This is a genomic window from Nonomuraea soli (genome assembly GCF_013761175.1).
Classification (GTDB): Bacteria; Actinomycetota; Actinomycetes; order Streptosporangiales; family Streptosporangiaceae; genus Nonomuraea; species Nonomuraea soli.
This window is the reverse complement of record NZ_JACDUR010000003.1, coordinates 710,420-765,416: the sequence shown is the minus strand read 5'-3', so window position 1 is coordinate 765,416 and position 54,997 is coordinate 710,420. Positions and strand designations below refer to the sequence as shown.

Below are 54,997 nucleotides of genomic sequence, written 5' to 3'. Positions count from 1 at the left end.
TGGCTGCTCAACTACACCAACCCGATGGCCATGAACGTCTGGTACCTGTCGGGCAAGGTGCGCAACGTCGTCGGGTTGTGCCACTCGGTCTACTGGACCATGCACGACCTGGCCGAGCTGGTCGGCGTGCCGTACGAGGAGGTCTCCTACCTGGCCGCGGGCGTCAACCACCAGGCGTGGGTGCTGCGCTTCGAGCGCGAGGGCGAGAACCTCTACGACCGCCTCGACCTGGCCGACCCCGAGCTGAGCCGCCGCGTGCGCGTGGACATGTGCCGCCGCCTGGGCTACTACCCGACCGAGACCAGCGAGCACTCGGCCGAGTACATCCCCTGGCTGATGCAACACGACAGCGAGATCGAGCGCCTGCGCATCCCCGTCGGGGAGTACGTGCGCATCAGCGAGGAGAACCTGCGCGAGTACAAGCGCACCCGCGACGCCGTACGGCACGGCGGCGACCTGGCCCCGCAGGGCACCGGGGAGTACGCGCCGCAGATCATCCACAGCATGGTCACCGGCACCCCGCGCGTGATCTACGGCAACGTGGTCAACGACGGCCTGATCTCCAACCTGCCCGCCGGCTGCGTGGTCGAGGTGCCGTGCGTCGTCGACGCCAACGGTGTGCAGCCCACCCGGGTGGGCGCCCTGCCGCCGCAGTGCGCCGCGCTCAACCAGGCCTACGTCAGCGTCAACGAGCTGACCGTCAGGGCCGCGCTGGAGGGCAGGCCCGAGCACGTACGGCACGCGCTCATGGTGGATCCGAACACCTCGGCCTCGCTGACGCTGCCGCAGATCTGGAGCCTGGCCGACGATCTGACCAGAGCCCACTGGGACCTGCTGCCGCGCTCGCTACGCCAGCTGAATCTCTAGCCCGCGCTCCCTGAGCGCCTTGACGGTGTCGGGATCGGCCTGCTCTCCGGTGACGAGCAGGTGGATCCCGGCCAGCTCGCAGACGGGCGCCATCTCGATCACGCCGAGCTTGGAGGAGTCGGCGACCATGATGCGCCGGGTCGCCGCCCTGAGCATGCGCTGCTTCATCTCGGCGTCGGGCAGGTTCACGTTGGTGAACCCGGCCTCGGGATGCACGCCGCCGCATCCGAGGATGACGGTGTTGGCCCTGATGCCCTCCAGCAGCTTGCCGCCGAGCGGGTCGACCAGGGAGTGCTGGGCGCGGCGCAGGCTGCCGCCGGTCACCACGACGGCGAAGCGCGGCAGCGCGGGTTCGAGCTCCAGCGCGGTGCGCAGGCCGTTGGTGAAGACGGTGACGTCGGCCAGCTCGGGCCTGGCCACCAGCTCGCGCGCGACGTAGCCGGTGGTGCTGCCGGCCCCCATGAGCACGCTCTCGCCCGACCGGATGAGCGCGGCGGCGACCTTGGCGATGCGTGCCTTCTCCACGGCCGCACTGCCCAGCGACAGCTCGTAGGAGGGCTCGCCTGCCGGGGCCGCAGCGACGGCGCCGCCGCGCACCCGGCGCACCCGCCCCTGCTCCTCGAGCGCGTCGAGGTCGGCCCTGACGGTGACCGTGGAGACGCCGAAGGCCTCGGCCAGCTCGGCCACGCGCGCGAACTCCTGCTCCATCAGCAGGCCGAGCATGCGCTCGCGCCGCACCTCGGTGGGCATCGACTCGGTCATCGCGCCTCGGCGGGCGGTGTGAAGATCATCGTGCAAGGGCCTCGGGCAGCAGGTGACGGTGGGCCGCGATCAGTTCGCCGCACAGCGCCTGGATGGCGGGCAGCGGCAGCGTGGCGGCGGTGTTCGGGTCGACCAGCGCGGCGTGCAGCACGTGTCGCGGGTCCTCGTCGAGCACCGCGCGCACGGTGAGCTCGACGACGTTGAGGAAGGTGCGGTTGAGCGCGACGAGCTGGATGGGCAGCTCGCCGACCTCGCGCGGGTGGATGCCGGCGGCGTCGACGTCGGCGGGCACCTCGACGCAGGCCTCGGGCGGCAGGTTGGCGATGAGCCCGGTGTTGGGCACGTTGACGTAGACCTCGCCGCGCTCGCCGGTCAGCATCGCCTGGAGCGCGGCGGCGACCGGCTCCTGGTGCTGCCAGCGGATCAGCAGCGAGCGGCCCGACGCCAGCGCCCGCCTGGTCTCCTCGTAGCGGTGGAGGTTCTGGCCGCTGCGCCGTAGATACTCCTCCACCTGGACGCCGAGCCTGGCGGTCTCGCCGCTGTGGCGCATGATCCAGGGCACGTACTCGGCGGCGTGCTCGCTGGACTGCGTCGGGAAGAAGCCGAAGGTGCGGTAGATCTCGACGCGCACGTGCGACAGGTCGTCGGCCAGCGCCGCCTCGAGCTCGGGGTAGAGGTCGCGGCCCTCGGCCTCGAAGCGCAGCACGAACGACTGGTGGTTCAGCCCCGCCGTGAGGAAGTCGATCTCGGAGACCGCCCTGCCCACCATGTCGGCGAGGTAGATGTGGGTGTCGCAGACCGCGTGGCACATGCCGGCGAAACGCGGGAAGCCGGTGCCGAGCCGGACGGCCATGCCGGTCATCGCCATCGGGTCGCTGCAGCTCAGCAGCCAGGCGTCGGGGCAGAGCCTGGCCATCTCGCGGGCCAGCTCCACGAAGACCGGGATGCTGCGCAGGCCGCGGAAGATGCCGCCGATGCCGATCGTGTCGCCGATCGTCTGGCGCAGGCCGTACCGATGCGGGATCTCGAAGTCCTTGAGCGTGGCCTCGAAGCCGCCGACGTCGATGTTGGCGACGACGAACTCGGCGCCGTCGAGTGCGCGTCTGAGGTCGGGGCAGGCGCTCACGCGCGACCCCGCTCCCGCCTCCGCGTCGAGCGAACCGGCCAGCGCCTCGGCGGTCGCCAGCAGGCCGGGATCGGAGTCGTGGAGGCGGATCTCCAGAGTGCCGTGGAGAGCCGGGTTGAGCAGCAGGTCGGACAACACGCGGCGGACGATCTCGACGTCACCGAGCCCGATGAAGACGATCCGCCGCACTTTTCACCTCCCGCACGTGCCGGAAGGTTACTTCACCGACGAAGGGGGCGCGTACTCAGCCACGGGTACGCGCCCCCAAGGGACACCATCACGCACACGATCAGTCGGTGGTGAGGGCGTCGAGCAGGTCGCCGACCCGCGAGTCCGGCAGCGCTCTGGCCACCTCGGCCAGGGCGACGATGCCGATGAGGTCGTGGCCGTCGATGACCGGCAGCCGGCGGACCTTGTGGCGGCCCATGGTGCGCAGGATCTCGGCGGCGTCGTCGTCGGCGCCGATGGTGACGGGCTTGCCCTCGGCGAGCTCCCCTGCCAGGCAGGACTTGGGATCCTTGCCCTTGGCGAGCACCTTCACCACGATGTCGCGGTCGGTGAGCATGCCCTTGAGCCGGTTGTCCGTGCCGCAGATCGGCAGCGATCCGACGTCGAGCCGGGCCATCTTCTCGGCGGCCTCGGTGACGCTCTCGTCGACGTTCACGCACTCGGCATGGGGGGTCATGATCTCTCGTGCGGTCGGCATGGCCTCTCCTTCGCTTGGGAGACCCCAGCTACCCAAGCGCCCGGCCGCAAACTACTGCTTGGCGCTCTTCACGGCCAACGGGCTGGCCGGCGCATCGGTCTTGGCCTTCTCCATCCGCTCGCCGAGCTCCTGCAGTTCCTTGCGCTTCATGGCCGCGCGCACCTGCGGGAACCACTCCTTCTCCTCCTCCTCGACGTGGTGACGCACGTTCTCCATGAGCACGGTCACCTTGGCGTCGAAGCGCTCGTCCTTGGGGTCGAGGCCCTTGAGCTCGTTGAGCATCCAGACCACCACGTGGTGCTCCTCGACGCTTTCGAGCACGTGGTCGGTGGTCTCGGGGACCCGCTTGCGCGCGGCCGGGTAGAAGATCTCCTCTTCGATGTAGGCGTGGGTGGTGAGCTCGAAGATGATCCTGTCGACGAGCTTGCGCTTGTCCTTGTAGGCCTTGTCTCCGGCCTTCTCGAACTTCTTGAAGAGCTTCTCGACCACCTTGTGGTCTTCTTTGAGCAACACGATGGCGTCCATGCGGGCCTCTCTACCCGGCTAACGCCCCAGCAGTCCCCAACTGCGCAGGTCACCCCAGATCGAAGCGGGGTCGACGTACGGCCTGAGCAGTCCGGTGAGGACGTCGTCGCCGCGGCCGTTGAGCTCGTCGGAGGCGATCTTCCTGGCCACCCCGGCGAGGAAGTCGGCGATCTGGACGCGGGCGTCGGAGCGGGCGGCGACCAGGCGCAGGCCCGCGAGCTTGCCGCTGTCGGCGTAGATCTCCTTCAGCCAGGCGATGCGCTCCTCGTTCAGCGCGGTCTGCCGGTCGTGCACGATGGACACGGCGTGGCCGCCCTCGCTCCAGCGTTCGACCAGGCGCACGATGGCGGGCAGGAGCGGGTCGAGCTCGGGGACGAGCCTGGTGCCGCGCATCAGCTCGTTGTACGACCTCAGGAAGGAGTTCCACCGCTCCTCGCCGAGGATGCCAGGCCCTTCGTCGTAGACGGTCCTGGCCTGGTCGCCCATCAGCTTGACGATGAAGTAGTAGGTCTTCTCCGCCAGGAAGACCGTGGCGTTGCCGTACAGCGGGCCGCCGGAGCTGAGCAGCCATTCGAGCACCGCTCGGTGCTTGCCGCGCAGCAGGTGGACGGCCTTGTACTCGGAGGCGGGCGAGCGGATGCGGTCGCGGACCTCCAGGACGCACGATTCCGCGACGTCGAGATCGAGGACGACCCCCGCGTGGGCGAACACGTCGGTCACCCCTCCGATGAGGTTCTCCCCCTCGGCGCCGGACTCGTCGCACGCGATCTCCAGCTCGGGCCGCATGGGAACACCCTATGAGATACCTGGTCTATCGCGTGGTCTGCCGGGTAGTGGCGGGTTCGTGGAAAACCACCCCCCTCACGTGAAAGACAGAGAAGGCGCGGATGTATCGCGCTCGACAGATACCGCCGATCTCGACCGGCCGCGCCGGGACAGGGACACCGCCGACCTGCAGCCCTTCGGGCGCCCTGGACGCCCGTTCGGCTCGCATCCCTTCGTGTTCGGCTTCACCGCCGCGCTGGGTGTGCTGACCGCCTGGATCCTGCTGCAGGCCCTGAACTCCGTCGCCTCGGCGCTGATCATCATCGTGGTCAGCCTCTTCCTGGCGATCGGGCTCAACCCCGGTGTGGAGATCCTGGAGCGGCGCGGCCTGTCCCGCACGTGGTCGGTCACGGTGGTGTTCATCGCCGTGATCGTCTTCTTCGTGCTCTTCGGCCTGGCGATCGTGCCCCCGCTGACCACCCAGATGGGCGACTTCTTCGCCAAGCTGCCCGACTACCTCCAGCAGTTGCAGAACAACCCCACCGTCCGCGGCCTCGACGAGCGGTTCCAGCTGATCGAGCGGCTGCAGCAGTACATCTCCAGCGGCAACATGGGCAGCCAGGTGTTCGGCGGCCTGCTGGGCGTGGCGACCACGGTCATCAACGCCGTGTTCACCGCGCTCACCGTGCTGATCCTGACGCTCTACTTCCTGGCCTCGCTGCCCTCGACCATGAAGTGGACCTACCGCATGGTGCCGCGCTCGCGCCGCGACCGGGTGCAGCTGCTCGGCGACGAGGTGATCAAGCGCATCGGCGGCTACGTGGCGGGCAACCTGATCGTCTCGCTCATCGCGGGTGTGGTGACCTACATCTTCCTGGTCATCGCCGGCGTGCCGTACGCGCTGGCGCTGGCGTTGCTGGTGGCGATCACCGACCTGATCCCGCTGGTCGGCGCCGCCATCGGCGCGACGATCGTCACCCTGGTCGGCCTGTTCACCAGCCTGCCCGTGGGCATCGCGTGCCTGATCTTCTTCATCGTCTACCAGCAGGTGGAGAACTTCTGGATCGCACCGCGCGTGATGCAGGCCAACGTGCAGGTGCCCGCGGTGGTCACCGTCGCGGCGGCGCTCATCGGCGGCGCGCTGCTGGGCCTGGTCGGCGCGCTGCTGGCGATCCCGGTGGCGGCGGCGATCCTGCTGCTCATGCAGGAGGTGGTCCTGCCGAGGCAGGAGCGGCACTAGAGCGGAACCGTGGTGGTCTCCACGCCCGGCCGGGAGAAGCCGAACCGGCGTCCGCGCCAGGTGACGATCAGTTCCTCGGCCTCGTCGAGCGGGTCGGAGACGCTCAGCCCTCGTGCGGTGAGCAGTACCGCGCAGGGCGCCGAGGCCGACAGTTCGCCGACCGTGCCGGGCCGCCAGAAGTTGACCGCGGTGAGCCCGTGCGAGGGCACGTGCACGCCCTGTTGTGAGGCGGTGTTGGCCAGGACGGTGAACCAGCCGGTGAGCCGGGTGCGAGCTTGTGAGGCTCCGGGGAGCAGCGCGTAGACGTATCCCGCGTTGTCGGGATCAATCCCGTGGTCGAGCCAGAGGGTCACGTATCCCCCCGACTCCTGACTTCTCAGGGAGGAGGCGAGATACCCGCCGTGCCCGGGTATGTGTGCCCAGCCCTCTCCCACGACCAGCCCCGGCGCGCGCCGGTTGTCCACGATCGTCTCGACCGTGACCCCGTCGCGGCAGGTGATCCCCGCCCCCAGGCAGATCACCGCGTCGTCGAGAAAGACCCACGACTTGAACGCTTCCAGCGAGCTCCTCAGCCCGCTCAGGTGCTGCCCGACGGTCGCGTGGACGCCGTCGCTCGCCCCGCCCACCCAGCGCCACTCCGCCCGCGTGTCGCCCCACGCTCCCCCGGCCCCGTCGGGCAGGCGCGCGGTCGAGACGGTCGTCCCCGGCAACCGGTAGGGGTCCATTCCCGTCCGGTCGGAGTACTGCGTGCCGTGCCCGTCGGCCCACCAGTAGAGCATCCCGGAACCGGAATGCCACCCCTTGAGGTTCTCGCCGTTGCCGTACTCGTAGTGCCCGATCGTGCGCGAGGCCATGCTGAGCGCCGCGCACCAGCCGGGCCGCCGGTGGACGGCACGCGCGCTCATCGGGAACAGCCGATGACCCACCGGCTCGGCGAGCGCCTCGACGGAATCGTCGTCCAGCAACGGGCGGAAGCGCGCGTCGGGCTCCACCGCGCTGCGGGTGAGCCAGCCCTTGACCATGCCGCGCCACCGCTCCCGCTGCTCCGGCGCGGCCGTACGGCCCAGCAGCAGGATGGCGCCGGCCAGCTCCTGGCCCTTGCGGTGGTCGTCGAAGGGGTTGCGGTCCACCGCCCTCCCGCGGACCAGGTCCATGACGAACCCGTCGTGCACGAACGGGGCGAACGTGCGCTCGACCGCCTCGTAGACCATCGGGTCGTCGACCTGCCAGATCGAGCCCTGGAGCACCGCGAAGAGGGTCGCCAGGCCGGACAGCAGCACGATGCCGTAGCTGCCCGCGTACGGGATCGTCGTGTGCTGGATGAACGAGCCGTCGCGGTGGAAGCCGTCGCCCTCGTCGACGTGGCGGAAGACCGGGGCGAGCGCCGAGGCGGCCAGTTCCGCCTTGCGGTGGTCGTCGGTCAGCAGCGAGCGCAGCAGCATGACCGTGCACAGGTCCACCCTGTTGGCCGCGGTGCTGTTGCCGCTGTAGACGAGCAGTCTCCTGCCGGGCACGAACCGGTCGACCGCCGCGGCCAGGGCCTCGTCCCTGAGCCCGATCAGCGCGGCGGCGTCGAGCAGGGCCTTGGGCATCCCGATCTGCCAGTGCCACCAGTTGCCGGCCTGGTCGGCGTCGCGGTGGTAGACGTGCCTGCGGTAGTGATCGATGCCGGCCGCCACCGCCTCCGCCAGGCTCGGCTCGCCCGACAGGACGTGGGCCCTGGCCATGGTCACCAGGCGGGCCGGGGTGCGAACGTGGGAGGGGAAGGGCTCGTCGGGCCAGAGCCGGTCGCGCGCCGGGCTCATGGTGTCGCGGTATCGGGCCGCCGCCCCGATCCCGTACGGCACGGCGGTGACCTCGCGCCAGCGCCGCCGCAACGCCGCGAAGTGCTCCGTCACCCGGGGCCCCGCCTGGCGGATCTCGGGCAGCACCGCGTCACCGGCGGCAAGCCCGGCCAGCGTCGCCGCGCCGAGCGCGAGAGCGGTCCGCCGGGAGATCACGCCAGGATTATCACCCGGCGCGCACGATGCCCGCCTCCGCCTCCTCGACCTGCATGGGCGGCTTGCCGGTGACCAGCAGCCATGCGGGCAGGATGGCCAGGCACAACACCGGCAGGAGCTCGGTGTCGGCGAGCATGGCGGCCGCCGTGAACAGGCTGATCCAGCCCTGCTGCGTGATCGCCAGCACGACGCCGAGCACGCCGGAGCCGATCGCCAGGGCGAGCGGGATGTTCGGGAAGAGCGAGTTGGCGAGCATGCCGAGCGCCGCGCCGATGAAGACCGAGGGGAAGATCCGGCCGCCGATGAAGCCCGCGGTGGCCGAGACGAGCAGGGCGAGCACCTTGATCAGCACGATCAGCAGCAGTCCCGCGGCGGTGTAGAGGGCGAGCTCGGCGGTCAGCTCCTTCATCTCCGCGAGGCCCTTGAACAGGGTGATCTGCCCGCCGATGGCGCCCAGGACGCCCAGGAGGAGACCGCCCACGGTCAGTCGTGCCAGCGGATGGCCGATGCGGCGGAACACGCTGTGGAAGTGCGGGAAGGCGTAGACGGCCGCCAGGCCGAGCAGCGCGCCCACGGCCGCGATGCACGAGGCCGTGATCAGATCGCCCCACTGCAGGCTGTAGTCCGGCACGTCGAGCGCGAAGACCGGACGAGCGATCACCACGGTCACCGCGGAGCCCGCTCCGGCGGAGACCAGGGGGGCGAAGATCCGGTCCCACAGCGGCACGTCCTTCGGTCCCACGGCCGCCTCCGACAGCAGCAGCGCGGCGGCGACCGGGGTGCCGAACAGCGCGCCGATGGTGCCGGCCACGGCCAGGCCCGCCCACATCGGCGTCTGGACGGTGGACAGGAACCGCGCGCCCAGCGCCACGGCGAGCGCGACGTTCGCCACGATGATCGGGTTCTCCGGCCCGAGGCTGACCCCGCCCGCCAGGCACAACACCGCCGCGAGCAGCGTGCCCGGCACGACCCTGACCGGCAACGGCGGTGCGACAAGGCCTTCGGTCGCCGGGTCGGGCCCGGTGGGCACCAGCCAGATCACCAGGCCGACCGCGACGCCGACAGCGGTCAGCATGAGGAGCGTCCACCACCACGTGTCCTCCGGCACGCCGAACCAGCCGGGCAGCCCGTCCCACAGCAGGTGCTGGAGCTGCTCGGCGACGAGGTCGATCGCCAGGAGGATCAGGCTGCACGCCGCGCCGACCACCAGAGCGGGCAGCACCAGCGGCAGCAGCCTGCGTGCGGAACCCGTGAGCATTGCGCTCATCCGGAGGCGGCCAGCGCGGCCTGGGCGTCGACGACGCCGAGGCCGAGGCGCACGTCCTTGGTCGGGTTGACCGCCGTGCTCCTGAGCGCCTCCATCACCTGCGCGGGCGACTTGCCCTGGCCGACGAGCAGGGCGGCGACCCCGGCGACGTACGGCGAGGCCATCGAGGTGCCGTCGAGCACGCCGTACCCGGTGGTGTTCTTGAGCGTCTCGGCGGTGGCGTAGGTCGGCAGCGTAGAGATGATCTTCACGCCCGGCGCGCAGACCGCCCCTTGCGCCCCGAAGTTGGAGAAGCTCGCCGGCTGTCCCTGGCGGTCGCTCGCTCCCACGACCAGGACCTGGGTGGGAGGCTGGTAGTTCTGCTTGGCCGTGCCGTCGTTGCCGGCCGCGGCCACGACGACGGCGCCCTTGGTGTAGGCGTGCTGCATGGCCGGGTTGAGCACCCCGCCCTTGAGCAGCCGCGAGAGCAGCCCGCTCTCGCCCAGCGACAGGTTGATCACCTTGGCGCCGTGGTCGGCGGCCCAGATGATGCCCTTGGCGATGGCGTTCGGATCGCCGGAGCCGACCGTGTTCAGCACCCGGATCGGCATGATCTTCGCCCCGGGCGCGGCGCCCGCGATGCCGACGCCGTTGTCGGTGACCGCCGCGGCGATGCCCGCCACGTGGGTGCCGTGGCCGTTCTGGTCCTTGGGGTCGTCGTCGTTGGTGACGAAGTCGTACCCGTCGACGATCTTGTCCTCGAGATCGGGGTGCTCGGTGTCCACGCCCGTGTCCACGATGGCGATGATCACGTCATCGCCCTTCTGCTGCTCCCACGCCGCGGGGAGCCTGAGCGCGTCGATTCCCCACTGCTGCGCCAGCAGGGGGTCGGGCTCGGCCGAACTACATCCGGCCATCAGGAGTGCCAGGCCACAGATGAACGTCTTCCTCACACTGGAGGTTCTTTTCTCCAAGCAGGTCAAGAGCACCCCCTGATATGAACCATGGCCGGGCAGGACTCGGACATGGGTCTGTTCCGCAACAAGCACGACGAAGCTCCGCCCGCGACGGCGATGTTCCAGATGCAGCAGAGGATGTTGTCGTTCGGCGACGACTTCTGGATCGAGAACGGCCTGGGCCAGAAGGTCTACAAGGTCGACGGCAAGGTGATGCACGTCCGCAAGACGTTCGTCCTGGAGGACGCGCAGGGCAACGAGCTGTTGAAGATCGCCGGACGGGTGCTGCGCGTGCGCGACACCATGGTGATCGAGCGCGGCGACGAGACCGTCGCGACGCTGCACAAGCACCTGATCGGCTTCCGCGACCGGTTCACCATCGATCTCGGGGAGCACGGCGAGATGTTCGCCCGGGGGAACTTCGTGGACCACGAGTACAAGATCTGGCGCGACGACCTGGAGCTCGCCGAGGTGTCCAAACGATGGATGCGGGTGCGTGACACCTATGGCATCTCGATCCGGCAGGACGAGGACATCCCGCTCATCCTGGCGGTCTGCGTCTGCATCGACGCGATCAGTCACGAGACGCGCTGAGGCGCCCCAGCACGGTCTCGGCGATGTCGCCGAGCGATTCGATCTGCTCCGGGGTGAGCAGGTCGATCAGGTGGGTGCGCACCGATGCGACGTGGAGCGGCGCGGCCTCCTGGATGGCGCGCCAGCCGCCCTCGCTCAGCACGATCACCGAGCCCCTGGCGTCGGTGTCGCACCCTTCGCGCGTCACCAGGCCGCGCTCCTCCATCCGGCCGATGTGCCGCGACAGGCGGCTCTTGGACCAGGTCATACGGTCGGCCAGCTCCTGCAGCCGCCAGCGCCGGCTCTCGCGGGAGCTCAGGGCGGACAGCACGTCGTAGTCGGCGTCGGACAGCCCGGAGTCGCGCTGCATGTCACGGGCGATCTGCGCGTCGAGCAGCAGCCGCATCCTGCGGTAGCCGAGCCAGGCCCGGAACTCCCTGTCGTCCAGCCAGCGCGGTTCTGCCATGGGCAACATGTTGACATGTAAACCACGTGACTGCATTCTTGGTTTACACGTAAACAACTTGTGCGGAGTGCGACCATGCCTGTTTTGAAGATCATCGTTGCGAGCACGCGGCCCACCAGGATCGGCCGGACCATCGGCGACTGGGTGACCGCGCATGCCGTACGGCACGGCGGCTTCGACGTGGAGCTCGTCGACCTGCGGGAGGTCGGCCTGCCCTTCCTCGACGAGCCCGAGGACGCCACCACCGGGCGCTACGTGCACCAGCACACCAAGGACTGGAGCGCGACCGTCTCCTCGGCCGACGCCTTCGTGCTGGTGATGCCCGAGTACAACCACGCGTTCAACGCCCCGCTCAAGAACGCGCTCGACTTCCTCCACCGCGAGTGGGAGCACAAGCCCGTCGGCTTCGTCAGTTACGGCGGGCTCTCCGGCGGCCTGCGAGCCGTCGAGCTGCTCAAGCCGGTACTGGTCAAGCTCCGCATGTTCCCGGCGGGCAACGCCGTGACGATCTTCCGGCGCCAGATGATGGATCCCGGCGGGCGCCTCCTCGTCGACGCCTCGCTGACCGGCTCGGCCGACGCCATGCTCGACGAGCTCGGCATGCTCACCCGGACGATGGCCCGGCTCTAGCGCGGGATCGGCAGGCGCGCCAGCTCCGTCCTGTTCGACACCCCGAGCTTCGGGAAGGCCCGGTAGAGGTGATGCCCGACCGTCTTCGGGCTCAGGAAGAGCTGCGCCCCGATCTCCTTGTTCGTCGCGCCGGTGGCCGCCAGCCTGACGATCTGCAGCTCCTGCGGGGTCAGCGCGGCCGACAGGTCTCCGGCGGCCGGCGTCACCGACTCGCCCGCCGCCCGCAGCTCCGCCCTGGCGTGGTCGGCCCAGGGCCTGGCGCCCGCCTTCTCGAACGACTCCAGGGCCTCGCGCAACTGCGCACGCGCCTCGTTCTTGCGCCGCTCCCTGCGCAACCACTCGCCGTAGACGAGACGGCTCCTGGCCTGCTGCCACGGCAGGTCGGCGCACCGCACGGCCTGCTCGAAGTGCTCCTCGGGCCGCTCGGCCAGCAGGGCCCTGCACCGGTGGGCGGCCGCCAGCGCCCACGGCCGGTTCGCCGCCCGCGCCCAGGCCTCGAACCGGCCCAGCGGCACCCGGTCACGATGTCCCGCCCTGACCGCCGCCTCGATCTGGTCGGGCAGGAAGTGGAGCGCGTAGGGGCGGTGCTGGAGCGCTTCGAGCCGTTCCAGCGCGGCGTCGAAGTGGCCGTCGCCGAGGTCGAGCAGCGCCCTGGCCCGCTCGGCCCAGTCACCGTCCGCCGGGGCGTGCTCGCCTCTGATCGCCGCGTCGAACACCAGCAGCCCTCTGGCGTGTGCCGCGTGCCGTACCTGGCCGGTGTCCTCGGCCATGCGCAGCGCCTCGCTCGCCCACGGCCGCGCGTCGCCTCCCAGCAGCGTCTCCGTCTCGGCCAGGATCGCCAGCACGCCCGGCAACCACCCGATGGCCCCGCGTGCCCGCAGATCCGCCGCCACCGCCAGCAGCCCCTGCCTGGCCAGGTGATAGTCGCCCTCCAGCAGCGCCAGCGAGGTCTCGCCGATCCGCAGCCCGCGCTCACCGGCGTCGCCCAGGTTGGCCCTGATCAGCTCCAGCCCGCGTGCCGGGTCTCCGGCCAGCAGCTCGACCGCCCCCGTCAGCAAGAGCTCGCGAACGTCGCCGATCACCCGATCCCGGGCGGCGCGCAGCCCGGCCACGTCGCCGACCAGCCAGGCGACCCTCGCCGCCTCGATCACCAGCTCGGGACCCGCGCCCAGCAGCAGCCGCCACGCCTCCTGCGGTGAGCCGTGCTCGAACTCGATGCGCGCCCGCAGCCGCACCAGCTCGGGATTCAGCTCGCCGTGCCGCGCCGACTGCTCGATCAGCGCCACCGCCCGCTCGCTCTGCCCCGAGTCGGCCGCCAGCACCGCCGCGCCCGCCAGGCGCCGGGCCCGCTCCCCTGGATCGGGGGACAGCCGTGCCGCCCGTTCGAGCGCGGCGCCCGCCTCGGCGTAACCGGCCTGCTCGCGTGCCAGGCCGGCCGCCTTCTCGAGCTCCGCGGCCACGTACTCGTCGGGGCCCGTGGCCGCGGCCGCCAGATGCCAGGCCCGCCGCTCGGCGTCGGCCGTCTTCGCGAGCGCGAGATGCACGGCGACGCGCTCGGCGAAGGGTGCGCCCTCGTAGGTGACCGCCCTGACGAGCGCGTGACGGAAGATGACGCTGCGATAGGCGCGCGGGTGAGACGGTGCAGGCTGGCCGCCACCCTCAGCAGGTAGGTCGGCACCGACCTCGATCAGCCCCGCCCGTTCCGCGGGCGCCAGCGCCTCGGCCGTCAGCCCGGTGGCCCGCAGCACGGCGTCCAGGTCGGCCTCGGCCGCCAGAGCCAGCAGCACCCGCCGCGTCGGCGCGGGCAGCGCCGCGACCTGCTGTTCGTAGCTCTCCCGCAGCCGTGCGGGGTCCGCCCCCGCGTCGTCGGTGCGCAGCTCGGGCAGCACCGACAGCAGGTCCCGCTCCAGCGAGCGGGTGGCGAAGACCAGCGCCACACCCTCGGCGTCGAGCCGTCGCGCCGCGAAGACCAGCGCCTCCGTCGAGGCGCGGTCCAGCCACTGCGCGTCGTCGACCAGGCACAGCAGGGGGCCGTGCTCGGCCAGCAGGGTCAGGGTCGCCAGCCCGATCAGGAACCTGTCGGGCACCGCGCCCCTGGCCAGCCCGAACGCCGCCTTCATCGCTTCGCGCTGCGGCTCCGGCAGCAGGCCGAGATCCTTCGTCAGCGGCCTGAGCAGCAACTGCAGGGCGGCGAAGGGCAGCTCCATCTCGCTCTCGACGCCGCTGCAGCGCAGCACGCGGATGTCCACAGGCTGTGGACAGTCGTCGGCTCCCCGCTCGCCTCTCAGGACCAGGGCACCGCTGCGCCCTTCCCTGACACCGGCGATGAGCGAGTCGAGGTGGATCATCATGCGGGACGGATGACCTCGGCGATCTCGTCGAGTGCGGCCGGATCCTCGATCGTCGAGGGCGGCCGGTAGTCCCTGCCGTCGGCGATCGCCCTCATCGTGGAGCGCAGGATCTTGCCCGACCGTGTCTTGGGCAGCCTGGCCACCACGCTCACCTGCTTGAACGCCGCCACCGGGCCGATGCGCTCGCGCACGAGCCTGACCAGGTCCGCCGAGATCTCCTCGGCCGATCGGGTGACACCGCTCTTGAGCACGACGAACCCGGCGGGCAGCTGCCCCTTCAGCGCGTCGGCGACACCGATGACCGCGCACTCGGCGACGTCGGGGTGGGTGGCGATGACCTCCTCCATGGCGCCGGTGGACAGGCGGTGACCGGCGACGTTGATGACGTCGTCGGTGCGCCCCATGACGAACAGGTAGCCGTCGTCGTCGAGGTGACCGCCGTCGCCGGTGAGGTAGTGGCCGGGGAAGCGGGACAGGTAGGCCTGCTCGTAGCGAGCGTGGTCGCGGTAGAGGGTGGGCGAGCAGCCGGGCGGCAGCGGCAGCCGTACGACGATGTTGCCGTCGACGCCGGGAGGGCACTCGACGCCGTTCTCGTCGAGGACGCGCACGTCGTATCCGGGCACGGGCACCGTGGGCGAGCCCGGCTTGGTCGCCAGCGGCTCGATGCCCATGCAGTTGGCGGCGACGGGCCAGCCGGTCTCGGTCTGCCACCAGTGGTCGATGACGGGCACGCCGAGCAGCTCGCGGGCCCAGTGGTAGGTGTCGGGGTCGAGACGCTCCCCGGCGAGGAAGAGATACTTCAGCCCGTGGTCCCGCATGAGGCGGCCCGACGGGTCCTCCTTCTTGATCGCGCGAATCGCGGTGGGCGCGGTGAACAGCGCCTTGACGTGGTTGTCGGCGGCCACGCGCCAGAACATGCCGGCGTCGGGCGTGCCCACGGGCTTGCCCTCGTAGAGCACGCTGGTGCAGCCGGCCAGCAGGGGGCCGTAGACGATGTAGGAGTGCCCGACGACCCAGCCGACGTCGGAGGCCGCCCAGAAGACCTCGCCGGGCGACATGTCGTAGATGTTCTTCATCGACCAGTGCAACGCCACCGCGTGCCCGCCGTTGTCGCGGACGATGCCCTTGGGCAGGCCGGTCGTGCCCGAGGTGTAGAGGATGTAGAGCGGGTCGGTGGCCGACACCCACTCGCACTCCGTCCAGGGCGCCTTGGCGACCTGCTCCGCCCAGTCGAGGTCGCGCTCCCCCATCTCGGCGACGGCCTGCGGACGCTGCACGATGACACATCGAGACGGTTGATGGGCCGCCTGGGCGAGCGCGGCGTCCAGCAGCGGCTTGTACTCCACGATCCGCCCAGGCTCGATGCCGCACGAGGCGCTGAGGACCACCTTCGGCCGGGCGTGGTCGATGCGCGCCGCCAGCTCGGGCGCGGCGAAGCCGCCGAAGACCACCGAGTGCACGGCCCCGATCCGGGCACAGGCCAGCATCGCGATCACGGCCTCGGGGATCATCGGCATGTAGATCACGACCGTGTCGCCCCTGCCCACGCCGAGCTGACGCAGCAGCCCCGCCATACGGGCGGTCTCGTCGAGCAGCTCGCCGTAGGAGTAGACGCGCTCCGTCCCTGACACGGGACTCACGTAGATCAGAGCGGCTCGATCCGGGGCATGCCGGTCGAGGGCGTTGTGGCAGGTGTTGAGCTCACCACCGGCGAACCACCGCGAGCCGTCGAAGACCGTCTCGAAGGGAGTGTGCCAGTCGATGCCCTCCGCGGCCTCACGCCAGAAGCCGTCGGGGTCGTCGAGGCTGCGGCGGTGGATCTCGTCGTATCGAGCCATGCTCGATTCTTAGGGCAGCTCGGCGAAACGTTCAACAGCTTCGACGCTGCCGGAGACGATGATCACGTCTCCGTAGGACAGCTCGGTGTCGGCCGTCGCGTAGGTGAAGTCGACGCCGGGACTCTTGACCGCGACGATCGTGACGCCGTGCTTGCGCCGCAGGTTGGAGCGGCCCAGGGGCACGCCGACGTACTCCTTCGGCGGCCGGGTCTTGGCCATCGCGAAGTTCTCCTCGACCTCCATGTAGTCGAGCATGCGCCCGCTGACCAGGTGGGCGACGCGCTCACCCATGTCGTTCTCGGGGAAGACCACGTGATGCACGCCGATGCGGTTCAGGATCTGGCCGTGCTGCTTGCTGACGGCCTTGGCCCAGATGTCCTCGATCTCCAGCTCCGCCAGCAGGGCGGCGGTCAGGATGGAGGCCTCCAGGTCGGTGCCGATGGCCACCACCGCGCGGTAGAAGTCGGGCACGCCGAGCTGGCGCAGCGCCTCCATGTCGGTGGAGTCGGCCTGGGCGACGTGCGTGATCTGCCCCGACAGCTGCTGCACGGTCTTGCGGCTGTTGTCGATGGCCAGTACCTCGGTGCCGCGCCTGGTCAGCTCCAGCGCCAGCGCGGTGCCGAAGCGGCCCAGCCCGATGACCACGACCGGGTCGCGATTCTTGTCAGCCAACGATGATCCGCTCCTCGGGTAGTTCGTAACGCAGCCCGCGGTCCTTCAGGGCGAGCGCGGAGCCGAAGGTGAGCAGTCCGATTCTGCCCACGAACATGAGGACCACCAGCACGACATGACCGGCGGGCGGCATCTGGTTGAGGATGCCGGTGGACAGGCCCGTGGTGGAGAAGGCCGAGATGGCCTCGAACAGGATCTTGTCGAGCGTGAACTCGGTCATCACCAGCAGTACGTAGGTCGAGACGGCGATGAGCGCGACGCTGAGCAGCCCGACCGTGAGCGCCTGGCGCTGCACGGTCTCGGGGATGCGCCGGTTGCCGATGTTGACCCGCGACTCACCGCGCAGCTCCGCCAGGATGACGAACAGCAGGATTCCGAAGGTGGTGACCTTGATGCCGCCCGCGGTGCTCGCGCTGCCGCCGCCGATGAACATCAGCAGGTCGGAGACCAGCCAGCTCGACTCGTGCATCTGCGCGATGTCGATCGCGTTGAAGCCGCACGAGCGGGTGTTGACCGAGGCGAAGAAGGCGGCCAGCAGCTTCTGACCGTCGTCGAGCGGCCCCAGGGTGGCGGGGTTGCGCCACTCGGTCAGCAGGATCAGCAGGGTCCCCAGCACCAACAGGATGAGCGACATCCACATCGTGAGCTTGGTCATGATCGACCAGCGGCTCGGGTGGCGCCAGTTGCGCACCTGCTCGAAGACGACGGGAAAGCCCAGGCCGCTGAAGATGACGGCGCCCGCGATCGACAGGTTGATCCAGGGATCGCTGACGAACTGCATGAGGCTGTCGGGCCACAACGCGAATCCGGCGTGGTTGAAGGCCATGATCGAGTGGAAGACGCCGTAGTAGACCGCGTCGCCGAACGAGTAGCCGTAGCCGATCATGAACCGGCCCGCCAGCACGGCCGCCACGATGGCCTCGCCGACCAGGCTGAACACGACGACCTTGCGCGCGATGTTGCGCACGTCGGCCAGGCTGAGCATGCTCGTCTCGGCCTGGGCCAGCAGCCGGAAGCGCAGCCCCATCTTGCCGCCGACCAGGATCGCCAGCAGCGTGGCGACGGTCATGATGCCCAGGCCGCCGATCTGCACCAGGACCGCGATGGTCACCTCGCCGAAGGTGGACCAGTGGGCGCTGGTGTCGACGGTCGCCAGCCCGGTCACGGTCACGGCGGAGGTGGCCGTGAACAGGGCGTCGGTGAAGGTCGCGGTCTCGGGCCCCTCGGTGGCGACCGGCTGGAGCAGCAGGATCGTGCCCAGGGCGACGGCGAGCGCGAAGGCGACCACCACGATCTGCGTCGGGTGGTGGAAGCGTGACAGGATCGCCGTGGTCCAGCGAGTCCGCCCGGTCAGGGGATTCATACCAGGCGGAATCGTACTCCCTAGGGCCGCGAGGTGATCTGCTGGATCGCCCAGCCGTTGCCGTCGGGGTCGCTGAAGAAGAGGAAGCCGACGTTGTTGAGGTCGTCGCCCTCCTTGGCGGCTCGCGGACCCTCGGCGCCGAAGACCTGGATCTCCCCGAGCTCCATCCCGCGCTCCACCAGTTCGGCACGCGCCGCGTGGATGTCGTTGACCACCAGTTGCAGGCCCTGGAGCGAGCCCGGCGCCATGGTGTTGCCCGTCCCCTGGCCGATGACGATCGAGCAGCCGGATCCGGGCGGTGTGAGCTGCACGAACCGGGTGCCGGTCCCGGTGTCGGTGTCGTGGTCGACCTTGAAGCCGAGCTTGTCGGCGTAGAACTCCTTGGCCCGGTCCACGTCGGAGACCGGGACGACGACCACTTCGAGGGTCCAGTTCATGAGGACGCGGTCCAATCGTCGGAAGGCTTGGGTGATGCCGCGCTCCATGGGGTAGCGCAGCTGGATGTCGCGGATCGCCCGCGAGTCGTAGGTGAGGGTGATGGTCACCAAGGTGTCCCCGGTGAACTCGATGGTGTTGAGCGCCTCGCCGGGGTACGACTGCTCGTCGAAGACCTCGGTCGTGACCAGGCGCTCTCCGGGCACCACCTCGCGGTAGACGCCGCTGCTGCCCATGCCCTCGCCGCCCGGGCCGATCGAGTAGTAGCGCCAGCGTCCGCCGGGCCGCAGGTCGATCTCGCACTCCACCAGCCGCCAGCCGTCGGCGCCGTACCACCGCATGAGCAGGTCGGGCTTGGTCCAGGCGTCGTAGACCAGTGCCCTGGGCGCGTCGAAGGCGCGCGTGATGACGATCGACCGGTCGGTCGGGGTCGTCACTTCAGTTCGTCGAGCAGGCCGTCCAGACGTCGGAAACTCACCTCCCAGTCCTGCCGGTAGCGCTCCAGCCAGTCGGTCGCCGCCTTCAGCGGCTCGGCGCGCAGCCGGCAGGGCCGCCGCTGGGCGTCGCGGCCCCGGGTGATCAGCCCGGCGCGCTCCAGCACCTTGAGATGCTTGGAGATGGCGGGCTGGCTCATCTGGAACGGCTCGGCGAGCTCCGTCACGGTGGCCTCGCCCGCCTTCAGCCGGGTCAGGATCGCCCGGCGGGTGGGATCGGCCAGCGCGGCGAAGACGCTGTCCAGTTCATAACCCTCTAGTTTCATAACCAGAAAGTTTTATATAGGGCCGCCTGCGACCACGTCAAGCCCTCGCGGCCCCGCGCTCACTCCGCCGGGCTGGAGGCCTCCCACTCATGGCACGGCAGCAGCGCGTGATGCTGGAAGATCAGCCCCAGATCGGCCGGCGCCTGCTTGCCCACGGGGCCGCACACGCAGAAGGCCGACTCCTCATGGCCGATCATGTCGTCGACCGGGCGGACATGGACGACCTTGTGCATCAGCGCCTCCTCTTGACCAAAGGTTGCGCGTAGTTTATGCGTCTTTGACCGTTTGTCACGCACCCCCCTGGATACCGTGGCCGCCATGCTCTCCCGCGGCCTTCGCATCCTGGTCGGGCTCGCAGCCGCGCTGATCGTGCTGGCAGGAGTCCAGGCACTGAGCGACATCGTCGGTCCGGCCTTCCTCGCCCTGACCCTCGTCATCGCGGTCGGACCGCTCATGACCCGGCTCTCCAGGCGCGGCGCTCCGACCTGGGTGGTCGTCGCCGTGCCCCTGGCGGTGGTCCTGCTCGTCCTGGCCGCGCTGGGTCTCGCGGTCGTGGTGTCGGTCGCCCGCTTCACCGCCCTGATCCCGCAGTACGCCGCCCAGTTCCAGCACCTCCTGACCGAGGTGCAGGCATATCTGGCGACGTTCGGCATCACCCAGGCACAGGCCACGAAGCTGTTCAGCGGCATCGAGCCGGGCGAGCTGGTCCAGGCCGCGGCAGGCCTGCTGTCGGGCCTGCTGGGCACCGCCTCGGCCACGGTGGTCATCGTCCTGCTCCTGTACGGCATGTGCATGGACGCCCCCTTCCTGACCGAGCAGCTACGCGGCCTGGCCTCCTCCCGGCGCGACATCGTCGAGGCGCTGACCACCTTCACCCGCCAGACCTGCAAGTACCTCCTCGTCTCAACGCTCTTCGGGCTCATCGTCGCGGTGCTCGACGCGGGGGCGTTGTGGATCCTGGGCGTGCCGCTGCCGCTGCTGTGGGGGTTGCTGGCCTTCATCACCAACTTCATCCCGAACATCGGCTTCATCATCGGCCTGGTGCCGCCCGCACTGCTGGCCCTGCTGGACTCGGGCGTCGGCACGATGCTGTGGGTGATCGTCGTCTACTGCGTGCTGAACTTCATCATCCAGTCGGTGATCCAGCCGAAGTTCGTGGGCGAGTCGGCCGGGCTGTCCGTCACGATCACGATCCTCTCGCTGCTGGTGTGGACGTGGGCGCTGGGCGCGCTCGGCGCGATCCTGGCCGTGCCGCTGAGCTCGTTCGTCAGGGCGATCCTGCTGGACTCCGATCCGGCCACCCGGTGGGCGACACCCCTGGTGGCGGGGAAATCTTCGGACTGACCTGAGATCATCTTGAACATGCCGGGGGTAGCTCCCACGCATGGCAAAGGTCACTGGCTGGGTCGGGTGGATCTGGTTCGCCGGCATGATGATCATCATGGCCGGCCTCTTCAACCTGGTCTCCGGTCTCTACGCGATCATCGATGACGAGCTCTACGTCACGACCAGGAAGGGCCTGTTGCTCTTCGACCTGACCGGCTGGGGCTGGGTGCACCTGATTCTCGGCGTGCTCCTGGTCATCACCGGCATCGCCGTCAGCATCGGCAAGAACTGGGCCAGGCTGATCGCGGTCATCCTCGTCATGCTCAACGCCCTGACACAGCTCACCTGGATCATGGTCAACCCGTGGTGGTCGCTGGTCGTCATCGCCATCGACGTGCTCGTGCTCTACGCGCTCATCGTGCACGGCAAGGAAGCCGAATCCATGAGGGAGTACTGACTTTCCGGATACCTGAAGGAGGAAACAGGGCCGGACATGAGCAACCTCATCGCGATTTCCTACCCCGACGTCGCCACCGCCTCCTCTGTCCGTGACAAGCTCCTGGAGCTGCAGAAGCAGCAGCTCATCACGCTCGCGGACGCCGCCGTCGTCGAGCGCAGGCCGGACGGCAAGATCAAGCTCCACCAGATGACCAGCACGGTCGGCTTCGGGGCGGCCAGCGGCGCGCTCTGGGGCGGCCTCATCGGCCTGATCTTCTTCATGCCCCTCCTGGGCATGGCGCTGGGCGCGGCGGGCGGCGCCGCGGGCGGCGCGATGACCGACATCGGCGTCGACGACAAGTTCATGAAGGAGGTCGCCGACAAGCTGGAGCCGGGCTCGGCGGCGCTCTTCCTGCTGATCAACAAGAGCACCCCGGACAAGGTCATCCCGCAGATCGCGCCGTTCGGCGGCGACATCATGCAGACCTCGCTCTCCCACGAGCAGGAGGAGCAGCTGCGAGAGGCCGTCCAGGCCGCGCGGGGTGGCCAGGGTCAGTCCTGAAATTTCCTGATCCTGTCCTTGAACAGGGTCGTGGCGATCGCCGCCCGGTGCGGCTGTCCCTTGAGGAAGGCCTGCGCGAACTTCTTGGCCTGGTCGTATTCGACCTTGCCCGGCATCGGAGGTTCGTGCGGGTCCACCTCCACATCCACCAGCGCGGGCCCGTCGAAGGCCAGGGCCCGCTCCACGGCCGGGCGCAGGTCGCCCGACTTGGTCACCTTGGCACCGAACCCTCCGCAGGCCGTCGCCCAGGCGGCGAAGTCGGCGTACGGCTCAGCGAAGCGCACCCCGTGCTCGGGATAGCCGAGCACCATCTGCTCCCACAGGATCATGCCGAGCGAGTTGTTGTTGTTCACCACCACCTTGACCGGCAGGTTGTGACGCACCGCGGTGAGGAACTCCGCCATCAGCATCGCGAACCCGCCGTCGCCCACGTAGGCGATGACCTGCCGCCCGGGAAAGGCCCGCTGCATGGCGATGCCGTACGGCAGGCCGGGCGCCATCGAGGCGAGGTTGCCCGACAGGTAGAACTCGCGCCTGTCGCGGATGGTCCAGTGCCTGGCCGCCCAGGTGGCCACCGTGCCGCTGTCGCAGGTCAGGATCGCGTCGTCGGCGGCCAGGTCGTCGAGGACGGAGACCGCGTACTGCGGGGCGATCGGGTCACGGTCGGCGCCGGCCAGGGCGAGCATCTCGCCACGCCACTTGTCGCTCTTCTCCCGGTACTTGCGCAGGAACTCCTCGTCGGACCGCTCGTCGAGCAACGGCAGCAGCGCCCGCAGCCCCTCACGGGCGTCGCCCACCATGGGCACGTCGGTCGGCACCCGTGTCCCCGCCCGCACCGGATCGGCCTCCAGCTGCACGAACCGGGTCTTGCCCGGCTCCGGCAGGTGCTTGGTGTAGGGGAAGTTCGTACCGATCATGAACAGCACGTCGACCTCGTCGACGAGCTCCTCGCTCGGCCGGGTGCCCAGGAGCCCGAGCCCGCCTGTGGTGTACGGCGAGTCGTCGGGGACGACGGCTTTGCCGGGCAGCGTCTTGATCACCGGGGCCTTGAGCCGCTCGGCGACGGCCAGCACCTCCTCGCGCGCGTGCAGCGCTCCGGCGCCCACGAGCAGGGCGGGACGCTCGGCGGCGTTGAGCACCTCGGCCGCCCGTCGCAGGTCCTCCTGGCGCGGCAGTCCGGGCGCGGGCAGGTAGACCGGCGAGGTCTGCGGCGGGCGCGCGGGAGCCACGTGCTGCCACGGATCGGCGTCGGCGTCGGCCACCTGCACGTCGTTGGGGATCGTCAGATGGGCCACCCCGCGCCTGGCCAGGGCCGTGCGGATGGCGATGTCGACCAGCGACGGCAGCTGCACCGGGTTGGTGACGACCTGGTTGTATTCGGCCACGTCGTCGAAGAGCCGGTCGAGCCGCACCTCCTGCTGGTAGGCGGTGCCCAGCACGGCGGTCTCCTGCATGCCGGTGATGGCGAGCACGGGCGCGTGATCGAGCTTGGCGTCGTAGAGACCGTTGAGCAGGTGGATGCCGCCCGGTCCTGACGTGGCCAGGCAGACGCCGATCGTGCCGGTCGCCTTGGCGTGGCCCGCCGCCATGAAGGCGGCCGCCTCCTCGTGGTGGACCAGCACGAAGCGCACCTTGTCGGCGTGCCTGCGCAGACCTTCCATGATCCCGTTGATGCCGTCGCCGGGCAGGCCGTAGACGGTGTCGACTCCCCCTGCGGCGAGCCGTTCGATCAGTACTTCCGCGGCGATACCAGACATGGGTACGCCCCTACCCGCATGGCCCGCGGCCATGACTCCCCCGCTGGAGGATCCGCAGGTGGCCAGTGGCCGCCGGGGTGGCGGAACTGGCCCAGACCTACGGCTTACCGACGTTCAGCGGAGCCGTACGGGCCCCGCTGTCCCCGTCGTCAGTGGGCGGGCTCGGACTCCGGCTCGTGCGAGGAGGCCGGGGGGATGTCGTCGCGCGACGAAGACCCTCCCAGCTCCTTGGTCAGCCTCTCCACGTCGAGATCGTGGTGGGCATACTTCAGCTCACGAGCGACCTTCGTCTGCTTCGCCTTCGCTCTTCCTCGGCCCATGGCTACTCCCTCGTCCCGTCCGTCATCCTAGCCAACGCCGTTACGACTTGAAGAATTATGCAAGTCGCTATATTACACTGTCGTCATGCCCGTTCCGCTGTACCAGGCCAAGGCAGATTTCTTCAGGACTCTCGGGCATCCAGCCCGGATTCAGGTCCTGGAGCTCTTGCAGAAGGGGCCACTGCCGGTCCGGGATCTCCTGGCGGAGATCGAGATCGAGGCGTCGAGCCTCTCCCAGCAACTGGCCGTCCTGCGCCGCGCGGGAATCGTCAGCGCAAGCCGTGAAGCCGGGAGCGTCGTCTACGCCCTGTCCAGTCCAGACGTGGCCCACCTCCTGACGGACGCGCGCCGGATTCTCACCGACATGTTGGTGGACCAGGAAGAGCTGTTGGCGGAGTTGCGGGCGGAAGCCCGAAGTTAATCGTTAATCGGCGATCCATGAGCCGTGGAAACCGGCCGGCACCCTGCGCGGCAGCCGTACGGTCGCGACGGTCTCCAGCCCCGCGGCCTCCTGCACCAGCAGGCGGTCGTCGACGATCGACATCAGCCAGCCGTCGTCCTCGGCACGCGCGTCGAACGCGGGCACGAACACGGCCTCCCCGGCGTGCCCGCCGACCGGCGCGACCTGGCTGGCTCCCGATTCGATGTCGTACTTCACGACCTCCCCTTCGGTGACCGCGTAGAGGTAGCGGCTGGAGCGGCCCAGCCGGTCCTCGTTGAAGGTCGGGAACTCGACCGCGCGGTCGTCGAGCTGACGCTCGGTGGCCCGGCCCGTCGCCAGGTCGAGGGTCCAGCGGTGGAGCGAGGCGCCGACCAGGTGCGCCGCCGGGTTGCGCTCGCCGCCGATCTGCTCCCAGGTGCTGTTGAACGACTCGGGCGTGTAGCGCACGCCGTCGAGCACGACACGCCCCGAGGCGTCCTCGCGGGCGTTGCCCACGTGGAAGACGTAGCAGGGGTCGACGTCGAACCAAGTGACCTCGCCGGTGCGCTTCATGACGCCCAGGCGCGCGCCGTAGGAGTCGCTCCAGGTGTACGGCATGGTCTTGCCGGCCTTGTCGAAGTCGAAGACGACCGGCAGGTCGAGCCAGATCACGTGGTTCTCGGTGACCGCGAAGTCGTGCATCATCGTCGGCCCCGGCACGTCGATGACCCGGCTCTCCACGAGCTCGCCCTTGGCGTCGAGGCGGTGGTAGGTCAGGTAGGGCGGCCCGAAGCCGTATCCGAAGAAGTGCAGTTCCCCGTCGAGCTCCTTGGGGTGGGCGGTCATCCCGCTGGTGGTGAGGCGCCCGCCGAAGTCGCAGGCGCCCACCGTGTTCAGCTCGCGGTCCATCTCGTACGGCAGGCCGACCTCGACCAGGGCGAGGATCTTGTCGGCGTGGTGGATGACGTGGGTGTTGGCCTGCACGGCGCTCCGGTCGAAGCCCTTGTCGGTGAGGAAGGCGGCGCCGTCGGTGAACAGGCTGGTCCTGACCCAGCGGTTGCGGTACCACTCGGCGCGGCCGTCGCGGATGCGGACGCCGTGGATCATGCCGTGGCCGGTGAACCAGTGGCCAGGATCCTCCCCTGGCCTGGGGTTGGGGCCGTTGCGGAAGTAGCGGCCGGAAAGCTCTTCGGGGAGCGTGCCCTCGACGGTCAGATCGACCGCGCTGATCTCGTCGGGGACGGGAGCGAGGTGGCCTTCCAGGTATGCGGTCATGACACCAACCAACCTTCCTATGTAGACATGTCAAAACTAGAACGTCCTCTTGCGATGTGTCAATATAGGAATATGAGTCTCCGACACGGACTGCTCGGGCTGCTGGCAGAAGGCCCCGCGAGCGGCTACGACCTCCTCAAGAGCTTCGAGCTCTCCCTCGCCAACGTGTGGCCGGCCACGCAGAGCCAGCTCTACACCGAGCTGAACAAGCTCGCCGGCTCAGGGCTGATCGAGGTGGTCGCCGAGGGAGCGCGCGGACGCAAGGAGTACGGCATCACCGAGTCGGGTCTGGCGGAGCTGCGTCACTGGATGACCGAGGTTCCGCCCCAGCAGGTGCATCGCAGCGACATGCTGCTGCGGGTGTTCTTCCTCAGCCAGATCACCGGCGAGGGAGCCCGCTCCTACCTGCGCCACCTGGGCGAGGTCGCGGCCAAGGGGCTGGAGGAGCTCGAGAGCATGCGGGAGTTCGTCGACTCGGGCACCGAGAACCTGTCCGTCTACGGCAGGCTCGCACTGGAGTACGGCCTGCGCCTGCACCGCACCCAGGTGGAGTGGGCCCAGTGGGCCGAAGAACAGATCCGTTAGGCTCTTCCGCATGGTTTCCGAGCTGTTCGACCCCAAGGCCTGGACCGTCGTCGAGGGCTTCGAGTTCACCGATATCACCTATCACCGGGCGGTCGATCAGGGGACCGTGCGCATCGCCTTCAACCGGCCCGAGGTGCGCAACGCCTTCCGCCCCCAGACCGTCGATGAGCTGTACCGCGCCTTCGACCACGCGCGCCAGCAGACCGACGTCGGCGTCGTGCTGCTGACGGGCAACGGGCCCTCGCCGAAGGACGGAGGCTGGGCGTTCTGCTCCGGCGGCGACCAGCGCATCCGCGGCAAGGACGGCTACCAGTACGCCGACGGCTCCGCCTCCACAGGACGCCTGCACATCCTCGAGGTGCAGCGGCTCATCCGCTTCATGGGCAAGATCGTGATCTGCGTGGTGCCGGGCTGGGCCGCGGGCGGCGGCCACTCGCTGCACGTCGTCGCCGACCTGACGCTGGCCTCGCGCGAGCACGCGCAGTTCAAGCAGACCGACGCCGACGTGGCCTCCTTCGACGGCGGCTTCGGCTCGGCCTACCTCGCCCGCCAGGTCGGCCAGAAGTTCGCGCGGGAGATCTTCTTCCTCGGCGACACCTACTCCGCCGACGACGCCCACCGCATGGGCATGGTCAACGCCGTGGTCGACCACGCCGACCTGGAGAAGGTCGCGCTGGAGTGGGCCGGCAAGATCAACGGCAAGTCGCCCACCGCCCAGCGCATGCTGAAGTTCTCCTTCAACCTCATCGACGACGGGCTCGTCGGGCAGCAGGTGTTCGCGGGCGAGGCGACCCGCCTGGCCTACATGACCGACGAGGCGGCGGAGGGACGCGACTCGTTCCTGCAGAAGCGCGAGCCCGACTGGTCGCCCTACCCCTGGCACTTCTGATGATCGTCGTCCCGCCCCGGCTCGCGGAGTACCACCTCAAGTACGCCCACGAGTCCGGGCCCGACTGGACCGCCGCGCTCCCAGGGCTCGTCGCCGACTTCGTCTCCGCCTGGGACCTGCGCCTCGACGGCGAGCCCATGCACGGCGTCGTCTCCCTGGTCGTCCCGGTCCTCCAGGCCGACGGCACGCGGGCGATGCTCAAGCTGCAGCCGGCCACCGACGAGAACATCACCGAGGCCCCCGGGCTGCGCGCCTGGGACGGCGACGGCATCGTGCGGCTGCTCAAGTCCGACACCGTGCCGTCGGGCGTGCGCTTCGAGGCCGACGTGCTGCTGCTCGAAGCCCTCGAAGGCGGCCGGTCCCTGGAGCACCACCCCGACGTCCACGAGGCGCTGGAGATCCTGAGCACCCTGCTCGCCCGGCTCGTCGCCCACCAGGCTCCCGAAGGCCTGCGCCGCCTGGCCGACATCGCAGGCGCCATGCTCGAGGAGACCGACCGGGTCATCGGCCAGGTCGACGCCGAGACCAGGTGGCTGCTCGACCGGTGCGCGGGAGCCGTACGAGAGCTCATCGGCGAGCCGGGCGACCGGCTGCTCCACTGGGACCTGCACTTCGACAACGTGCTCGCCGCCTCGCGGGAGCCGTGGCTGGCGATCGACCCCAAGCCGCTGGCGGGCGACCCGGGGTTCGAGCTTCTGCCCGCCCTGCGCAACCGGTATAACGGGCCTGACGAGGCGCTCAAGCGGTTCGACCTGATGACCTCGGTCGCGGGGCTCGACCGGGCCAGGGCCGCGGGGTGGACTCTTGGGCGGGTGCTTCAGGACACGTTGTGGGACATCGCCGATGGCGAGCCCACTCCCGATGAGGAGGGGCTCGCCATCGTGCGGGTGCTGGCTCGGCGTCAGTAGGCGGGGTCGCGGGGCGCTCAACGCCAGGAGGCCGGGTAGCGGTGCGCGCCGCGCATCACCTTGCCGAGCACCACTCCGGCCGCGATCACGACCACGCTCGCCGGGAGCACCGGGTTGAGGATGAAGAGCGGGTCGGGGTCGGTGAGGCCGATCAGTGCCGCGGTGGCGGCCGCCGGCGGGTGCGGCGCCCTGGCCAGCATCATCGGGGCGATCGACAGTCCCGCCGCGACGGCCGCGGCCCAGACAGACGGTCCCATGACCGCGGTGATCGCCAGGGCCAGCGCGGTGGCGCTCAGCTGGCCCACGAGGATGCTCCTCGGCTGGGCGAACGGGGCCTGGGGAACCACCGCCACGATCGCCGCGCTGGCGGCGAAGGGGAGCGCGAACAGCTCCAGGCCCGTGGTGGCGGTGATGGCGGCCAGGAGCAGCAGGCCCGCCAGGGCCGCACCGGTCGTGGCCGCCACGGCGCGCACGTTCACCGCGGCCCTGGGCTGCGCGGCGACCTTGGTGTTCATCGTTGCTCCAGACCGTGCAGGAAGTCGCGGATCAGGGCGGCGCTCTCGGCCAGACGCGTGGTGAGCGGGAAGTGCCCGGCGTCGAGCAGGTGGACGGCCGCGTCGGGCAGGTCGCGGGCGAAGGCCCTGGCGCCGTCCGGCCCGAAGATCTCGTCACCTTCACCCCAGGCGGCCAGCAGCGGCGGCCGGTGGGTGCGCAGGTACTCCTGCCAGAGCGGGTAGAGCGGCGGGTTGGTGCCGTAGTCGAGGAAGAGCTTGAGCTGCACCTCCTGGTTGCCCGGCCGGTCGAGGAGCACCTGGTCGTGCAGGGCGAGCGAGGGGTCGACGCGTGACGGGTCGGGCACTCCGTGGGTGTACTGCCAGCGGGTGGCGTCCTTGGTGAGCAGCCCGCGCAGCGGCTCGCCCTGGGTGGGGTCGGCCCAGTAGGCCCTGATCGGGTCCCAGAAGGGGGTGAGCCCCTCGTCGTAGGCGTTGCCGTTCTGCGTGATGATGCCGGTCACCCGCTCCGGGCGCCGCAGGGCCAGGCGGAAGCCGACGGGCGCGCCGTAGTCGTGCACGTAGATCGCGTAGCGGGTGAGTCCAAGGGTGTCGACCAGCTGCTCCACCACGTCGGTCAGGTGGTCGAAGGTGTAGTCCCACTCCTGCACCGAGGGCGCCGAGCTGTGCCCGAAGCCGGGGTAGTCGGGCGCGATCAGATGGAAGTCGTCGGCGAGCTCGTCGATCAGCGTGCGATAGGCGATCGAGGAGGTCGGGAAGCCGTGCAGCAGGAGCAGGGTGGGCGCGGAGGGGTCTCCGGCCTCGCGGTAGAAGATCTCAAGTCCGTCGATCTTGGCGAAGCGGTGTTCCATGTCATTAACCTTCTAAAGCCGTTTCAGTGGTTAACGAGGACCATAGCGACCTATGCTTAACCTGTCAACACCACTTAGAAGGTTAGGATGGGGACATGAGCAGACCACTGATCGGAGAGCCGCTTCCGCTGGACCTGGTGAACACGTGGTGGAACTGGCAAGGAGCCCACGTCGACCACTTCGACGATGTGGGAAACGTCAGGGCCTGGCTCGACGAGCACGGCCTCCCGGCGGACGGCGACCTGGAGCAGGCGCGCGAGCGGCTGATCGAGAGCCGTACGGCGATGCGGAAGGCGCTGGCAGGCGACGAGGAGTCACTCAACTCGATCCTGCGGCACGGCTCCAGACGCCCCCTGCTCAGGTCAGGCGCGCTGAGCGAGGAGGTCATCGTGGACGATCCGGCCTGGCGGGCGGCGTGGATCGCGGCGGCCGACCTGGTGCGGCTGGTCGGCGAGCGGAGAGAGCGGGTGCGCAAGTGCGCCAACCCCGCGTGCGTGTTGTGGTTCGACGACGTCAGCAAGAACGGGCGGCGCCGGTGGTGCTCGATGGAGACGTGTGGCAATCGCGCCAAGGTCAACCGCTACAACCAGCGACATTCTTGAGATCATCAGGGTGATTGACCGAGGTGAGGCGCGGGTAAGTAGCAAAGGCCCCCGACAGGTGCGTCCGGTCGGGGGCGCCAATCAGGGGTTCGTCAGCAGGCGCACGCGATGCCGGAGACCGGGGCGGTCAGGGCGTCGATCGGGTGCCGCGTGACACCGCTCAGGGTCTCGACGGGAAAGCCCTCGCGCGCCCAGTACTCAAAACCCCCGATCATCTCCTTGACCTGGTAACCGAGCTTGGCGAACTCCAGCGCGGCGCGGGTGGCGCCGTTGCAGCCCGGACCCCAGCAGTAGGTGACCACGGTGACGTTACGCGGGATCTCGGCCGCCGCGCGGGCGGCGATCTCGCGGGTGGGCAGGTGCACGGCGCCCTCGACGTGGCCCTGGTTCCAGCTCTCCAGGCTGCGCGAGTCGATCACGACGACGTCCTTGACGCCCGCCGCCAGGTCGGCGGCGACGTCCGAGACGTCGGTTTCGAAGGCCAGGCGGGCGGCGAAGTGCGCCAGGGCGGCGGCGTTGTCGGCGGCGGGGGTGGCGGTGACGGCGGACATCGGGGCTTCCTTTCTTGATGTCCGCTCGTTGCCGGACATCTCGCTCGTTCGATGTCCTTCATCCTGCCGATCGGCGTCCACGCGCAGGAGTGGCGTGAACGCCTTCCATCGACAACATCACGCCACTGTGATGACGATCTTTCCTCGGCCGTGGCCGGTCTCGATCTCCCGGTGGGCGTCGGCGGCGCGCTCCAGCGGATACGCCCGCCGTACGTGGAAGGTGAACTCGCCGTCGGCGACCAGCCGCGCGTAGCGGCCCAGGCGCTCGGCCGTCCGCACGCCCTGCGTGGTCATGACGCCGAGCTGCGCCGCCCTGCCGTGGTCGACCAGCGTGACGATCCTGGCGGGATCGGCCACGAGCTCGACGGAGAGGTCCAGCGCCTGCCCACCCGCGCCGTCGACGACCGCGTCGATGCGGCCCAGCGGCGCCAGCCGCTCGCGAAGGCCCTCGCCGTACTCGACCGGGATCGCCCCCAGCTCGCGCAGGAAGTCGTGGTTGTCCGGGCGGCCCGTGCCGATCACCCTGGCGCCCCGCCGCCGCGCGATCTGGACCGCGGCGTGTCCCACGGAGCCCGCGGCGCCGTGGATCAGGAGCGTCTCGCCCTCCTTGAGCCCGATGGTGTCGAGGGCGATCTCCGCGGTCTGCACCCCGGCCGTCAGCCCGCCCGCGATCTCCCATGCGAGCCCGGCGGGCTTGGGCGCGACCTGGTCGGCGCCGACCACCACGTACTCGGCGTACCCGCCCAGCTGGGTGAAACCGAGCACCTCCGTGCCGATCGGGATGGTGTCGGACTGGTCGACGACACCGGCGAACTCGTTTCCCGGGATGCGGGGCAGCTCGTCGCCGATGCCCGGCGGCAACCATCCCGCGCGCACCGCCGTGTCGTACGGCTGTGCGCCGGCGGCCTTCACCCGCACCCTGACCTGCCCGGGGCCGGCCTCAGGGGTCGGCAGTTCCATGACTTCCAACACGTCCGGCGACCCTGGGGTCGCGAATGCCGCAGCTCTCATGTCTACGACGATGCAACCTCAAGCGGGGTTGAGGTCAACTGGATAGCAAGTCGGCTGCAATAGCAGCTCAGATACTGAAAAACGATGGTTAACGGGGATATAGTCGGCACTCCGCTTTACGGGGTATTTACGGGGAGCCGATGAGCGACTTCATCGACGCTACGCTGGCGTTCCCAGCGGTCATCTTCACGTTCCTGCTCGTGGTCGTGATCGGTTACTGGATCGTCGTGGTGACCGGCCTAACCCACCTCGACGAGGACCTGGCCTGGCTGGGGCTGAGCGGCGTGCCCGCCGGGGTCACGCTGTCGCTGCTGATCGCCCTCGCGTGGTTCTTCAGCCTCGCGGGAGGCACCTTCGTCGACAGCACGCCCCTGCGCGTCGGCGTGCTCGTGCTGGCCGTGGCGGCCTCATGGTTCGTCACCAAACTGCTGGTCAAGCCGCTGCGGCGGCTGGCCCCCGCCGCCTCGCCCTCCCGCCACGACTTCGTCGGCCTGCCGTGCGTGGTGCGCACCGGCCTGGCCGGCAACAGCTTCGGGCAGGCCGAGGTCACCGCCGCCGACGGTTCCACCGCGGTCGTCCAGGTGCGCACCACCGGCGCCGACGTGCTCAAGCGCGGCGACAAGGCTCTCATCTTCGACTACGACGCGGGCGGCGAGTTCTACTACGTCATGCCCGACGAAAGGGTTTCCTGATGGACGTCATCTCCACCGGCTTCGGCGTCCTGCTGGCCGTCGTCCTCATCGTGATCATCGGTCTGCTGATCGTGATCAGCCGCCTGTTCAAGAAGGTCGAACAGGGCAAGGCGCTCGTCATCTCGAAGATCAACAAGGTCGACGTGACCTTCACCGGCGCCGTCGTCTTCCCCGTCTTCCACCGCGCCGAGATCATGGACATCTCGGTGAAGACGATGGAGATCGAACGCTCCGGCCGTGAGGGCCTGATCTGCCGCGACAACATCAGGGCCGACATCCGCATCACCTTCTTCGTCCGCGTCAACAAGACCGCCGAGGACGTCATCAAGGTCGCCCAGGCCATCGGCACCGAGCGGGCCAGCAACGAGACCACCCTGCAGGAACTGTTCAACGCCAAGTTCTCCGAGGCGCTCAAGACCGCGGGCAAGCACCTGGACTTCGTGGACCTCTACACCAAGCGCGACGAGTTCCGCGACGAGATCATCCGCATCATCGGCACCGACCTCAACGGCTACATCCTCGAGGACGCCGCGATCGACTACCTGGAGCAGACCTCGCTGATCCAGCTCGACAAGAGCAACATCCTCGACGCGCAGGGCATCCGCAAGATCACCGAGCTGACGGCCCTGGAGCACGTGCGCACCAACGAGTTCACGCGCAACGAGGAGAAGGAGATCACCCGCCAGAACGTCGAGGCACGCGAGGCCATCCTGGAGCTGGAGCGCCGCCAGGCCGACGCGGAGCTGAAGCAGAAGCGCGAGATCGAGACGCTCAGGGCCCGCGAGGAGGCGGAGATCTTCCGCGTCCAGGCCGAGGAGCGCCTGCGCGCCCAGTCGGCCGCGCTCAAGACCGACGAGCAGCTCGGCGTCCAGAACGAGAACCGCGCCCGCGAGGTCGCCGTGGCCGAGAAGAACCGCGAGCGGGTCATCGCCATCGAGTCCGAGCGCATCGAGAAGGACCGCATGCTCGAGGTCATCTCGCGCGAGCGGGAGACCGAGCTGTCGCGCATCGCCAAGGACAAGGAGGTCGAGACGGAGAAGCGCTCGATCGCCGAGGTGATCCGCGAGCGCATCGTGGTCGAGAAGACCGTGGCCGAGCAGGAAGAGGGCATCAAGAAGCTGCGCGCGCTCGAAGAGGCCGAGCGGCTGCGGCAGACCACGATCATCGCCGCCGAGGCCGAGGCCCAGGAGAACCTGGTCAAGGACATCAAGGCCGCCGAAGCCGCGGAAGCCGCCTCGAAGTTCAGGGCCCGCGAGGAGCTCGTGCTCGCCGAGGCCCGCCAGCAGGCCGCCGACCTCGACGCCCGCGCCAAGATCCGCCTCGCCGAGGGCGTCCAGGCGTCCGCCGCCGCCGAAGGCCTGGCCAAGGTCCAGGTGCGCGAGCGCGACGCGGAGGCGATCGAGAAGGTCGGCCGCGCCGAGGCCCTCGTCATGGCCGAGAAGCTGCGCGCCGAGGCCGACGGCGCCCGCGCCATGGCCCTCGCCCAGGGCGACAAGCTCAAGGCCCAGGCCGACGGTGAGACCGCGCTGGCCGGCGCCCTCGCCTCCAAGCTGAAGGCTGAGGCGGAAGGCGCCGCCGCCATGGCGGTCGCCCAGGCGTCCGCGGTGGGCGAGAAGCTCAAGGCCGAAGCCGAGGGTCTCACCGAGAAGGCCGCCGCCATGGCCGCGCTCGACGACGCCTCCCGCGCCCACGAGGAGTACCGTCTGCGGCTCGAAGCGTCCAAGGACGTCGAGCTCAAGCGCATCGACGTGCAGCGCCAGGTCGCCGAGTCGCAGGCCTCGGTGGTGGCCGCCGGTCTGGCCAAGGCCAACATCGACATCGTCGGCGGCGAGTCGACGTTCTTCGACCGGATCGTCGGCTCGATCACCGCGGGCAAGGCGGTCGACGGGTTCGTCGGGCACTCCACGGTGGCCTCCTCGCTCGCCGAGCCGTACCTCAACGGGTCCGCCAGCCTGACCGCCGACCTCGGGCGCATCCTCAGCGGGGTGTCGACCGACGACCTCAAGAACCTGACCATCTCGGCGCTGCTGCTGAAACTCATCCAGGGTGGCGGTCCCGACACCGGCAAGCTCAACGAGCTGCTGGAGACGGCCAGGCGGCTCGGCGTCGCCGAGTCCCCCGTGGCGGCGCTGACGGCGGCGAGAAACTGATCCGAGGCGCCGGTGCACCCTCCCGCGGTGGTGCGGGTGCACCGGCCCACGGGGCGTACGGCGGGGCGGATCGCTTCGCCGTACGGCGGGGCGGATCGCTTCGCCGCGTATGCCCCTCCTTAGGCCCCCGTGCAGCAGCGACCGGCAGGACCCAGCCACGGCCACGGCCACGGCCATGAGAAGGACAGGACGATGACCGAGACGACCGGCCTCGAGGCAGGCACCTACGAGGTGCTCAGGAACCGCCTGCTCGCCCAGTCGAAGGAACTGGCCAGGGCCGCGGAAAGCCTCAACACCCAGCGCCTGGAGGTCTTCGGCGGGTCGGAGCTCACGCTCATCGGCACCGAGCGCCTCCGCACCGAGAACAACTGCGTTCTCAGAGACATCGTCTCGCTCGGCGACGTGATGCTGTTCGGGTACAACGTCTTCATCGGCCTGAAGTCCGAGACGTCCGTCAACGACGTGTTCTCTGTCCACAGGTTCACCCGGGAGGACTCGGCGTTCAGGTTCGAGGCGGCAGAGTTGGCGTCGCTCAACGACCCCGCCTTCCGTAAGGACTTCGCCGAGTTGTACCGCTACTACAAGGAGACCCGTCTCACCCAGCTCCGGCGGGTGGAGGGCAAGCTGCTGGCCGTCTTCCAGACCGGTCCCAGCGACACGCGCGTGCTCAGGTGGAGCGTCGACGCGGCCGGAGCCGCCGCCTACCAGGACAACCAGGGCGAGCGCGACCACGTCATGCCGCCGTCGCACGACTTCGAGTGGATCCCGACCACCCGCGACGACCACGTCCTTGGCCGCCATCCCCACATCGCGATCGGCAACGAGGTCTTCGTCGAGACGGTCGGCGGCGACCTGACGATCAAGATCGAGGACAACACCGAGTCGGGCGAGGGCATCTACACCGAGCCCGTCAACGAGCCCCTGCAGTCACTCGCCGACGCCGACGTCGAATACGCCCGCATCGGCCCGCTTCTCCTGCTGCGCGTCAAGCCGTACAAGGAGACCGCCTGGCGGCACCTGGTCTTCAACACCCGCACCAAGATCGTCACCAGGCTCGACGGCATCGGCCAGGCGTGCCAGCGACTGCCCGAGGACCAGGGTCTGATCTTCCCCGGCGGCTACTACCTGTCCACGGGCATCAGCAAGACCTTCGACACCGACGTCACCGACCTGGAGTTCGAGCGCGTCATCCGCTCGCCCAACGGCGAGGACGCGCTCTACGTCTTCCACGCGCGCGGCGACGGCAGGTCACTGCTGCTGCCGTACAACGTGATCCGCAAGGAGGTCGCCAACCCGATCCCGTGCCACGGGTTCTCGCTGTTCGACGACGGCACGATGATCGTCTTCAGGGCCACCTCCGACGAGCCGACCCGCGTGCACCCGATGCAGGTCTGGCAGACCCCGTACGTCTCCGACACCTACGCCGCCGCCCAGCCCGCCGGCACCGGCCCGCTGGAGCGCATCGGCAACGCCGAGCTGGTCAGGGGCATCTCCGACGCGCTGTCCGTGGCGCGCATGGGCGACGAGATGGCCGCCTCCCAGGCGATGTTCGAGGCGCTCATCGCCGCGTGCACCCGCGCCGCCGACCACTACCACTGGCTCGGCGAACACGGCCTGCGCGAGCCGCTGGCCGAGGTGCGCGCCACCGCCGAGCAGGTGCTCGACGAGTTCGAGAAGGTCGAGCAGCTCACCGAGCAGGCCGAGCGGGCGCTGCGCGAGGCCTCCGACGAGACCGTCACGCTGATCCGCCAGGCGCGGGCCGACACGCCGGGCTCCGCCGACGCGTGGGTCGCGTCGCTCGCCTCGCTGCGCCGCGCCCAGGGACGACTGGTCGGGCTGCGCGAGATCCGCTACATCGACGTGACCCGGCTCGAAGGGCTCTCTGCCGAACTGGCGGCCGAGCTGAAGTCCGTCGGCGAGCGCGCCGTCTCCTTCCTGCAGGGCGCCGACGCCTTCACCGGCTACCACGCCGCCGTCGAACAGCTGGCCGCCGAGGCAGGGGCGATCGCCACCGTGTCGCAGTCGGCGCCCGTCGTCGAGAAGCTCGCCGTCCAGTCGGAAGGACTGGAGGTCGTCACCGAGGTCGTCGGCTCCCTCGACATCGCCGACGCCACCGTCCGCACCTCCATCCTGGCCCGCATCGCCGAGGTCATCGCCGGGGTCAACCGCGCGCGTGCCATCCTCGACGGCCGCCGCCGCGAGCTGATGACCGTCGAGGGCCGCGCCGCCTTCGCCGCCGAGTTCGCCCTGCTCGGCCAGGCCGTCACCGGCGCGCTGGCCATGGCAGGCAGCCCCGAGCGCTGCGACGAGCAGCTCGGCAAGCTCATGCTGCAACTGGAGACCCTCGAATCCCGCTTCGGCGAGCTCGACGACTTCTCCGCCCAGCTCGCCGACAAGCGCGACGACGTCTACGAGGCGTTCTCGGCGCGCAAACAGACCCTGCTCGACGAGCGCACCCGCCGCACCGACCGGCTCTTCACCTCGGCCGAACGCATCCTGACCAGCGTCTCGCGCCGCGTCTCCACGCTCGCCACGCTCGACGACGTCAACACCTACTTCGCCACCGACCCCATGATCACCAAGCTCCGCGCGGTCTCGTCCGAGCTGCGCGAGCTGGGCGACAGCGTGCGCGCCGAGGAGCTCGACGGCCGCCTCAAGGCCGCCCAGCAGGAGGCCGGCCGCGCCCTGCGCGACCGGCTCGACCTGTTCACCGACGGGGGCGAGACCCTCCGCCTGGGGCGGCACCGGTTCGCGGTCAACACCCAGCCCATCGACCTGACGCTCGTGCCCCACGACGGGACGATGCACTTCTCCATCACCGGCACCGACTACCGCTCCCCCGCCCCCGCCTCCTTCGCCGACACCCGGCCGTTCTGGGACCAGCTCCTCGTCTCCGAGACGCCCCACGTCTACCGGGGCGAACACCTGGCCGCCGCCCTGCTCCCCACCGCCCGGCCCGACGACGACCTCCCGGCCCTCGTACGGCAGGCGGCGGAGTCGCGCTACGACGAGGGGTACGAGCGGGGGGTGCACGACCATGACGCGGCGCTGATCCTCGACGCGCTGGTACGGCTGACGTTGGGGGCGGGGTTGTTGCGCTTCCCCTCCAGGGCTCGGGCTGCGGCGCAGCTGTATTGGGCGTATGGGGTGGATGAGGTTTCACGTAAAACAATCGCCGTGCGAGCTTCGTCGCTGGCGCGTGCCCGGGGGTTGTTCGGAGGGGCGTCGGGTGGGGTCGAGGCGTTGGGCGGGGAGCTGGGGGGTGCGATTGCGCGGTTCTTGGGGCGGGTGAGCGCGGACCAGGCGCACTCGGGCCAAGTGCCGCCGCTCGCCGAGCAGGCCCTCGCCGCCACCCACGCGACCACGATCTCGTCGCCCACCGGCCACCCCACAGGCTTCACCGCCACCGGCGGCCACCCCCTGCAGCCGCACCCCGCCGCCCACCACACAGGGGCGCCCACACCCATCAGCCCCTTCCCGGCGCCGGCCTCCGGCGGCCCCCTCTCTGCGCCCGGCGGTGGCGGTGCGCCCGGTCTTTCCACGCCGGGCGGCGGGGGTGTACCCGGTCACGCCACGGCGGGCGGTGGCAGTGCGCCGGGCCTCTCCACGCCGAGCGGTGGCGGTGTACCCGGTCACGCCACGGCGGGCGGTGGCAGTGCGCCCGGTCACGCCACGGCGGGCGGTGGCAGTGCGCCCGGTCACTCCACGCCGGGTGGTGGCAGTGCGCCCGGTCACTCCACGCCGAGCGGTGGCGGTGTAACCGGTCACTCCACGCCCGGTAGCGGCGCGCCCGGTCTCTCCGCACCCGGTGGCGGCGCGGCGATGAGCTCGGCGGCCGACAGCCATTCGCCGTCCAGCTCGGCGGGCATCCACGCCGGCTCCCCCATCCCCCAGGCCTCGACCTCCACCAACGGTCACCATGGCGCGAGCCCCCATGCCCTCGACGACATGAGCGTGGCCGACCTGGCCGCGGCACTCGGGGTCGACGGCGCTACGGCGGCGCTCGCGGGCGAGTACCTCGTCGAGGAGCTGGCCGCCACGCCCGCGGGCTTCGTCACCAGCTCCACCGCCCGGGCCCTGATCGAGCGCTTCCACCAAGCGCTCGGCCCGGACAAGGTCAGGGAGTTCCAGGCCGACCTCCAGCAGCTCGCCCTGCCGTACAGAGTCCAGCTCGCCCAGGCCTGGCTGGAGGCGTTCGAGCAGGCCCCCGAGCTGCCCGAGGCGCTGGCGCTCCTACTGTGCGACGTGCCGCGCTACGACTCCAGCGCCGCGCTGACCGCCACCGTCGAAGGGCTGCTCGGCACCCATCCCCGCATCTCCGAACGCAGGCTGGAGGTCAGGCTCGACGAGATCCTGCCCAGGACCAAGGCCTTCCGCGACGAGCGGGTGCCCGCCTACCGGGCCTACCAGAAGCGCCGCAACGAGCTGGTCCAGATCGAGAAGGACAAGCTGCGGCTCGAGGAGTACAGGCCCAAGGTCATGAGCGCCTTCGTGCGCAACCGGCTCCTCGACGAGGTCTACCTGCCGCTCATCGGCGACAACCTCGCCAAGCAGCTCGGCGCCGCTGGAGAGGGCAAGCGCACCGACCAGATGGGGCTCCTGCTGCTCATCTCACCGCCCGGGTACGGCAAGACGACGCTGATGGAGTACGTCGCCAGCCGCCTCGGGCTGCTCTTCGTCAAGGTCAACGGTCCGGCACTCGGTCACGACGTCACCTCGCTCGATCCCGCCGAGGCGCCCAACGCCACCGCCCGCCAGGAGGTCGAGAAGATCTCCTTCGCGCTGGAGTCGGGCAACAACACGCTGCTCTACCTCGACGACATTCAACACACCTCGCCCGAGCTGCTGCAGAAGTTCATCTCGCTGTGCGACGCCCAGCGGCGCATCGAGGGCGTGTGGAACGGCCGCACCCGCACCTACGACCTGCGGGGCAAGCGCTTCGCCGTGTGCATGGCGGGCAACCCGTACACCGAGTCCGGGCAGCGTTTCCGCATCCCCGACATGCTCTCCAACCGCGCCGACGTGTGGAACCTGGGTGACGTGCTCAGCGGCAGGGAGGAGCTGTTCGCGCTGAGCTACATTGACAACGCGCTGACCTCCAACCCGGTGCTCGCCCCCCTGTCGACCCGCGACCGCGGCGACGTCGAGCTGCTGGTCCGGCTGGCACGCGGTGACTCGTCGGTCCGTGCCGACCAGCTCACGCACCCGTACTCCAAGGTCGAGCTGGAGCAGGTCCTCGCCGTCCTGCGCAAGCTGATCAGGGTGCAGGAGGTGGTGCTGGCCAACAACCAGGCCTACATCGCCTCGGCCGCCCAGTCCGACGATGCGCGCACCGAGCCTCCGTACAAGTTGCAGGGGTCGTATCGGAACATGAACAAGCTCGCCGAGCGCATCGTCCCCGCGATGAACGACGCCGAGCTGGAGGCGGTCATCTCCGACCACTACCTGGGTGAGGCGCAGACGTTGACGACGGATGCGGAGTCGAACCTGCTGAAGCTGGCCGAGCTGCGCGGGGTGCTGACCGCCGAGCAGGAGGCTCGGTGGAGGGACGTCAAGCAGGCGTTCCTGCGGGCCCGGGCGCTGGGCGGGGCGGCGGACGACCCGGTGACGCGGGCGGTGGGGGCGATCGGGCTCCTCGCCGACCGGGTGGGCGAGGTGGGCTCGGCGATCCGCGCGAGTTGAGCCACCGGGCTGCGCGAGTTGAGCCACCGGGCCGGGCGAGTTGAGCCACCGGGGCCGGAGCTCGGGCTCTGACTGAGGTTTTCGACGGGTGATCGGCCTGTCCGAAGAACCAGAGCTGCCTGCCCTGCCCGCCGGACCCCCAGCGCGTGATTGGGTGCCCAAAGGGGACGACGCCTCGCCTTCGGGCACCTCCAAGGGGACGACACTCGCCTTCGGACACGCCCCTCGCCTTCGGCGCGCCCGAGAGGGTGAGACCCGCCTTCGAGCACGCCCGAGGGGACGACACCTCGCCCCCGGCGCGGCTGAAGCGGCCGATGCCGTTCCCTCGGGTGTGACTGCGGCGTCTCCCTCAAGCGCGACTCCACGGACGAGCGCCCAAGGGTGAAGCGCCCCGGTTACACGGTGCGGCGGGCGACGATCTTGCCCGCGTCGAGCTCCACGTGGGTGCCGGTGAAGCGGGAACGCATGCGGCGGTCGTGGGTGACGATCACCAGCGCGCCCGGGTAGTCGACCAGGGCCTCCTCAAGCTCCTCCACCAGCGCGGGAGACAGGTGGTTGGTGGGCTCGTCGAGGAGGAGCAGGTCGACGGGGTCGGTGACGAGGCGGGCGAGCTCGATGCGGCGGCGCTGGCCGTACGAGAGCTCGCCGACCCGGAGCCGCAGGTCGCCGGGCCGGAACAGGCCCAGCGACAGGAGCGCCTCGGCGTGCTCCTCCGGGGCACCGGCGCGGCCGGAGGCGAAGGCTTGGAGCACGGTGAGTGCCGGGTTCCAGGGGGTTTCCTCCTGTCGCAGGTAGCCGACGGTGCCGTTGACGTGGACGGTGCCGGTGTCGGGGGTGAGCTCGCCGGCGAGGACGCGCATGAGGGTGGACTTGCCTGCACCGTTGGGTCCGGTGACGAGCAGGCGCTCGCCGTACCCGATGCGCAGGCCACCGGGCAGGTGCAGGCGGGAGCCGACGGTGACGCCGGTCAGCTCGGCCCTCGGCGGGAAGAGCTGGGTGAGCATGGTTTCGGCGATGGCCTGCCAGGGCTGGTCGAGGGCGGAGGGTTGATCCGGGGTGTGCAGTGCGGCCGCGAGCCCGCCGACGGCCGGTGACGGGCTCGCGTCGGCGGTGGCGCCTGAGGCCACGGCCGGGGACGGGCCCGAGGCGGCGGTGACGCCTCGGGCGACCGCCGGTGACAGGCCCACGCCGGCGGCGTCCAGTGAGCCGAGGCCACCGGCGGCGTTGGCGCCTGGGGCGAGGGCCGGGGACGGGCCCACGCCTGCGGCGTCCAGTGAGCCGAGGCCCCGTGATGAGCCCGCGGTACCGGCGAGTGTCGCGCCAGCAACCGTGCCAGCAACCGTGCCTGGAATCGTGCCCGAGCTGGTCGTGATCGAGGCGCTGAAGCGCAGCCGCTCCGGCGGTGCCGCGACCGGGTCGCCGTGGAGGGCCTCCAGGCGCGCCTGCGACTGCCGGATCCGCCCCATCGCCCCGTGCGAACGCCCGCGAGCACGCCAGGCGCCGATCCCGCCCATGCCCGCCTTCGACATCTTGCGCGGGATCGCCGCCATCCTACCCGCGTTGGCCGCGACGAGGCCGCTGTGCCGTTCGACCTCAAGCACCCACTCCTCGTGCCGCCGCGTCCAGGCGGCGCGTTCGGCCGCCTTGGCGGCGAGGTAGCCGGAGTACCCGTTGCCGTAGCGCCGCACCTTGCCGAGGTCGACTTCGAGGATCACCGAGGTGATGCGCTCCAGGAAGACCCGGTCGTGGGTGATGGCGACGACGGTGCCGCGATGGCCGCGCAGGTGCTGCTCCAGCCAGGCCACGGCGTGGTCGTCGAGGTCGTTGGTGGGCTCGTCGAGCAGGAGCAGTTCGGGCGCGGAGGCGAGGGTCGCGGCGAGGGCGAGCCGGGAGCGTTCGCCGCCCGACAGGCTGCCGAGTGCCCGGCCGCGGTCGAGCGACGGCAGGCCGAGCCCGTGCAGGGCGGCGTCGACCTGGTTGTCGGCGTCGTACCCGCCGCGGGCCTCGAACCGGGCGATCAGCTCGCCGTAGGCCTCAAGGGTGGATTCGTCAAGGTTGTCCTCCATCGTGTGCAGTTCGGCCTCCAGGGTGCGGAGGTCGGACAGGGCCAGGTCGATGGCCTCCTGGACGGTGGCCTCGGCCGGCAGGTCGAGGGTCTGGGCCAGGTAGCCGATCCCTCCGGGGGCGACCACGGTGAGCTCGCCGTTATCGGGGCTGAGGACCCCGGCGATGAGCTTGAGCAGCGTGGACTTGCCGGATCCGTTGTCGCCGATGATCCCGATCCGCTCGCCCGGCTTGACGGTGAGCGAGACCTGGTCGAGCACGACGCGGTCGTCGTAGCGCTTGGTGACGGAAGAGAGTGCGAGTTGCGCGGTGCGCATAAATGGTCCTCCTGGTTGCGTGCACGGGCGGATGTACGGCGGAGCGCGTGCTCGACGCCTGCGGCGCTTACAGGAAGATCTGGTAACCCATGCCTGGAACAGTACCCGGCCAATCGACAAGACGCAACGTCTCGTCTCAAGAAATTTTGGAAGTGGCCTCCACCTGGATCGCCGTCGCACGGCTGAGGAAGTCCAGAATCAGCTCCAGCTGCTCGTCCGTATAGCCCGCGTACAGCTCGGCCAGGCCGCTGACCAGGGGCTCGAAGATCTCGTCACCCCCCGAGAGCATCTCGGCATTGAGCTCCACGATCACCCGCCGCCGGTCGCGCGGATCTCGCACGCGCCGTACGAACCACTTGGCCTCCAGCCGGTCGAGCAACCCCGTAACCGAGGCGGGGGCCAGCCCGGTGAGCTTGACGATCTCCCCCGCGGTCAGGGGCCCGTGCCGTTGCAGCAGGTCGAGCGTCTTCTCCTCGCTCGCCCCGAGCCCCAGATGCGCCGCGACGGCGGTGTGGAACATGACCGCCGCGTTGCTGTTCTCCCGTCCGGCCAGGACCAGGGCGTCGAGAAGATTCTTTCGGTGTTCCGAAATATCTCTGGACATGACATCTCCGCGTTTGTCATTATTTCGTTAGGCCGAACGAAAGGATACCACCATGAAGGCTTTGATCATCGGATGTGGCATTGCTGGTCCCGTGACCGCTATGGCACTCCAGCGCGTCGGCATCGAGTCCCACATCTTCGAGGCCTACGGCGGCGACGCGGCGAGCGTCGGCTCCTTCCTCAACGTCGCCTCCAACGGCCTCGACGCGCTGCGCACCCTAGGCGCCCACCACCCGGTCATGGCAGCAGGCATCCCCACTCCCACCATGATCATGTGGAGTGGCACGGGCAAACGTCTCGGGCAGGTGCCCAACGGCATGGCCCTCGACGACGGCACGGTCAGTCACACCATCCAGCGCGCCGACCTGTTCAGGATCGTCCGCGACGAAGCCCGCTCCCGAGGCGTCGAGATCTCGTACGGCAAGCGCCTGGTCACCCTCGACGACACGGGATCCGAGGTCGTCGCCCACTTCGACGACGGCACCACCGCGACCGGCGACATCCTGATCGCCGCCGACGGCGTGCACTCGCGCACCCGGCAGCTGATCGCACCGGCGCGGCCGCGCTACAGCGGGCTGTACAGCTTCGGCGGCATCGTCCCTGACGGCGGCCTGCCGGGTGATCCCGGCGAGTATCACATGATCTTCGGCAAGAAGGCGTTCTTCGGTTACACCGTCGCCTCCGGCGGCGACACCTGGTGGTTCGCCAACCTGCCGAGCGAGATCGTCGAGCGGGAGGATTGGAAGCCCCTGCTCATCGAGGCCTTCCGCGGCGACGCCAACGACTCGGCCGGCCTGATCGCCCGCAGCCGGATCGACGCGGCGGTGCCCATCTACGACCTGGCTCCCCTGCCGACCTGGCACCGGGGCCGGGTGGTGCTCACCGGCGACGCCGCCCACGCCACCTCGCCCAGCGCGGGCCAGGGCGCCTCGCTCGCCATCGAGGACGCGCTCGTGCTGGCCGACTGCCTCAAGCGGGAGGCCGATCCGTTCGCCGCCTTCGAGGCACGCCGCCGTGACCGGGTCGAGAAGGTCGTGGCGTATTCACGGCGGATCAGCAACAACAAGGCCGCCGGGCCGGTGGGCCGGGTGGTGCGCGACTCGCTGATGCCGTTCTTCCTCAGGAAGACGGCCAGCAGCGAGTCGCTGGCCTGGCTGTACCGGCACCACGTGGAGTTCTCACAGTGACGCGAGGGCCGCTTCGACCGAGGCGCGTCCGGCGGGCAGCAGCGGCAGCCGCACCTCAGGCGTCGCGATCATCCCCTGGGCGTGCAGCACGCCCTTGAGCACGGTGGGGTTCGGCTCGGCGAACAGCGTGACCGACACGCGCGCCAGCCGGGCACCGAGCTCCCGCGCCCGCAGCACGTCGCCCGCACGCCAGGCACCGGCCAGTTCGACGAAGTCACGGGTGGCCAGATGGGCCGAGGCCAGGATGCCGCCCGCCGCGCCGAGCGCGAGCAGCGGCGAGACGAACACGTCGTCGCCCGCGAGCACCGAGAAGTCCTGGGGCGGGTCCCCCAGCAGCGAGACGGCCGTGGCGTCGAGGCCGGAGGCGTACTTCACCCCGGCGACCATCGGCAGCCCGCCCAGGTGGCGCAGCGTCTCGGCGCCGACGTTCTGCCCGGTCCGGTAGGGAATGTGGTAGATCACCAGCGGGACCGCCGTGGCCGCGGCCAGCGCCTCGAAGTAGGCCACCACACCGCGCTCGCCGGGCCGTACGAACGACGGCACCGTGACCAGCGCCGCGTCGGCCCGGAGCGAGCGCAGGGTGTCGGCGGTGACGCGCGGGTCGGCACTGCCGGCGCCGACGATCAGCGTGGCACCGTGCTCGCGCGCGGCCCGGGCCGCCACGCGCACGACGGCGGCGCGCTCCGGTTCGGTCAGCGTGGCGGTCTCACCGGTGGTGCCCAGCGCGACCAGGCCGGCGGCGCCCTGGTCGAGGACGTGGTGGGCGAGCTTGTCGAGTCCGGCCAGGTCGACCGAGCCGTCGGCGGCGAAAGGAGTGATCAGCGGTACGTGGATTCCTGCGAGCATGTCTCCACCATGCGGCGGCCTCATCATGCAGGTCCAGTTCACGTTTCTGCGGTTGAGCGTAAGCTGTTCTGATGCTGGACCCTCGCAAGCTTCGCCTCCTGCGCGAACTGGCCCATCGCGGAACGATCGCCGCCGTGGCCGAGGCGCTCACGTTCACGCCCAGCGCGGTCTCGCAGCAGCTGTCCGCGCTGGAACGTGAGGCGGGCGTGCCCCTGCTGGAGCGCACGGGCCGCACGGTCGCCCTGACCCCGGCCGCGCACCTGCTGGTCGAGCACGCGCAGGCCGTACTTGAGCAGCTCGAACGGGCCGAAGCGGCACTCAGGGCGCTGACCGAGGGGCCGCGCGGGCCGCTGCGGATCGGCGCGTTCCCCACGGCGGCCCGCACGCTGCTGCCGCCCGCCCTCGCCGGGCTGCCGCCCGGGCTGGAGCCGATGGTCACCGAGATCGACCCGGCCGACGTGTCGGCGGCGCTGCGCGCGGGCGAGCTGGACGTCGCGCTGATCCATGAGTACGACTTCGTCCCGCCGATCACCGATCGCAGCGTCGAGACCCACGCGCTGTTCAGCGAGGCGGTCTTCCTCACCCAGCGCACGAGCCTGGAGGAGGCCCGCGACGATCCGTGGATCCTCGCCAAACCCGGCACCCTCTGCCACACCATGACGATCCGGGCCTGCCAGGCGGCCGGGTTCGAGCCCCGCGCGCGCCATCATCTCGACGACTTCGACACGGTCCTGGCCTTCGCCGCCGCCGGGCAGGGCGTCGCGCTCGTGCCGGAGCTGGCGGCGCGCCCACCCCACCCGGGCGTACGGCTGACGCCGCTGCCGATCAGCCGCCGCACGCTGATCGCCTTCAGGCGGGGGTACGGCGGGCATCCGGCGGTCAGCGCGTTCCATCAGGTCATGGCGGGGATGACGGTGTTCCAGAGCAGCTGATCGACGGTCGCGGTGTCGTTGTTGTACAGCCCGGCGGTCGCCACGATGACCACGTTGCGCGCAGGGAAGACGATCAGGCGCTGCCCGCCGTTGCCGAAGGCGCCCCGCCAGCCGTCGCCGACATACCACTGCATGCCGTACGAACCGCCGTCCTCCCGCTTGATCATCGGCTCCAGCGGCGCCTCCATCGCGAACCGCCCGATCGCGGCGAGATCGCGGGGCGCGAGCCGCAGGCCCGACGCGGCCAGCACCACGCCGTCGGCCCCGCGCGACCACTCCCACGACGAGATGCCGAGCGGCCGGAAGAGCCTGGCGTCGGCGTACTCCTCCAGCGGCAGGCCCGTGCCCTTCTCGATGATGCGTCCGACCAGGGCCGACGCGCCGCCGGTGTAGTGCCATCCCGCCCCGGGCTCCTGGACCAGGGGCTGCTCCAGGATGAAGCGGTAGCGGTCGGGCGCCGACTCCATGGCGATCTCGCTGTTGGCGATGCTGGTGTACGGCACGCTTTCGTCCCAGTGCAGGCCCAGGGTCATGGTGAGGGCGTGCTCGATCCTCAGCGCGTCCTTGCCTGAGATGTCGCCGTATTCGGGGAACTGCTCCATCAGGCTCGCGGACGGTTCCGGCACCGCACCCTCGGCGAGCGCCGTGCCGTACAACAGGCCGACCACGCTCTTGCTGACCGATCGGATGTCGTGCAGCGTCTCCGGGCCGAACCTCACCCGTCCTAGCGCCTCGTTGAGCCGGTAGTCCTCGCCCTCGCCATACCTCTCGAAGATCAGCTCTTCACCCTGGAGAACGACGAGTCCGTGCAGGTCGGGGTGCCACCAATCCACTGTCATAGGGCCTTTCTAGGGCATGACACCGTGTGAGAGTCCACCCTGACCCATACCAGTTGAGATTTGTTGGAACAAATGGCAAGAAAGCCCTGGAAATGCGGCAGAGAGTGCGCATACTGAAGGAACCCAGTCCAGGAGCGTCCTCATGCGGAAGACACCCCCACGCATGGCCACGGAGGACGAACAGCTCGAAACGAGCCACTTCCTCCACCTCGCAGCGGTCGACTTCACCGGCATCTACGCGGTGCACCTCGCCGCCAAGGATGAACGGCTGAAAATGACCAGGCTGGCGATGAGCCTGCTGTCCGCGCCCTTCGCGGCGGCGATCGCGCTGGCCAGCACCAAGGTCGTCGACCCTGCCAGCCTGACCAGCTGGCAAACCGTGCCCTGGTACCTGTTCGCCCTGGTGGCGGCCTTCGGGGTGCTCGGCGTACTGCCGTTCCTGCGCATGATCGAAGCCGTCGACGCGCACGCCAGGACCGCGCGGGCGCTCAACAACTTCCGCCTGCTCTACACCGGACGGCTCAAGCAGGACCTCGACTGGTCGCCCAACCTGCCGACCAACCCGCAGTTCCCGGAGACCTACGCGCCGCTCACCTGGCCTGGCATCAACGTCATGATGCTGGCCGTCGCCAACTCCGCCTACCTCACCGTCGGCGTCACCGGCCTGGCCCGCCAGTCACCCAACCTCTCCCTGCTGCTGATCAGCATCCTGATGGTCGCGTTGCTCCACTATTCGGTCTACTACGTGCGCTGCAACATCTCCAGGCGGAGGCGTTACCCATGATCGAACAGGCCTCCTGCGGTGAGGCGTGGTTCTGGCTGATGCGTCACGTCCAGGCGTACGGCACGCCGGCCGACGACGACCGCGGGCCCGTCCTCGAGGCTCCCGCCGTGCTCTTCTCCATCAAGCAGGTGGACCGGCGCGACCCGCTCATCGAGAGGTACGGCGACGCGGCCAAGGCCGCCCTCTACGCCAGGAAATTCACCGAGAACGAGATCGTTGCGCCCTTCAAGTACAGCTACGGGGAACGCATCAACGGCCAGGTGCAGTGGGCGAGCGAGGTGCTGCGGGCCAAGCCGTACAGCAAGAGCGCGTGGATCTCGCTCACCCGGCCGGCGGAACCGGCCAACGAGGTGCCCTGCCTGACCGGGGTGGCGTTCCGGATCAGGCAGGAGCGGCTGGTGATGACCGCGGCCTTCCGGTCGCAGAACGCCTACACGAGCTATCTGAATTATGTTCCGCTCGCAGACGTCCAGGCCGGGATGGCGCGGATTCTCGGCCTGGGCTGCGGCTCCATGCGGATCTTCGTGGATGTGCCTCACCTGTACCTCGCCGACCTCGGCCAGGTGTCGGGGCTGATGCGGCGCTACGTGGCCTGAACGGGCGACCCGGCTTCGCGCGGAGCCGGGTCGCCCGTTCGTCACGACTTGGCGGCGGCCGGGGCGGCACTGAGCGGCGCGGCGATCTCCTCCAGCCCCTTCCGCTCGGCCTTCACCCCCATGATCAGCTCCACGATCCCGCCGAAGATCATCACAATGGCACCGATCGTGAAGGCCAGCGCGGTGTTGCCCGGCACGCCCGTCTCCACGAGCGAGGCGAAGATCAGCGGCCCGGCGATGCCACCCGCCGCGGTGCCGATGGCGTAGAAGAACGCGATCGCCATCGCCCGCGTCTCCATCGGGAAGATCTCGCTCACCGTCAGATAGGCCGCCGAGGCGCCGGCCGAGGCGAAGAAGAGCACCACGCACCAGCACGCCGTCAGCGTCACCGCGGTGAGCACGCCCTGGTTGAACAGCCACGCCGTACCCAGCAACAACACCCCGGACCCGATGTAGGTCGCCGAGATCATCGGCACCCGGCCGACCGTGTCGAACAGCGGCCCCAGCAGCAACGGGCCGAGCAGGTTGCCGACACAGATGACTGCGAAGTAGTAGCCCGCGCTCGTGTCGATCTTGAAGAACGTCGACAGGATCTGCGCGTAACCGAAGGTGATCGCGTTGTAGAGGAACGCCTGACCCAGGAAGAGCGACAAGCCCAGAATCGTGCGCTTGGGATAGAGCGCCACCATCGTATGCGCGATGCGGACGAAGCCGATCGAGTGGCGGGTGTGGATGGTCATCTCCTGCTGCGGCTCCTCCAGCCGCTCGCCCGTCTCGCGCTCCACCTCGTCCTCGATGCCGCGCACGATGCCCTCGGCCTCGTCGCCCCTGCCGTGGATGAACAACCACCTCGGACTCTCCGGCACGTGCCGCCGCACCAGCAGGATGCCGATGCCCAGCACCACACCCAGCCCGAACGCGATACGCCAGCCGACGTTGACCGCGAAATTGTTCAACAGCGGGACCGTGAGCAACGCCCCCGCCGCGGCGCCCAGCCAGAAGCTGCCGTTGATGATGATGTCGATGCGGCCGCGATGCCTGCTCGGGATCAGCTCGTCGATCGCGGAGTTGATCGCCGCGTACTCACCGCCGATGCCGAAACCGGTCATGAAGCGGAACAGGAAGAACCACCAGGCGCTGAAGGAGAACGCCGTCATCGCGGTGGCGACCAGGTAGACGAGCAGGGTGATGATGAAGAGCTTCTTGCGGCCGAACTTGTCGGTCAGCCAGCCGAAGAACAACGCGCCCGTGCACGCCCCCGCCACGTAGAGCGCCGCGGCCAGACCCGCGACCTGCGCCTGGGTGATCTCGACCCCGCTGCCGGGCTTGGCCAGCTGGGCGGAGAGGTTGCCCACGATCGTCACTTCCAGGCCGTCGAGGATCCAGACGGTTCCCAGGCCGATGACGATCATCCAATGCCAGCGTGACCAGGGGAGGCGGTCAAGGCGGGCCGGGACTTTGGTAGAGACGGTTCCCGTCGTCATAAGCGTGACGCGCTACCCATAACGCCGCAAGAGATGCTCAACCTCGCTGCAATACTCACTCGCTAGATTGCGGGGAATGAGAGCCCGCATCAGCGTGATCGCCAGCTACCTTCCGGCCAGGACGCTCACCAGCGACGAGGTGGAGCAGTCGGTGTCGGGGTACCGGCCACCGCGCGGGATCGTCGAGCGCATGACGGGCATCCGGCGCCGGCACGTGGCCGAGCGGGGGCAACAGGCTTCGGACCTGGCAGTGGCAGCGGCCCTCCGCATCCTCGCCCCGCTCGCGGGGCGGGACGGGTCCCAGCCACCTGCTGTACGGCTGGGCCCGCGGACATCGGGTGAGCGGCTTGGCTCGGGGGCGTCGGGTGAGCGGCTCGACCCGCAGGCGTCGGGTGGGCGGCTTGGCGCCCGAGGCAGCGTTTGCGGGAGTCATGCGGCGCCCGGGCTCGGCGTCGATGCCGGGAGCGGGGCCGATGGCAGTGCGAGCGATGCGGCATGCGGCGCGGCTCGAAGCGACGCCGAACGCGGAGCCGGAGGTCTCGTGGCGGGCACTGTGGCCGGAGCCGCCGCGGACGGTGTCGCCGCGGACGGTGTCGCCGCGGACGGTGTCGCCGCGGACGGTGTCGCCGCGGACGGTGTCGCCGCGGACGGTGTCGCCGCGCCCGATGCTGGTGCCGCGCCCGATGCTGGGCAGCCTGAGGTGCGGTGGGCGGACGGGGTGGCGCGGCCGGTGGAGCGTGAGGACATCGACCTGCTGATCTTCGCCTCCGCTTCCCAGGACATGGTCGAGCCCGCCACCGCCCACATCGTGGCCGCCAAGCTCGCCCTCACCTGTCCCGTCTTCGACGTGAAGAACGCGTGCAACAGCCTCCTCAACGGCATCCAGATCGCCGAAGCCCTCATCGTCACGGGCGCGCACCGGCGGGTGCTCGTCTGTACGGGCGAGACGCCGTCGCGGGCCATCCGCTGGCAGGTGCGTGACCGCGCGCAGTTCGTCGACTCCTTCGCCGGCTACACGCTCTCGGACTCGGGAGCCGCAGTGCTGGTCGAGGCGGATGCCGACCGGGGCATCTTCTACCGCGGCTTCTCGGCCGACTCCGCCGCCTGGGCCATCGGCACGCTGCCGGGCGGCGGGTCGGCGCATCCGCGCGATCCCGACTACTCCTACTTCCGCGGTGACGGCAGGCGGCTGAAGGAGGCCTTCGAGCTGGTCGGCCCCGACCTCTTCCTGGACGCGTTGAAGCGCACCGGGATGCACTGGGACGACTTCGCCATGGTCGCCGTGCACCAGGTGGCGCTGCCGTACCTGGACTTCCTGGCCCGGTCGCTGGACATCCCCGAGGACAAGCTGGTGGTGACGCTGCCCGAGCACGGTAACTGTGCTTCGGCCACCCTCCCCCTGCAGCTGTCGCTGGGCCCGTGGCAGGCGGGTGACCGGGTCGCCTTACTGGGGCTCGGCGGCGGGATCAGCCTGGGTGTGATGCTGGCGGAGATGTGACCCGGTTCCTGGATCACGAGGCACGGCTCTATCTGGCGGCGCATCCTTTCGCCTATCCGTTGCTGCGACTGCTCGCGCGGCTGGGGCCGGTGGTGAGGGTGCCGAGGCTGGGCGTGGTCGTCAACGACGCGGCGGTGGCCCGGCGGGTGTTGATGGATCCTGCCTTCCGTAAGGACGGGCCCGGCTCGCCCGGCGACCTGTGGACGCCGGTGCTGGGGCCGTCGGTGCTGCTCAACATGGAGGGCGAGGCGCATGCCGCGCTCCGGGCGAAGCTGGCGCCGTTGTTCGTGCCCGCGACGGTGCGGGCGCTGGTGGCCGACGTGCTCGCGGGACCCCTCGACGAGCTCGAGGGTCGGCTGGCGCGGGGCGAGACGGTCGACCTGGTGGACACGATGCGGCTGATGGCCGGTGCGGTGATCTGCAAGGTCATCGGGCTCGGCGAGGTGTCGGAGGAGCGTGCGCGGGAGCTGTTCGCCGATGGGGAGCGGGTGGTGTCGATGGTGTCGCTGCGCACTCGCAGCCTGTCGGCGCGGCAGGTGAAGGTCGCCAGGGAGGTGCTCGACCGGATCGGCGACATCGCCTCGGCTGCCTACCGTGACGGGGACCCGGGCACGGTGATGGGACGGATGAGCGAGCTGGGGTTGTCGGAGGCCGAGGCTCGGGGGGCGGCGGGGGCCTTCTTTCTCACGGGCACGGAGACGGTGGCGACGTTCGTGCCGCGGTTGGTGGCGTTGCTGCACGATCATGGCGCTTTCGGATCGGGTCCGGGTTCCGGGGTGGAGCGCGAGGAAGAGCCCGGCGAGCGGCCTGGGGGCGGATCTGGCCGCTGGGCTGGGGGCGAGCCTGGCGGCCCGGCTCGGGGCGAGCCCGGCGACCAGGCCGGGGGCGAGCCTGGCGACCCGGCTGGGGGCGAGCCCGGCGACCGGGCCGGGGGCGAGCCTGGCGACCGGGCTGGGGGCGAGGCTGGGGACGAGGCCAGGGGTCGAGCTGGGGAGGGGCGTGGGGACCGTCCCGGGGAAGGACCCAGGGACGCTCCTGGGGGCAGGGCTGGGGGCGAAGCTGGGCTCGTTGTCGACCTTGATCGGGCGATTGAGGAGGCGATGAGGGTCACGACTCCCACTCCCGTCATGCTCCGTTCGGTGTCCCGCGTCGCCCGGGTCGGGAACGTGGATGTGCGGCCCGGCGACCGGGTGATGATCGTGACGCACAACTGCGCCCGCGCCGCAGGAGGCTTCGACCCGTCGCGGCGGCATCCGCCCGAGCTGAGGCGGCTGTGGTTCGGTGCAGGGGCGCATTTCTGCATCGGCTATCCGCTGGCCGTGGAGGAGATCAAGGCCGTGGCCTCCGTCGTGCTCCGGACGAAGGTCACGGTGGTGCGTCGGAGGGCGGCGCGTGGGGTGCTGCTGCCGACCTATGCCGAGCTGCTGGTGCGGAGGGTCGAGCCCGATGGCATCTGCTGACTCGGGAGTTGGGCCAGGAGGCCAAGGTGCAGGCCCACGAGTCGGCTCAGGAACTGACCTACGAGTCGGCTCACGAGTCGGCCCGGGAACTGGCGCAGGAGCTCGCGCAAAAGTCGGCCCAGGAGCTCCCGCAGGAGCCGGCCCAAGAGCTCGCGCAGGGGCCGGCCCAAGAGCTCGCGCAGGGGCCGACCCAAGAGCCCGCTCAGGAGCTCGCGCAGGGGTCGGCTCAGGAGGAGGGGTGTCATGAGGGTGGCCGTCACCGGGGCTTCCGGCTTCGTCGGGGGCGCCGTGGTGAGGGCGGCGGTCGCGAAGGGCTGGCAGGTGCATGCCTTCGGCCGCCGCGCCCGCGCCGACCACCTGCCGGCGGGCGTGCCGTACCGATCGTGGGACCTCACCAGGGACGCGCCGCCGCTCCTGGACGTGGATGCCGTGATCCACTGCGCCGGTAGCGTCACCGACTGGGGGCCGCCCGCGGAGATCTGGCGCGCCAACCTGCTCGGCACCGAGGCGGCCGTCAGGGCTTTCCCCGGCGCGACGTTCGTCCATGTCAGCACGGCGAGTGTCTATGACCCGTTCCGCCCCACGGTCATGGCGAAGGAGGAACAGGCGCCGGTAGCGAGATATGTGAATGCCTATGGCGCGTCGAAGGCGGCCGCGGAGCGGGCGGTGATGGGCCGGGCGGTCATTCTCCGGCCTCACGCGATCTATGGACATGGGGACACCACGCTCCTCCCGAGGGTGTTGAGGGCGGTCAGGGGGCGCCATCTTCTCGCGGTGGGGACGGGTGCTCAGCGGGTGAGCCTCACCTCTGTGGATAACCTCGCGCAAGCCTGCTTGCTGGCCGTGGGCAGTCGCCCGGCGGTCTACAACGTGACGGACGCGGAGCCGCTCACCCTTGACGAGGCGCTTCGTGCGATTCTTCGTCACAGGTCGGTCAGGGCTACTCCGCGCTACATTCCGGAGAGGTTCGCGCTGGCACTGGCTGCCCTCAGCGAGGTGGTGGCGAAGCGCCCGGTTCTGACCCGCTATGCCGTGGGCCACCTGGCCGTCGAGCGCACGCTGGACATCACCGCGGCGAGGAGGCAGCTGGGCTACGATCCGTCGCCGACCTCGTTCGAGGGGGCGTCGAGCTGGTGACGGTGGTGCCTGGCCTCGCCACCCGGCGTCGTGGCCTCACGAGGGCGCTCAGCCTCGCCTCGCACCGGCGTGGCCTCGCGAGGGCGCTCAGCCTCGCCCTGCACAGTCGTGGCCTCGGGAGGGCGCCGGGCCTCGACGAGCCACGTCGCGAACCACGGCCCGCCGTACCAGTAGCGCCACCCGAGATCCCGCCGCCGCACGTCGGTCACGCCCAGCCCGCGCAGCACGTTCTCGTACTCCACCGCATGCCGCACGTCGGCCAGCAACAACCGCCCGCCGGGCTTGACCACCCGCAGCGCCTCCCCCACCGCCTCGGCCCGGTCGCCCGCCGTGGCCAGGTCCTTGAATGCCAGCCCTGACACCACCACGTCGAAGCGCCCGTCGTCGAAGGGCAAAGCACGCAGGTCACCGGTGACCACCTCGACCAGGTCGTCGACCCCTTCGAGCGCGGCGTTGCGTGCGGCCGCGTGGACGGCGCCGGCCGCGTGGTCCACGCCGACCGCCCGCCCCGACTCCAGCCGCCGGGCCGCCGCCATCAGGACGGCGCCGCGCCCGCACCCGAGGTCGAGCACCTGCTCACTCCCACCTAGGTCCAGTACCCGCGCCCAGACCGCGAACTTGCCGCGCCGCTCGGTGTAGGCGTAGCTGAATGCACTCAATGCCGTGTAAAGCGCCCCCACGCCGAACGCCACCCCCGCGGCCACGATGTCGGCGCGGAAGGAGAGCACGGCCAGTCCCGCCAGCAGCAGCGCTCCCGCGATCAGCCCGAGGAAGGGCACCGGCGCGTCGAATCCGTATCGTCCCCGCATACCTACATCAAGTCCTGAACAGGTCTTGCGCTGAATTGACGTGACCCGATCTGCCCGTTGGTCCACCCATCCGACTTCCGTTACTAACCTGTGATAGATCTGCTGGTAACGGGGGTTGAACAGGCATGAAACAGTTTGGCCTCGGCCGGAGCGTGGCGCTGACGCTCGCATCGGCCGTGTTGTGGGGCGTGGCCCATCTGGTCGTGGGTCTGCGGCGAACGGGCCTGGCCCTCATGGGCGCGTACGCGATCGTCCTGGCCACGGTGATCACCGCCGTGTTCGGCTTCGGTGACCGCCTGCTTCCGCTTGCCGTACAGCCAGGGTGGCTCACCGCGATGACCATCGGTCTCGCCGTGGTGGCGGTCACCTGGTCAGCAGTCATCATCTGGTCCTTCATCCTCGTCCGGCCCACCTCCCCTACCCCGGTTGGCCAGATGTTGACCATCGGCCTGGCGGCTTCGCTCTGCGCGCTGATCATCGCGCCCAGTGCCTACGCCGCGCGCCTGGCCTACCTCTCTCACGACGTGGTGACGACGCTGTTCTCGCCGTCGCCCAGCGCGCCGGTACTGGCGGAGGACCCCTGGAACGGCGCGAAGCGGGTCAACATCCTGCTCGTCGGCGCCGACGC

The 54,997-nt window shown here is 69.9% G+C and carries 52 protein-coding genes (2 of these 52 cut by a window edge); 23 read left to right on the top strand and 29 right to left on the bottom strand.

All coding sequences use genetic code 11. The features are described 5' to 3' along the window. Positions 1 to 867, top strand: the 3' portion of a protein-coding gene (locus tag HNR30_RS16540) for an alpha-glucosidase/alpha-galactosidase (RefSeq protein ID WP_181610727.1). 402 nt of this gene lie to the left of the window's left edge; the window shows 867 of its 1,269 coding nt (coding positions 403-1,269); its start codon lies beyond the left edge, outside the window; it ends in the stop codon at positions 865 to 867. On the opposite strand, the gene HNR30_RS16535 is transcribed toward HNR30_RS16540, so the two are convergent. The 5 genes from HNR30_RS16535 to HNR30_RS16515 all read right to left on the bottom strand — a co-directional run bounded on the left by HNR30_RS16535 (position 847) and on the right by HNR30_RS16515 (position 4,772). Continuing rightward, a complete protein-coding gene (locus HNR30_RS16535; RefSeq protein WP_181610726.1) occupies positions 847 to 1,629 on the bottom strand; it encodes a DeoR/GlpR family DNA-binding transcription regulator in 783 nt (260 codons plus the stop codon). The genes HNR30_RS16540 and HNR30_RS16535 overlap by 21 nt on opposite strands. 25 nt (positions 1,630 to 1,654) lie before the next feature. Next, positions 1,655 to 2,944 carry a family 4 glycosyl hydrolase gene (locus tag HNR30_RS50140; RefSeq protein ID WP_181610725.1) on the bottom strand — a complete coding sequence of 430 codons (1,290 nt, stop codon included), beginning with the start codon at positions 2,942 to 2,944 and terminating at the stop codon, positions 1,655 to 1,657. Between the two features lie 100 nt (positions 2,945 to 3,044). Continuing rightward, positions 3,045 to 3,461, bottom strand: coding sequence for a CBS domain-containing protein (locus HNR30_RS16525; protein WP_181610724.1), 417 nt, complete (start codon positions 3,459 to 3,461; stop codon positions 3,045 to 3,047). 51 nt (positions 3,462 to 3,512) lie between these two features. Further along, the gene (locus tag HNR30_RS16520) at positions 3,513 to 3,986 is read right to left on the bottom strand and encodes a hemerythrin domain-containing protein (protein WP_181610723.1); all 474 of its coding nucleotides are present in this window, start codon (positions 3,984 to 3,986) and stop codon (positions 3,513 to 3,515) included. An 18-nt stretch (positions 3,987 to 4,004) separates the two neighbouring features. Continuing rightward, the gene (locus HNR30_RS16515) at positions 4,005 to 4,772 is read right to left on the bottom strand and encodes a hypothetical protein (protein WP_181610722.1); all 768 of its coding nucleotides are present in this window, start codon (positions 4,770 to 4,772) and stop codon (positions 4,005 to 4,007) included. A gap of 79 nt (positions 4,773 to 4,851) precedes the next feature. Between HNR30_RS16515 and HNR30_RS16510 the strand changes: the two genes are divergently transcribed. Further along, positions 4,852 to 5,991, top strand: a complete 1,140-nt coding sequence (locus HNR30_RS16510; RefSeq protein WP_312894452.1) for an AI-2E family transporter — start codon at positions 4,852 to 4,854, stop codon at positions 5,989 to 5,991. Here the strand turns inward: HNR30_RS16510 and HNR30_RS16505 are convergent. Genes HNR30_RS16505 through HNR30_RS16495 form a run of 3 tightly spaced genes read right to left on the bottom strand, consistent with a single transcriptional unit; the run spans position 5,988 to position 10,190 of the window. Further along, positions 5,988 to 7,991 (bottom strand): polysaccharide lyase 8 family protein, encoded by a 2,004-nt coding sequence (locus HNR30_RS16505; protein WP_312894451.1) that lies wholly within the window; start codon positions 7,989 to 7,991, stop codon positions 5,988 to 5,990. The genes HNR30_RS16510 and HNR30_RS16505 overlap by 4 nt on opposite strands. Positions 7,992 to 8,001: 10 nt before the next feature. Continuing rightward, on the bottom strand, positions 8,002 to 9,249 hold the full coding sequence (locus HNR30_RS16500) for an ion channel protein (RefSeq protein WP_220133603.1): 1,248 nt from the start codon (positions 9,247 to 9,249) through the stop codon (positions 8,002 to 8,004). A 5-nt stretch (positions 9,250 to 9,254) separates the two neighbouring features. After that, complete coding sequence (locus HNR30_RS16495) at positions 9,255 to 10,190, bottom strand: S8 family peptidase (protein ID WP_220133602.1); 936 nt, start codon at positions 10,188 to 10,190, stop codon at positions 9,255 to 9,257. A 72-nt stretch (positions 10,191 to 10,262) separates the two neighbouring features. Between HNR30_RS16495 and HNR30_RS16490 the strand changes: the two genes are divergently transcribed. Continuing rightward, entirely contained in the window at positions 10,263 to 10,787 is a 525-nt protein-coding gene (locus HNR30_RS16490) for an LURP-one-related/scramblase family protein (RefSeq protein ID WP_181610719.1), read from the top strand. Here the strand turns inward: HNR30_RS16490 and HNR30_RS16485 are convergent. Next, positions 10,768 to 11,232, bottom strand: coding sequence for a MarR family winged helix-turn-helix transcriptional regulator (locus HNR30_RS16485; RefSeq protein WP_181610718.1), 465 nt, complete (start codon positions 11,230 to 11,232; stop codon positions 10,768 to 10,770). The genes HNR30_RS16490 and HNR30_RS16485 overlap by 20 nt on opposite strands. A gap of 75 nt (positions 11,233 to 11,307) precedes the next feature. Here HNR30_RS16485 and HNR30_RS16480 point away from each other — a divergent pair, with 75 nt between their 5' ends. Continuing rightward, entirely contained in the window at positions 11,308 to 11,862 is a 555-nt protein-coding gene (locus tag HNR30_RS16480) for an NADPH-dependent FMN reductase (RefSeq protein ID WP_181610717.1), read from the top strand. Here HNR30_RS16480 and HNR30_RS49275 read toward each other — a convergent pair. The 7 genes from HNR30_RS49275 to HNR30_RS16445 are packed head-to-tail and all read right to left on the bottom strand — an operon-like array spanning position 11,859 to position 19,514. Beyond that, entirely contained in the window at positions 11,859 to 14,213 is a 2,355-nt protein-coding gene (locus tag HNR30_RS49275; protein ID WP_181610716.1) for a helix-turn-helix transcriptional regulator, read from the bottom strand. The two genes, HNR30_RS16480 and HNR30_RS49275, sit on opposite strands and share 4 nt — an antisense overlap. After that, complete coding sequence (locus HNR30_RS16470; RefSeq protein ID WP_181610715.1) at positions 14,210 to 16,051, bottom strand: AMP-binding protein; 1,842 nt, start codon at positions 16,049 to 16,051, stop codon at positions 14,210 to 14,212. Before HNR30_RS16470 ends, HNR30_RS49275 begins: the two co-directional genes overlap by 4 nt. 9 nt (positions 16,052 to 16,060) lie before the next feature. After that, entirely contained in the window at positions 16,061 to 16,723 is a 663-nt protein-coding gene (locus HNR30_RS16465) for a potassium channel family protein (protein ID WP_181610714.1), read from the bottom strand. Next, positions 16,716 to 18,086, bottom strand: a complete 1,371-nt coding sequence (locus tag HNR30_RS16460; protein WP_181610713.1) for a TrkH family potassium uptake protein — start codon at positions 18,084 to 18,086, stop codon at positions 16,716 to 16,718. Before HNR30_RS16460 ends, HNR30_RS16465 begins: the two co-directional genes overlap by 8 nt. A 20-nt stretch (positions 18,087 to 18,106) precedes the next feature. Further along, a complete protein-coding gene (locus tag HNR30_RS47775) occupies positions 18,107 to 18,958 on the bottom strand; it encodes an SRPBCC domain-containing protein (RefSeq protein ID WP_181610712.1) in 852 nt (283 codons plus the stop codon). After that, positions 18,955 to 19,281 carry an ArsR/SmtB family transcription factor gene (locus HNR30_RS16450; RefSeq protein WP_181610711.1) on the bottom strand — a complete coding sequence of 109 codons (327 nt, stop codon included), beginning with the start codon at positions 19,279 to 19,281 and terminating at the stop codon, positions 18,955 to 18,957. The genes HNR30_RS47775 and HNR30_RS16450 overlap by 4 nt, the downstream gene beginning before the upstream one ends. 59 nt (positions 19,282 to 19,340) lie before the next feature. Next, the gene (locus tag HNR30_RS16445) at positions 19,341 to 19,514 is read right to left on the bottom strand and encodes a hypothetical protein (RefSeq protein WP_181610710.1); all 174 of its coding nucleotides are present in this window, start codon (positions 19,512 to 19,514) and stop codon (positions 19,341 to 19,343) included. 85 nt (positions 19,515 to 19,599) lie between these two features. Here HNR30_RS16445 and HNR30_RS16440 point away from each other — a divergent pair, with 85 nt between their 5' ends. Genes HNR30_RS16440 through HNR30_RS16430 form a run of 3 tightly spaced genes read left to right on the top strand, consistent with a single transcriptional unit; the run spans position 19,600 to position 21,607 of the window. After that, positions 19,600 to 20,625: an AI-2E family transporter gene (locus HNR30_RS16440; protein ID WP_181610709.1), complete on the top strand. Its 1,026-nt coding sequence runs from the start codon at positions 19,600 to 19,602 to the stop codon at positions 20,623 to 20,625. Positions 20,626 to 20,665: 40 nt separating this feature from the next. Further along, positions 20,666 to 21,064 carry a DUF7144 family membrane protein gene (locus HNR30_RS16435; protein WP_181610708.1) on the top strand — a complete coding sequence of 133 codons (399 nt, stop codon included), beginning with the start codon at positions 20,666 to 20,668 and terminating at the stop codon, positions 21,062 to 21,064. Positions 21,065 to 21,100: 36 nt separating this feature from the next. After that, positions 21,101 to 21,607 (top strand): DUF1269 domain-containing protein, encoded by a 507-nt coding sequence (locus tag HNR30_RS16430; protein ID WP_181610707.1) that lies wholly within the window; start codon positions 21,101 to 21,103, stop codon positions 21,605 to 21,607. Here HNR30_RS16430 and HNR30_RS16425 read toward each other — a convergent pair. Together HNR30_RS16425 and HNR30_RS16420 are read right to left on the bottom strand one after the other, a co-directional pair. Further along, entirely contained in the window at positions 21,598 to 23,364 is a 1,767-nt protein-coding gene (locus tag HNR30_RS16425) for a thiamine pyrophosphate-dependent enzyme (RefSeq protein ID WP_181610706.1), read from the bottom strand. The genes HNR30_RS16430 and HNR30_RS16425 overlap by 10 nt on opposite strands. Positions 23,365 to 23,513: 149 nt before the next feature. Continuing rightward, entirely contained in the window at positions 23,514 to 23,684 is a 171-nt protein-coding gene (locus tag HNR30_RS16420; protein WP_181610705.1) for a DUF3073 domain-containing protein, read from the bottom strand. Positions 23,685 to 23,769: 85 nt separating this feature from the next. Between HNR30_RS16420 and HNR30_RS16415 the strand changes: the two genes are divergently transcribed. Then, positions 23,770 to 24,105: an ArsR/SmtB family transcription factor gene (locus HNR30_RS16415; protein WP_181610704.1), complete on the top strand. Its 336-nt coding sequence runs from the start codon at positions 23,770 to 23,772 to the stop codon at positions 24,103 to 24,105. Positions 24,106 to 24,108: 3 nt separating this feature from the next. On the opposite strand, the gene HNR30_RS16410 is transcribed toward HNR30_RS16415, so the two are convergent. After that, positions 24,109 to 25,380 carry a carotenoid oxygenase family protein gene (locus HNR30_RS16410; RefSeq protein WP_181610703.1) on the bottom strand — a complete coding sequence of 424 codons (1,272 nt, stop codon included), beginning with the start codon at positions 25,378 to 25,380 and terminating at the stop codon, positions 24,109 to 24,111. Positions 25,381 to 25,452: 72 nt separating this feature from the next. On the opposite strand from HNR30_RS16410, the gene HNR30_RS16405 reads away from it, so the two are divergent. From HNR30_RS16405 to HNR30_RS16395, 3 genes are read left to right on the top strand one after another with little or no spacing between them, the layout of a single operon-like run. Continuing rightward, positions 25,453 to 25,965, top strand: coding sequence for a PadR family transcriptional regulator (locus HNR30_RS16405; protein WP_181610702.1), 513 nt, complete (start codon positions 25,453 to 25,455; stop codon positions 25,963 to 25,965). 10 nt (positions 25,966 to 25,975) lie between these two features. Further along, complete coding sequence (locus HNR30_RS16400) at positions 25,976 to 26,854, top strand: 1,4-dihydroxy-2-naphthoyl-CoA synthase (protein WP_181610701.1); 879 nt, start codon at positions 25,976 to 25,978, stop codon at positions 26,852 to 26,854. Continuing rightward, complete coding sequence (locus tag HNR30_RS16395) at positions 26,854 to 27,762, top strand: aminoglycoside phosphotransferase family protein (RefSeq protein WP_181610700.1); 909 nt, start codon at positions 26,854 to 26,856, stop codon at positions 27,760 to 27,762. The genes HNR30_RS16400 and HNR30_RS16395 overlap by 1 nt, the downstream gene beginning before the upstream one ends. Positions 27,763 to 27,779: 17 nt before the next feature. On the opposite strand, the gene HNR30_RS16390 is transcribed toward HNR30_RS16395, so the two are convergent. Both HNR30_RS16390 and HNR30_RS16385 read right to left on the bottom strand, forming a co-directional pair. After that, a complete protein-coding gene (locus tag HNR30_RS16390; RefSeq protein WP_181610699.1) occupies positions 27,780 to 28,277 on the bottom strand; it encodes an HPP family protein in 498 nt (165 codons plus the stop codon). Beyond that, positions 28,274 to 29,125 (bottom strand): alpha/beta fold hydrolase, encoded by an 852-nt coding sequence (locus HNR30_RS16385; RefSeq protein ID WP_181610698.1) that lies wholly within the window; start codon positions 29,123 to 29,125, stop codon positions 28,274 to 28,276. Before HNR30_RS16385 ends, HNR30_RS16390 begins: the two co-directional genes overlap by 4 nt. A gap of 95 nt (positions 29,126 to 29,220) precedes the next feature. Here HNR30_RS16385 and HNR30_RS47770 point away from each other — a divergent pair, with 95 nt between their 5' ends. Next, positions 29,221 to 29,727 (top strand): CGNR zinc finger domain-containing protein, encoded by a 507-nt coding sequence (locus HNR30_RS47770; protein ID WP_181610697.1) that lies wholly within the window; start codon positions 29,221 to 29,223, stop codon positions 29,725 to 29,727. A 92-nt stretch (positions 29,728 to 29,819) separates the two neighbouring features. Here HNR30_RS47770 and HNR30_RS16375 read toward each other — a convergent pair whose 3' ends face one another. Both HNR30_RS16375 and HNR30_RS16370 read right to left on the bottom strand, forming a co-directional pair. Further along, on the bottom strand, positions 29,820 to 30,278 hold the full coding sequence (locus HNR30_RS16375) for a rhodanese-like domain-containing protein (protein ID WP_181610696.1): 459 nt from the start codon (positions 30,276 to 30,278) through the stop codon (positions 29,820 to 29,822). Between the two features lie 117 nt (positions 30,279 to 30,395). Further along, a complete protein-coding gene (locus tag HNR30_RS16370; RefSeq protein ID WP_312894445.1) occupies positions 30,396 to 31,250 on the bottom strand; it encodes an NADP-dependent oxidoreductase in 855 nt (284 codons plus the stop codon). A gap of 179 nt (positions 31,251 to 31,429) precedes the next feature. Between HNR30_RS16370 and HNR30_RS16365 the strand changes: the two genes are divergently transcribed. The 3 genes from HNR30_RS16365 (at position 31,430) to HNR30_RS47765 (ending at position 39,813) form a co-directional block, all read left to right on the top strand. Then, on the top strand, positions 31,430 to 31,981 hold the full coding sequence (locus tag HNR30_RS16365; RefSeq protein WP_181610694.1) for a hypothetical protein: 552 nt from the start codon (positions 31,430 to 31,432) through the stop codon (positions 31,979 to 31,981). Continuing rightward, positions 31,981 to 34,131, top strand: coding sequence for a flotillin family protein (locus HNR30_RS16360; RefSeq protein WP_181610693.1), 2,151 nt, complete (start codon positions 31,981 to 31,983; stop codon positions 34,129 to 34,131). Before HNR30_RS16365 ends, HNR30_RS16360 begins: the two co-directional genes overlap by 1 nt. 192 nt (positions 34,132 to 34,323) lie before the next feature. Then, a complete protein-coding gene (locus HNR30_RS47765; protein WP_246378623.1) occupies positions 34,324 to 39,813 on the top strand; it encodes a DNA repair ATPase in 5,490 nt (1,829 codons plus the stop codon). Positions 39,814 to 40,208: 395 nt separating this feature from the next. Here HNR30_RS47765 and HNR30_RS47760 read toward each other — a convergent pair whose 3' ends face one another. Together HNR30_RS47760 and HNR30_RS16340 are read right to left on the bottom strand one after the other, a co-directional pair. Further along, the gene (locus tag HNR30_RS47760; protein ID WP_181610692.1) at positions 40,209 to 42,194 is read right to left on the bottom strand and encodes an ABC-F family ATP-binding cassette domain-containing protein; all 1,986 of its coding nucleotides are present in this window, start codon (positions 42,192 to 42,194) and stop codon (positions 40,209 to 40,211) included. Between the two features lie 136 nt (positions 42,195 to 42,330). After that, positions 42,331 to 42,798 (bottom strand): MarR family winged helix-turn-helix transcriptional regulator, encoded by a 468-nt coding sequence (locus HNR30_RS16340; RefSeq protein ID WP_181610691.1) that lies wholly within the window; start codon positions 42,796 to 42,798, stop codon positions 42,331 to 42,333. A gap of 52 nt (positions 42,799 to 42,850) precedes the next feature. Here HNR30_RS16340 and HNR30_RS16335 point away from each other — a divergent pair, with 52 nt between their 5' ends. Continuing rightward, on the top strand, positions 42,851 to 43,984 hold the full coding sequence (locus HNR30_RS16335; RefSeq protein WP_181610690.1) for an FAD-dependent monooxygenase: 1,134 nt from the start codon (positions 42,851 to 42,853) through the stop codon (positions 43,982 to 43,984). On the opposite strand, the gene HNR30_RS16330 is transcribed toward HNR30_RS16335, so the two are convergent. After that, positions 43,976 to 44,830 (bottom strand): dihydrodipicolinate synthase family protein, encoded by an 855-nt coding sequence (locus tag HNR30_RS16330; protein ID WP_220133601.1) that lies wholly within the window; start codon positions 44,828 to 44,830, stop codon positions 43,976 to 43,978. The genes HNR30_RS16335 and HNR30_RS16330 overlap by 9 nt on opposite strands. Before the next feature lie 71 nt (positions 44,831 to 44,901). On the opposite strand from HNR30_RS16330, the gene HNR30_RS16325 reads away from it, so the two are divergent. Continuing rightward, a complete protein-coding gene (locus HNR30_RS16325) occupies positions 44,902 to 45,762 on the top strand; it encodes a LysR family transcriptional regulator (protein WP_181610689.1) in 861 nt (286 codons plus the stop codon). On the opposite strand, the gene HNR30_RS16320 is transcribed toward HNR30_RS16325, so the two are convergent. Next, positions 45,723 to 46,601: a serine hydrolase domain-containing protein gene (locus HNR30_RS16320; protein ID WP_181610688.1), complete on the bottom strand. Its 879-nt coding sequence runs from the start codon at positions 46,599 to 46,601 to the stop codon at positions 45,723 to 45,725. The genes HNR30_RS16325 and HNR30_RS16320 overlap by 40 nt on opposite strands. A 142-nt stretch (positions 46,602 to 46,743) precedes the next feature. Here HNR30_RS16320 and HNR30_RS16315 point away from each other — a divergent pair, with 142 nt between their 5' ends. Both HNR30_RS16315 and HNR30_RS16310 read left to right on the top strand, forming a co-directional pair. Next, the gene (locus HNR30_RS16315) at positions 46,744 to 47,385 is read left to right on the top strand and encodes a hypothetical protein (protein WP_181610687.1); all 642 of its coding nucleotides are present in this window, start codon (positions 46,744 to 46,746) and stop codon (positions 47,383 to 47,385) included. Next, entirely contained in the window at positions 47,382 to 47,981 is a 600-nt protein-coding gene (locus HNR30_RS16310; RefSeq protein ID WP_181610686.1) for a thymidylate synthase family protein, read from the top strand. Before HNR30_RS16315 ends, HNR30_RS16310 begins: the two co-directional genes overlap by 4 nt. A 41-nt stretch (positions 47,982 to 48,022) precedes the next feature. On the opposite strand, the gene HNR30_RS16305 is transcribed toward HNR30_RS16310, so the two are convergent. Beyond that, positions 48,023 to 49,393, bottom strand: coding sequence for an MFS transporter (locus tag HNR30_RS16305; RefSeq protein WP_246378619.1), 1,371 nt, complete (start codon positions 49,391 to 49,393; stop codon positions 48,023 to 48,025). Between the two features lie 148 nt (positions 49,394 to 49,541). On the opposite strand from HNR30_RS16305, the gene HNR30_RS47755 reads away from it, so the two are divergent. The 3 genes from HNR30_RS47755 to HNR30_RS16285 all read left to right on the top strand — a co-directional run bounded on the left by HNR30_RS47755 (position 49,542) and on the right by HNR30_RS16285 (position 53,560). Then, positions 49,542 to 50,963 (top strand): 3-oxoacyl-ACP synthase III family protein, encoded by a 1,422-nt coding sequence (locus HNR30_RS47755; protein WP_246378616.1) that lies wholly within the window; start codon positions 49,542 to 49,544, stop codon positions 50,961 to 50,963. Next, positions 50,960 to 52,423 carry a cytochrome P450 gene (locus HNR30_RS49270; RefSeq protein ID WP_312894444.1) on the top strand — a complete coding sequence of 488 codons (1,464 nt, stop codon included), beginning with the start codon at positions 50,960 to 50,962 and terminating at the stop codon, positions 52,421 to 52,423. The genes HNR30_RS47755 and HNR30_RS49270 overlap by 4 nt, the downstream gene beginning before the upstream one ends. 243 nt (positions 52,424 to 52,666) lie before the next feature. Further along, positions 52,667 to 53,560, top strand: a complete 894-nt coding sequence (locus HNR30_RS16285; RefSeq protein ID WP_181610684.1) for an NAD-dependent epimerase/dehydratase family protein — start codon at positions 52,667 to 52,669, stop codon at positions 53,558 to 53,560. On the opposite strand, the gene HNR30_RS16280 is transcribed toward HNR30_RS16285, so the two are convergent. Then, positions 53,515 to 54,369, bottom strand: a complete 855-nt coding sequence (locus HNR30_RS16280) for a class I SAM-dependent methyltransferase (protein WP_181610683.1) — start codon at positions 54,367 to 54,369, stop codon at positions 53,515 to 53,517. The genes HNR30_RS16285 and HNR30_RS16280 overlap by 46 nt on opposite strands. Before the next feature lie 125 nt (positions 54,370 to 54,494). Here HNR30_RS16280 and HNR30_RS16275 point away from each other — a divergent pair, with 125 nt between their 5' ends. After that, a protein-coding gene (locus tag HNR30_RS16275) for an LCP family protein (protein WP_246378609.1) crosses the window boundary here: on the top strand, positions 54,495 to 54,997 show its beginning. Its footprint extends 865 nt past the window's final position; 503 of the gene's 1,368 nt are visible here — the first part of the coding sequence; its start codon is at positions 54,495 to 54,497; its stop codon lies off the right edge, out of view.

Bases quoted from the DNA above. Each gene is read 5' to 3' on its own strand.
- HNR30_RS16430 (WP_181610707.1), top strand. From the start codon at position 21,101: ATGAGCAACCTCATCGCGATTTCCTACCCCGACGTCGCCACCGCCTCC.
- HNR30_RS16470 (WP_181610715.1), bottom strand. From the start codon at position 16,051: ATGGCTCGATACGACGAGATCCACCGCCGCAGCCTCGACGACCCCGAC.
- HNR30_RS16450 (WP_181610711.1), bottom strand. From the start codon at position 19,281: ATGAAACTAGAGGGTTATGAACTGGACAGCGTCTTCGCCGCGCTGGCC.
- HNR30_RS16285 (WP_181610684.1), top strand. From the start codon at position 52,667: ATGAGGGTGGCCGTCACCGGGGCTTCCGGCTTCGTCGGGGGCGCCGTG.
- HNR30_RS16340 (WP_181610691.1), bottom strand. From the start codon at position 42,798: ATGTCCAGAGATATTTCGGAACACCGAAAGAATCTTCTCGACGCCCTG.
- HNR30_RS49275 (WP_181610716.1), bottom strand. From the start codon at position 14,213: ATGATGATCCACCTCGACTCGCTCATCGCCGGTGTCAGGGAAGGGCGC.
- HNR30_RS16365 (WP_181610694.1), top strand. From the start codon at position 31,430: ATGAGCGACTTCATCGACGCTACGCTGGCGTTCCCAGCGGTCATCTTC.
- HNR30_RS16280 (WP_181610683.1), bottom strand. From the start codon at position 54,369: ATGCGGGGACGATACGGATTCGACGCGCCGGTGCCCTTCCTCGGGCTG.
- HNR30_RS16420 (WP_181610705.1), bottom strand. From the start codon at position 23,684: ATGGGCCGAGGAAGAGCGAAGGCGAAGCAGACGAAGGTCGCTCGTGAG.
- HNR30_RS16315 (WP_181610687.1), top strand. From the start codon at position 46,744: ATGCGGAAGACACCCCCACGCATGGCCACGGAGGACGAACAGCTCGAA.
- HNR30_RS16320 (WP_181610688.1), bottom strand. From the start codon at position 46,601: ATGACAGTGGATTGGTGGCACCCCGACCTGCACGGACTCGTCGTTCTC.
- HNR30_RS16445 (WP_181610710.1), bottom strand. From the start codon at position 19,514: ATGCACAAGGTCGTCCATGTCCGCCCGGTCGACGACATGATCGGCCAT.
- HNR30_RS16410 (WP_181610703.1), bottom strand. From the start codon at position 25,380: ATGACCGCATACCTGGAAGGCCACCTCGCTCCCGTCCCCGACGAGATC.
- HNR30_RS16325 (WP_181610689.1), top strand. From the start codon at position 44,902: ATGCTGGACCCTCGCAAGCTTCGCCTCCTGCGCGAACTGGCCCATCGC.
- HNR30_RS16395 (WP_181610700.1), top strand. From the start codon at position 26,854: ATGATCGTCGTCCCGCCCCGGCTCGCGGAGTACCACCTCAAGTACGCC.
- HNR30_RS16335 (WP_181610690.1), top strand. From the start codon at position 42,851: ATGAAGGCTTTGATCATCGGATGTGGCATTGCTGGTCCCGTGACCGCT.
- HNR30_RS16425 (WP_181610706.1), bottom strand. From the start codon at position 23,364: ATGTCTGGTATCGCCGCGGAAGTACTGATCGAACGGCTCGCCGCAGGG.
- HNR30_RS16435 (WP_181610708.1), top strand. From the start codon at position 20,666: ATGGCAAAGGTCACTGGCTGGGTCGGGTGGATCTGGTTCGCCGGCATG.
- HNR30_RS16440 (WP_181610709.1), top strand. From the start codon at position 19,600: ATGCTCTCCCGCGGCCTTCGCATCCTGGTCGGGCTCGCAGCCGCGCTG.
- HNR30_RS16500 (WP_220133603.1), bottom strand. From the start codon at position 9,249: ATGCTCACGGGTTCCGCACGCAGGCTGCTGCCGCTGGTGCTGCCCGCT.
- HNR30_RS47770 (WP_181610697.1), top strand. From the start codon at position 29,221: ATGAGCAGACCACTGATCGGAGAGCCGCTTCCGCTGGACCTGGTGAAC.
- HNR30_RS16520 (WP_181610723.1), bottom strand. From the start codon at position 3,986: ATGGACGCCATCGTGTTGCTCAAAGAAGACCACAAGGTGGTCGAGAAG.
- HNR30_RS16535 (WP_181610726.1), bottom strand. From the start codon at position 1,629: ATGACCGAGTCGATGCCCACCGAGGTGCGGCGCGAGCGCATGCTCGGC.
- HNR30_RS16390 (WP_181610699.1), bottom strand. From the start codon at position 28,277: ATGAACACCAAGGTCGCCGCGCAGCCCAGGGCCGCGGTGAACGTGCGC.
- HNR30_RS16360 (WP_181610693.1), top strand. From the start codon at position 31,981: ATGGACGTCATCTCCACCGGCTTCGGCGTCCTGCTGGCCGTCGTCCTC.
- HNR30_RS16310 (WP_181610686.1), top strand. From the start codon at position 47,382: ATGATCGAACAGGCCTCCTGCGGTGAGGCGTGGTTCTGGCTGATGCGT.
- HNR30_RS16515 (WP_181610722.1), bottom strand. From the start codon at position 4,772: ATGCGGCCCGAGCTGGAGATCGCGTGCGACGAGTCCGGCGCCGAGGGG.
- HNR30_RS47760 (WP_181610692.1), bottom strand. From the start codon at position 42,194: ATGCGCACCGCGCAACTCGCACTCTCTTCCGTCACCAAGCGCTACGAC.
- HNR30_RS16400 (WP_181610701.1), top strand. From the start codon at position 25,976: ATGGTTTCCGAGCTGTTCGACCCCAAGGCCTGGACCGTCGTCGAGGGC.
- HNR30_RS16305 (WP_246378619.1), bottom strand. From the start codon at position 49,393: ATGATCGTCATCGGCCTGGGAACCGTCTGGATCCTCGACGGCCTGGAA.
- HNR30_RS16375 (WP_181610696.1), bottom strand. From the start codon at position 30,278: ATGTCCGCCGTCACCGCCACCCCCGCCGCCGACAACGCCGCCGCCCTG.
- HNR30_RS16485 (WP_181610718.1), bottom strand. From the start codon at position 11,232: ATGGCAGAACCGCGCTGGCTGGACGACAGGGAGTTCCGGGCCTGGCTC.
- HNR30_RS16330 (WP_220133601.1), bottom strand. From the start codon at position 44,830: ATGCTCGCAGGAATCCACGTACCGCTGATCACTCCTTTCGCCGCCGAC.
- HNR30_RS16480 (WP_181610717.1), top strand. From the start codon at position 11,308: ATGCCTGTTTTGAAGATCATCGTTGCGAGCACGCGGCCCACCAGGATC.
- HNR30_RS47755 (WP_246378616.1), top strand. From the start codon at position 49,542: ATGAGAGCCCGCATCAGCGTGATCGCCAGCTACCTTCCGGCCAGGACG.
- HNR30_RS16415 (WP_181610704.1), top strand. From the start codon at position 23,770: ATGCCCGTTCCGCTGTACCAGGCCAAGGCAGATTTCTTCAGGACTCTC.
- HNR30_RS16405 (WP_181610702.1), top strand. From the start codon at position 25,453: ATGAGTCTCCGACACGGACTGCTCGGGCTGCTGGCAGAAGGCCCCGCG.
- HNR30_RS16490 (WP_181610719.1), top strand. From the start codon at position 10,263: ATGGGTCTGTTCCGCAACAAGCACGACGAAGCTCCGCCCGCGACGGCG.
- HNR30_RS16385 (WP_181610698.1), bottom strand. From the start codon at position 29,125: ATGGAACACCGCTTCGCCAAGATCGACGGACTTGAGATCTTCTACCGC.
- HNR30_RS16525 (WP_181610724.1), bottom strand. From the start codon at position 3,461: ATGCCGACCGCACGAGAGATCATGACCCCCCATGCCGAGTGCGTGAAC.
- HNR30_RS16460 (WP_181610713.1), bottom strand. From the start codon at position 18,086: ATGAATCCCCTGACCGGGCGGACTCGCTGGACCACGGCGATCCTGTCA.
- HNR30_RS47765 (WP_246378623.1), top strand. From the start codon at position 34,324: ATGACCGAGACGACCGGCCTCGAGGCAGGCACCTACGAGGTGCTCAGG.